The sequence below is a fragment of the Micromonospora sp. CPCC 206061 genome, from assembly GCF_036906915.1.
In the GTDB taxonomy this organism is placed as follows: domain Bacteria; phylum Actinomycetota; class Actinomycetes; order Mycobacteriales; family Micromonosporaceae; genus Phytohabitans.
In genome coordinates this window covers 1-41,118 of the sequence record NZ_JBAKHX010000074.1, presented here as the reverse complement: position 1 = coordinate 41,118, position 41,118 = coordinate 1, and the positions used below count along the sequence as shown (strand labels likewise).

General features: G+C 71.0%; 38 protein-coding genes and 1 pseudogene. 25 read left to right on the top strand and 14 right to left on the bottom strand.

Annotation, left to right across the window (positions count from 1 at the left end; translation table 11 throughout):
• Positions 1–588, top strand: a 588-nt coding sequence (locus V6V89_RS33010) for an AAA family ATPase (RefSeq protein ID WP_334623462.1), incomplete at its 5' end; no start/stop codon positions are given.
• Positions 589–639: 51 nt separating this feature from the next.
• On the opposite strand, the gene V6V89_RS33005 is transcribed toward V6V89_RS33010, so the two are convergent.
• Entirely contained in the window at positions 640–1,524 is an 885-nt protein-coding gene (locus V6V89_RS33005; RefSeq protein WP_334623461.1) for an A/G-specific adenine glycosylase, read from the bottom strand.
• 41 nt (positions 1,525–1,565) lie between these two features.
• Here V6V89_RS33005 and V6V89_RS33000 point away from each other — a divergent pair, with 41 nt between their 5' ends.
• The 3 genes from V6V89_RS33000 to V6V89_RS32990 all read left to right on the top strand — a co-directional run bounded on the left by V6V89_RS33000 (position 1,566) and on the right by V6V89_RS32990 (position 3,394).
• Positions 1,566–2,078: a glycine cleavage system protein R gene (locus tag V6V89_RS33000; RefSeq protein WP_334623460.1), complete on the top strand. Its 513-nt coding sequence runs from the start codon at positions 1,566–1,568 to the stop codon at positions 2,076–2,078.
• Positions 2,075–2,626: a peptide deformylase gene (locus V6V89_RS32995; RefSeq protein WP_334623459.1), complete on the top strand. Its 552-nt coding sequence runs from the start codon at positions 2,075–2,077 to the stop codon at positions 2,624–2,626. The genes V6V89_RS33000 and V6V89_RS32995 overlap by 4 nt, the downstream gene beginning before the upstream one ends.
• Positions 2,627–2,701: 75 nt before the next feature.
• A complete protein-coding gene (locus V6V89_RS32990; protein WP_334623458.1) occupies positions 2,702–3,394 on the top strand; it encodes a hypothetical protein in 693 nt (230 codons plus the stop codon).
• Between the two features lie 9 nt (positions 3,395–3,403).
• Here the strand turns inward: V6V89_RS32990 and disA are convergent, their stop codons facing one another.
• The 4 genes from disA to V6V89_RS32970 form a co-directional block, all read right to left on the bottom strand.
• Complete coding sequence (gene disA / locus V6V89_RS32985; RefSeq protein WP_442935269.1) at positions 3,404–4,612, bottom strand: DNA integrity scanning diadenylate cyclase DisA; 1,209 nt, start codon at positions 4,610–4,612, stop codon at positions 3,404–3,406.
• 303 nt (positions 4,613–4,915) lie between these two features.
• Positions 4,916–6,340 carry a DNA repair protein RadA gene (radA, locus tag V6V89_RS32980; protein ID WP_334623457.1) on the bottom strand — a complete coding sequence of 475 codons (1,425 nt, stop codon included), beginning with the start codon at positions 6,338–6,340 and terminating at the stop codon, positions 4,916–4,918.
• Positions 6,341–6,549: 209 nt separating this feature from the next.
• Entirely contained in the window at positions 6,550–7,236 is a 687-nt protein-coding gene (locus tag V6V89_RS32975; RefSeq protein WP_334623456.1) for a hypothetical protein, read from the bottom strand.
• 89 nt (positions 7,237–7,325) lie between these two features.
• Positions 7,326–8,162 (bottom strand): UbiA family prenyltransferase, encoded by an 837-nt coding sequence (locus tag V6V89_RS32970; RefSeq protein ID WP_334623455.1) that lies wholly within the window; start codon positions 8,160–8,162, stop codon positions 7,326–7,328.
• Positions 8,163–8,209: 47 nt separating this feature from the next.
• On the opposite strand from V6V89_RS32970, the gene V6V89_RS32965 reads away from it, so the two are divergent.
• Genes V6V89_RS32965 through V6V89_RS32950 form a run of 4 tightly spaced genes read left to right on the top strand, consistent with a single transcriptional unit; the run spans position 8,210 to position 11,567 of the window.
• Positions 8,210–8,926, top strand: coding sequence for a methyltransferase domain-containing protein (locus V6V89_RS32965; RefSeq protein ID WP_334623454.1), 717 nt, complete (start codon positions 8,210–8,212; stop codon positions 8,924–8,926).
• Positions 8,916–10,085 carry an acyl-CoA dehydrogenase family protein gene (locus V6V89_RS32960; protein ID WP_334623452.1) on the top strand — a complete coding sequence of 390 codons (1,170 nt, stop codon included), beginning with the start codon at positions 8,916–8,918 and terminating at the stop codon, positions 10,083–10,085. Before V6V89_RS32965 ends, V6V89_RS32960 begins: the two co-directional genes overlap by 11 nt.
• Positions 10,079–11,137, top strand: a complete 1,059-nt coding sequence (locus V6V89_RS32955; protein WP_334623451.1) for a type III polyketide synthase — start codon at positions 10,079–10,081, stop codon at positions 11,135–11,137. Before V6V89_RS32960 ends, V6V89_RS32955 begins: the two co-directional genes overlap by 7 nt.
• The gene (locus V6V89_RS32950) at positions 11,127–11,567 is read left to right on the top strand and encodes a hypothetical protein (RefSeq protein ID WP_334623450.1); all 441 of its coding nucleotides are present in this window, start codon (positions 11,127–11,129) and stop codon (positions 11,565–11,567) included. The genes V6V89_RS32955 and V6V89_RS32950 overlap by 11 nt, the downstream gene beginning before the upstream one ends.
• Positions 11,568–11,605: 38 nt before the next feature.
• Here the strand turns inward: V6V89_RS32950 and V6V89_RS32945 are convergent, their stop codons facing one another.
• Entirely contained in the window at positions 11,606–12,364 is a 759-nt protein-coding gene (locus V6V89_RS32945) for a hypothetical protein (protein WP_334623449.1), read from the bottom strand.
• A gap of 284 nt (positions 12,365–12,648) precedes the next feature.
• On the opposite strand from V6V89_RS32945, the gene V6V89_RS32940 reads away from it, so the two are divergent.
• The 3 genes from V6V89_RS32940 to ispF all read left to right on the top strand — a co-directional run bounded on the left by V6V89_RS32940 (position 12,649) and on the right by ispF (position 14,415).
• Positions 12,649–13,134 (top strand): CarD family transcriptional regulator, encoded by a 486-nt coding sequence (locus V6V89_RS32940; protein ID WP_184535443.1) that lies wholly within the window; start codon positions 12,649–12,651, stop codon positions 13,132–13,134.
• A 44-nt stretch (positions 13,135–13,178) separates the two neighbouring features.
• Positions 13,179–13,868: a 2-C-methyl-D-erythritol 4-phosphate cytidylyltransferase gene (ispD, locus tag V6V89_RS32935; RefSeq protein WP_334623448.1), complete on the top strand. Its 690-nt coding sequence runs from the start codon at positions 13,179–13,181 to the stop codon at positions 13,866–13,868.
• Positions 13,869–13,941: 73 nt separating this feature from the next.
• On the top strand, positions 13,942–14,415 hold the full coding sequence (ispF, locus tag V6V89_RS32930) for a 2-C-methyl-D-erythritol 2,4-cyclodiphosphate synthase (RefSeq protein ID WP_334623447.1): 474 nt from the start codon (positions 13,942–13,944) through the stop codon (positions 14,413–14,415).
• A gap of 3 nt (positions 14,416–14,418) precedes the next feature.
• Here ispF and V6V89_RS32925 read toward each other — a convergent pair whose 3' ends face one another.
• Complete coding sequence (locus V6V89_RS32925; RefSeq protein ID WP_334623446.1) at positions 14,419–15,618, bottom strand: homogentisate 1,2-dioxygenase; 1,200 nt, start codon at positions 15,616–15,618, stop codon at positions 14,419–14,421.
• 143 nt (positions 15,619–15,761) lie between these two features.
• Here V6V89_RS32925 and V6V89_RS32920 point away from each other — a divergent pair, with 143 nt between their 5' ends.
• Genes V6V89_RS32920 through V6V89_RS32905 form a run of 4 tightly spaced genes read left to right on the top strand, consistent with a single transcriptional unit; the run spans position 15,762 to position 19,524 of the window.
• A complete protein-coding gene (locus tag V6V89_RS32920; protein ID WP_334623464.1) occupies positions 15,762–16,601 on the top strand; it encodes a hypothetical protein in 840 nt (279 codons plus the stop codon).
• Positions 16,588–17,796, top strand: coding sequence for a fumarylacetoacetase (gene fahA, locus V6V89_RS32915; protein ID WP_334623445.1), 1,209 nt, complete (start codon positions 16,588–16,590; stop codon positions 17,794–17,796). Before V6V89_RS32920 ends, fahA begins: the two co-directional genes overlap by 14 nt.
• A gap of 53 nt (positions 17,797–17,849) precedes the next feature.
• Positions 17,850–18,311 carry an SRPBCC family protein gene (locus tag V6V89_RS32910; RefSeq protein WP_334623444.1) on the top strand — a complete coding sequence of 154 codons (462 nt, stop codon included), beginning with the start codon at positions 17,850–17,852 and terminating at the stop codon, positions 18,309–18,311.
• 34 nt (positions 18,312–18,345) lie between these two features.
• Positions 18,346–19,524, top strand: a complete 1,179-nt coding sequence (locus V6V89_RS32905; protein WP_334623443.1) for an outer membrane protein assembly factor BamB family protein — start codon at positions 18,346–18,348, stop codon at positions 19,522–19,524.
• Between the two features lie 97 nt (positions 19,525–19,621).
• Here the strand turns inward: V6V89_RS32905 and V6V89_RS32900 are convergent, their stop codons facing one another.
• Positions 19,622–19,831, bottom strand: coding sequence for a DUF397 domain-containing protein (locus tag V6V89_RS32900; protein ID WP_334623442.1), 210 nt, complete (start codon positions 19,829–19,831; stop codon positions 19,622–19,624).
• A 25-nt stretch (positions 19,832–19,856) separates the two neighbouring features.
• Entirely contained in the window at positions 19,857–20,699 is an 843-nt protein-coding gene (locus tag V6V89_RS32895; RefSeq protein ID WP_265251457.1) for a helix-turn-helix domain-containing protein, read from the bottom strand.
• A gap of 196 nt (positions 20,700–20,895) precedes the next feature.
• On the opposite strand from V6V89_RS32895, the gene V6V89_RS32890 reads away from it, so the two are divergent.
• Both V6V89_RS32890 and V6V89_RS32885 read left to right on the top strand, forming a co-directional pair.
• A complete protein-coding gene (locus V6V89_RS32890; RefSeq protein ID WP_334623441.1) occupies positions 20,896–21,531 on the top strand; it encodes a GOLPH3/VPS74 family protein in 636 nt (211 codons plus the stop codon).
• Positions 21,528–22,121, top strand: a complete 594-nt coding sequence (locus tag V6V89_RS32885; protein WP_442935268.1) for a GNAT family N-acetyltransferase — start codon at positions 21,528–21,530, stop codon at positions 22,119–22,121. Before V6V89_RS32890 ends, V6V89_RS32885 begins: the two co-directional genes overlap by 4 nt.
• Here the strand turns inward: V6V89_RS32885 and hisC are convergent.
• Genes hisC through hppD form a run of 4 tightly spaced genes read right to left on the bottom strand, consistent with a single transcriptional unit; the run spans position 22,118 to position 25,889 of the window.
• A complete protein-coding gene (gene hisC / locus V6V89_RS32880) occupies positions 22,118–23,197 on the bottom strand; it encodes a histidinol-phosphate transaminase (RefSeq protein ID WP_334623439.1) in 1,080 nt (359 codons plus the stop codon). The two genes, V6V89_RS32885 and hisC, sit on opposite strands and share 4 nt — an antisense overlap.
• A gap of 34 nt (positions 23,198–23,231) precedes the next feature.
• Positions 23,232–24,116: an RDD family protein gene (locus tag V6V89_RS32875; protein WP_334623438.1), complete on the bottom strand. Its 885-nt coding sequence runs from the start codon at positions 24,114–24,116 to the stop codon at positions 23,232–23,234.
• Positions 24,113–24,721, bottom strand: coding sequence for an RDD family protein (locus V6V89_RS32870; protein WP_334623437.1), 609 nt, complete (start codon positions 24,719–24,721; stop codon positions 24,113–24,115). The genes V6V89_RS32875 and V6V89_RS32870 overlap by 4 nt, the downstream gene beginning before the upstream one ends.
• Positions 24,722–24,731: 10 nt before the next feature.
• Entirely contained in the window at positions 24,732–25,889 is a 1,158-nt protein-coding gene (gene hppD / locus V6V89_RS32865; RefSeq protein ID WP_334623436.1) for a 4-hydroxyphenylpyruvate dioxygenase, read from the bottom strand.
• 211 nt (positions 25,890–26,100) lie between these two features.
• Between hppD and V6V89_RS32860 the strand changes: the two genes are divergently transcribed.
• From V6V89_RS32860 to V6V89_RS32850, 3 genes are all read left to right on the top strand, one after another.
• Positions 26,101–26,595 (top strand): Lrp/AsnC family transcriptional regulator, encoded by a 495-nt coding sequence (locus V6V89_RS32860; protein WP_334623435.1) that lies wholly within the window; start codon positions 26,101–26,103, stop codon positions 26,593–26,595.
• Between the two features lie 70 nt (positions 26,596–26,665).
• On the top strand, positions 26,666–28,066 hold the full coding sequence (locus V6V89_RS32855) for a hypothetical protein (protein ID WP_334623434.1): 1,401 nt from the start codon (positions 26,666–26,668) through the stop codon (positions 28,064–28,066).
• An 11-nt stretch (positions 28,067–28,077) separates the two neighbouring features.
• Positions 28,078–29,754 carry a fumarate hydratase gene (locus V6V89_RS32850; RefSeq protein WP_334623433.1) on the top strand — a complete coding sequence of 559 codons (1,677 nt, stop codon included), beginning with the start codon at positions 28,078–28,080 and terminating at the stop codon, positions 29,752–29,754.
• A 239-nt stretch (positions 29,755–29,993) separates the two neighbouring features.
• On the opposite strand, the gene V6V89_RS32845 is transcribed toward V6V89_RS32850, so the two are convergent.
• Positions 29,994–30,326 (bottom strand): hypothetical protein, encoded by a 333-nt coding sequence (locus V6V89_RS32845; protein WP_334623432.1) that lies wholly within the window; start codon positions 30,324–30,326, stop codon positions 29,994–29,996.
• Between the two features lie 829 nt (positions 30,327–31,155).
• Here V6V89_RS32845 and V6V89_RS32840 point away from each other — a divergent pair.
• The 5 genes and pseudogenes from V6V89_RS32840 to V6V89_RS32820 all read left to right on the top strand — a co-directional run bounded on the left by V6V89_RS32840 (position 31,156) and on the right by V6V89_RS32820 (position 41,008).
• Positions 31,156–34,251 carry an AfsR/SARP family transcriptional regulator gene (locus V6V89_RS32840; protein ID WP_334623431.1) on the top strand — a complete coding sequence of 1,032 codons (3,096 nt, stop codon included), beginning with the start codon at positions 31,156–31,158 and terminating at the stop codon, positions 34,249–34,251.
• 1 nt (position 34,252) lies between these two features.
• Positions 34,253–37,204, top strand: a complete 2,952-nt coding sequence (locus V6V89_RS32835) for an AfsR/SARP family transcriptional regulator (protein ID WP_334623430.1) — start codon at positions 34,253–34,255, stop codon at positions 37,202–37,204.
• 36 nt (positions 37,205–37,240) lie between these two features.
• Positions 37,241–38,596, top strand: a complete 1,356-nt coding sequence (locus V6V89_RS32830; protein WP_334623463.1) for a class II fumarate hydratase — start codon at positions 37,241–37,243, stop codon at positions 38,594–38,596.
• A pseudogene (locus V6V89_RS32825) lies at positions 38,593–39,270 on the top strand (HAD family hydrolase); the annotation flags it as partial. The gene V6V89_RS32830 and the pseudogene V6V89_RS32825, both read left to right, overlap by 4 nt.
• Before the next feature lie 58 nt (positions 39,271–39,328).
• Positions 39,329–41,008, top strand: coding sequence for a S8 family serine peptidase (locus V6V89_RS32820; RefSeq protein ID WP_334623429.1), 1,680 nt, complete (start codon positions 39,329–39,331; stop codon positions 41,006–41,008).
• Positions 41,009–41,118 lie beyond the last annotated feature (110 nt).

The window sequence follows — 41,118 nt, the reverse complement described above, 5'->3', positions numbered from 1 at the left end:
GGACGCATCGTCGACTTCAAGAACACGGTGATCATCCTGACCACCAACCTGGGCACCCGCGACGTTGCCAAGGCCGTGTCGCTGGGCTTCCAGGCGTCGGAAGACTCCGAGGCCAGCTACGACCGGATGAAGCAGAAGGTCAACGACGAGCTGAAGCAGCACTTCCGGCCGGAGTTCCTGAACCGGATCGACGACACCATCGTCTTCCACCAGCTCCGGCAGGACGAGATCCTCCAGATCGTCGACATCATGATCGCCCGTATCGAGACCCAGCTCCGCAACAAGGACATGGGCCTCGAGCTGACCGACACCGCCAAGAAGTACCTGGCAGCCAAGGGCTTCGACCCGGTGCTGGGCGCCCGGCCGCTGCGCCGGACGATCCAGCGCGACATCGAAGACAACCTGTCCGAGCGGATTCTCTTCAACGAGCTGAAGCCGGGTCACATCATCGTCGTCGACTGCGAGGGCAACCCCGACGACATCGACAAGTCGAAGCTGGTGTTCCGATCTGCGGAAAAGCCCGTTGAGGTGCCGGACGCGGTGCCGGCCAACCTGACCGGCGGCGGCACGTCAGAAGACGCCGCCTAACGGCAACCAGGCGACAGAAGGCCCCGCTGCGGATTACCGCGGCGGGGCCTTCTACATGCGCACGTCGCCGGCCAGGGCGTACCGCTCGCCGTGGCGCTCCACCAAGCCGTCGGCGAGGAGGCTGGTGAGGGCCCGGTCGCGCTGGACGTCGTCGGGCCAGACCAGGTCGAGCCGGGTACGCGGCACCGGGCCGGTCGTGCCACGCAGCACCGCCAGCAGCAGCCCACGTACCTGGCGGTCGGTGCCCGCGTACTGCTGCGGCCGGCGGGTGGGGCCCGTGCTCGCCGGGCGGCCGCTGACCCGCCAGGCGCACGCCTCGGCCAGCGGACAGTCGGCGCACTTGGGCGTGCGGGCAGTGCAGATCAGCGCGCCGAGCTCCATGAAGGCAACGCTCGCGCGGGCCGCCCGCGCCGGCTCCAGCGGCAGCAGCTCCTCGGTGGCCACCAGGTCGGCCGCGGTTGTCGTGGGCCCGGCGTCAGGCTCGCCCTGGCTTGCCCGAGCCACCAGCCTCCGGACGTTCGTGTCGACCACCGGGTGCCGCTGACCGTACGCGAACGCGGCGACCGCCCGTGCGGTGTACGTGCCGACACCGGGCAGGGCGAGCAGCTCGTCGAGGTCCGCCGGCACCTCGCCACCGTGCCGCTCGACCATCGCCACAGCACACTCCCGCAGGCGCATGGCGCGGCGCGGGTATCCCAACCGCCCCCACATGCGGATCGCCTCGGCCGGGGTGTCGGCGGCCAGCGCGGCCGGGACCGGCCAGCGGGCCAGCCACGCCTCCCACGCCGGCAGGACCCGGGACACCGGGGTCTGCTGGAGCATGATCTCGCTGACCAGTACGCCCCACGGTGTGGCGTCCGGCCCCCGCCAGGGCAGGTCACGGGCGTTCGCGTCGTACCAGCGGATGGCCGCCTCGGCCAGGTCTGTAGTTGGCATAGCGCGCACGATCCTGTCATGCCGGCCGGTAGGCTGCACCGGTGAGTGAGCTCGCCATCACCGTGATCGGTCACGACCGGCCGGGCATCGTCGCCGACGTGGCCGAGGCGCTCGCCAAGCTGGGCGCCAACCTCACCGACTCCACTATGACCCGGCTGCGTGGCCACTTCGCGATGACCCTGATCTGCAACGGCCCGGCGCCTCCCGAGGTCGAGGCGGCACTGGAGCCGCTGGCGGCCACCGGGCAACTGCTGGCGACGGTGCGCGAGGTGCGGCCCGAGACCGGTGCCGCGTCGGCCGGCGTGCCGCACCTGATGAGCGTCCACGGCGCCGACCGGCTCGGCATCGTCGCGGCCGTGACCCGCGTGCTCGCCGAAGCAGGTGGCAACATCACCGATCTGACCACCCGGCTGGCCGGTCCGCTCTACGTGCTGATCGCCGAGGTCGACCTGCCACCGGGCAGCACCGAGGCGGTCGCGGCGCGCCTCAACGAGGTCGCCGCCGGGCTCGACGTCGACGTCACCCTCCGGCCGGCGGAGACCGACCTGCTATGAGTGACCCGTTAGGCGGCTGGACTCTGGAGGCGCTGGGCGAGCCTGGCGACGTTCTGCCGGTGGTGGCGGCGCCGGATGCCGTGCTGAGCCGCGCCGGTGCCGAGGTCGACCCAACCGATCCCAAGGTGATCCGGCTGGCAGCCGACCTGATCGCCACGATGCGAGTCTCGCCAGGCTGCGTGGGGCTCGCGGCGCCGCAGGTTGGTGTGCCCGCCCAGGTGTTCTGTGTCGATGTCGTCGAGCACCCCAAGACGACGACGGTGCACGGCACGTTCGCGCTCTGCAACGCGAAGGTCGTAGAGGCCAGCCGGTGGCGGCCCGGTCGCGAGGGCTGCATGTCGGTGCCCGACCTGACCGGCGATGTGAAGCGTGCCAGCCGGGTGGTGGTCGAGGCGGTCCTGCCGGGCACCGGCGCATCGGTGCGGCTCACCACCGACGCGTTCGAGGCGCGGGCACTCCAGCACGAGATCGACCACTGCGCCGGGCTCCTCTTCCTCGACCGGGTCGCGGGGGCTCACGCGGTGTATCAACGCAAGGTCTATCTGTAACTGTCGTTGTGATAGTGGTTCGGTACGGCGCGTCGTCCGGTTTCTGGCGCGACGCACGGATACCGTGAGTGCATCATGCGACTGACGGTTGGCCCCCTTCCATCCGCCGTCTACTGGCGGCGCCGGGCAGTTGTGCTCGGCGCTCTCTTCATCGTTCTTATCGTGCTATTCACCACCTGCGGTGGCCCGGATGGCTCCGGAGCGAACAAGACCGGCGCCACGCCGAGCCCCACCGTGGGCTCACCAGAGCCGTCGCCGTCCGTGTTGACACCGGACGCCAGCGAGAGTGCCACCGCGGTGCCGACCACCCCGCCGGCGGCGCAGACAGACCCGAGTACCGCCGCCACGAGCGCTGCCGCGCCGGCCGCTGGCGATGGGGCCTGCACGGACGCCGAAATCAAGGTGACACCGGTGCCGGGCCTCACCACCGCCCCCGCCGGGCAGACCATCATCATCCGGCTGCGGATCAAGAACGAGTCCGACCGCACGTGCACCCGCGACGTCGGTCCGGACTTGCAGGAGGTCTACATCAAGCAGGGCGCTCGGACCATCTGGTCGTCTGACAAGTGCGGCCCGTTCAAGGGATCCAACCCGTTGCCGTTCACACCGAACTTCGAGCGCGAGTACCAGGCCACGTGGAACGGCCAGATGAGCACGAGCTGCTCGGGCGCCAACGCCAACGGCGGAGCCCCGAAACCAGGGCAGTACGAGGTGTTCGGCCGGGTCGGCACCGACAACAGCACCGCGGTCAAGCTGACGCTGACCTGAGCACCCGGCTCAGACGTACCGCTCCAGGATCGACGCCTCGGCGAGCCGTGACAGGCCCTCACGCACCCCGCGGGCCCGCGCGTCGCCAACCCCGTCGACCGCCTGTAGGTCTTCGACCGTGGCGCCGAGCAGCCTCTGGAGGCTGCCGAAGTGCCCGACCAGCCGGTCGACCACCGAGGTCGGCAGCCGCGGCACCTTGGCCAGCAGGCGGAACCCGCGTGGGCTCACCGCGGCGTCGAGCGAGTCGGAAGCGCCCGGATACCCCACCGACTTGGCCACCGCCACCAGGTCGATGAGCTCCGTCGCGGTGAGCAGGTCGAGCTCGACCAGCGCCTCGTCGAGCGTGCGGGCCTTGCGGCCACCGGGCAGGTAGTCGCGGATGACCAGCGTGCGGTCGGCATCGACACCCGCCATCAGCTCGTCGAGCTGGAGGGCGAGCAGCCGGCCGTCGGTGCCCAGCTCCACGACGTAGCCGGCGATCTCGTCGGCGATCCGGCGCACCATCTCGAGCCGCTGCACCACGGCCACCGCGTCGCGTACGGTCACCAGATCTTCGATCTCCAGCGCCGAGAGCGTGCCGGAGACCTCGTCGAGCCGCAGCTTGTAGCGCTCCAAGGTCTGGAGCGCCTGGTTGGCGCGGGACAGGATGGCGGCGGAGTCGTCGAGCACGTGCCGCTGGCCGTTGACGTACAGGCCGATGATGCGCATCGACTGGCTCACCGAGATGACCGGATATCCGGTCTGCTTGGCGACCCGCTCCGCGGTGCGGTGCCGCGTGCCCGACTCCTCAGACGGGATCGACGGGTCGGGCATCAGGTGCACGGCGGCCCGCACGATGCGGGTGCCGTCGCTGGACAACACCACCGCACCGTCCATTTTGCACAGCTCGCGCAGCCTGGTGGCGGAGAACTCCACGTCGAGCGGGAAGCCGCCGGTGCACAGCGACTCGACCACCTTGTCGTGCCCCAGCACGATCAACGCACCGGTGCGGCCGCGCAGGATGCGCTCCAAGCCGTCGCGCAGGGCGGTGCCAGGCGCCATCAGCGCCAGGTTGGCGCGCAAGGGGTCGGCGCTGGGGCTTGGACTGGGACCACCATTGGGCCCACCTGGCGTCGTAGGCGCTGCCGGGGTGACCGCACGCGCGGGCGGGCCGACCACGCCCGCGCGGCCGGTCAGGCTCGCGGCGGCGGTTGGTTTCGCATCGCGGTCGATCGGCACGGGCACAGTCTACGGACCGTCATCCAGCCTGTGCTGTCGCGGTTGGGGAGTAGAGTCACTCGGCAGTGTCATCGGGCCTCGTGTCGCTCGGGCGCCGGGGAGCCGCCCTGTAGGCCCCAGTCGCTCCGGTCGCTTCGCTCCCTGTGCTTGGTGGGGCCTGCGGGCGGCGGCGCGCTCGCTCACTCGGCTGTGTCATCGGGCCTCGTGTCGCTCGGGCGCCGGGGAGCCGCCCTGTAGGCCCCAGTCGCTCCGGTCGCTTCGCTCCCTGCGCTTGGTGGGGCCTGCGGGCGGCGGCGCGCTCGCTCACTCGGCTGAGGCGCGGGCGGCCCATTGGAGTGCGGCGCGCACGTCGGCCACCTCGACGACGCGCATGCCATCGGGGGTGACGCCGGTGGTCTCGGGACCACAACCGGGCGGCACCAGCGCGACCTTGAACCCGAGCCGGGTCGCCTCGGCCAGCCGGCGCGGGACCGCTCCCACCCGCCGGATCTCGCCGGTCAGACCGACCTCTCCGATCGCCACGAGGTGTGGTGCGATCGCGAGGTTGAGGCCGCCAGAGGCCACGGCGAGTGCGACCGCCAGGTCGGCGGCCGGCTCGACGACCCGGATGCCGCCCACGGTCGCGGCGAACACCTCGCGGTCGTGCAGGGTGAGCCGCTCGGTGCGGCGCTGGAGGACCGCGAGGACCATGGCGAGCCGTGCGCTGTCGAGCCCGGAGACGGTGCGCCGGGGCGAGCCGGCGACCGTGGCGCCGATCAGCGCCTGCACCTCGGTGACGAGCGCGCGGCGCCCCTCCATGGCCACGGTCACGCACGTGCCCGGCACGGGCTCGGCGTATCGGGTCAGGAAGAGGCCGGACGGGTCGGGCAGGCTGGCGATGCCGCGCTCGTGCATCTCGAAGCAGCCGACCTCGTCAGCGGTGCCGAACCTGTTTTTGACGCCGCGGACCAGCCGCAGCGAGGAGTGCTTGTCGCCCTCGAAGTGCAGCACGACGTCGACCAGGTGCTCCAGCACTCGCGGACCGGCGACTGTGCCCTCCTTGGTCACGTGCCCGACCAGCACGGTGGCGATGCCGCGCTCCTTGGCCACCCCGACGAGGGCAGCCGTCACCGCCCGCACCTGTGTCACGCCCCCCGGGACCCCCTCGGTGCCGGGCATCGAGATGGTCTGCACGGAGTCGAGCACCAGGAGCCCTGGCTTGACCGCGTCGAGGTGGCCGAGCACGGCGCCGAGGTCGCTCTCGGCGGCGAGGTAGAGCTGCTCGTGCAGCGCGTCCATGCGCTCGGCCCGCAGCCGCACCTGGCTCACCGACTCTTCGCCACTCACGACGAGCGACGGGCTGCCCGCACCGGCCGCCCACTGCTGGGCCACGTCGAGCAGGAGCGTGGACTTGCCGACACCGGGCTCACCGGCCAGCAGCACGACCGCGCCGGGGACGAGGCCGCCACCCAGGACGCGGTCGAGCTCGCTCACGCCGGTCGGGCGGGCCTTGGCCGGCGCCGCGCTGATCTGTGCAATCGGCCGAGCCGGCTCGGCAGGTGCCCGGGAGCTGACCACCCGGCCAGCCACGATCGGCCCGGTGGTGGACTCGACGACCGAGCCCCACTCGCCGCACTCGGGGCACCGGCCCACCCACTTGGGAGGCTGGTGCCCGCAGGCATCGCACTCGAAGGCCGGGCGCGGCTCGCGGGCCGCTGGCCGGGTGCGAGGAGCTGATCGTGACGTCACGCCGGCACCGTACCGGACTGCCCCGACGATTTAGTGAGGGCGGCTTTCAGGCGCGCGAGCGTCCCGAGCGGAGCGAGGGCATCAGCTTGGTGAGTGGGCCGCCGCCCGCAGACTGCACAGAGCGGCGGGAGCGAAGCGACCGGAGCGACTGCGGTCTACAGGGCGGCTTTCAGGCGCGCGAGCGTCCCGAGCGGAGCGAGGGCATCAGCTCAGTGCTCTTCCTCGCTGACCTCGGCGGACTCGCGTGCCGCGGGCGACAGCGGGATGCCGACCGGCACCGCCAGCTCCTTGGTCCTGCCAGCGCCGAAGTCGAAGGTGATCCTGACGCTCCGGCCGGGGGTGAGCGGCTGCGCGAGGTCGACGACCCGCAGGTACTCGCCGGCGGCCTCTGTGAGGACCACGAACTCGCCGGCGGGGATCTCGATGGAGGCCGGCCGCGCGGGCGTGGCGGTCGGCGACGGCGACGCGGAAGGCGAGGCGGAAGCCGACGGCGAAGCGGAACCGGAAGGCGAAGCGGAGGCGGAGGGCGAGGCCGAGGCCGACTCGGACGGGGCCGGCGATGGGGTTTGCTCTTCTTCTTCGCCACCCGACAGGGAGACCGAACCCGCGTCCTCGCTGTTGACCGTGACCGTGACGGTCACGTCACGCTGGGTGTCGTTGAAGATCCGGACGTCCAGCGGCGCATTCCCACCGGCCTTGTACCCCTCCGTGCCGTCGTAGACGACGACCGCGTTGCGGATCGACAGGATGCCGTCATCGGTGGTGATGTCGCCGCTCGCGCCCGGCACCGAGGCGACCTTCTCCGCGGTCTCAGCGATCTGGCCCGCGCTGCAGCCGGAGACCAGCAGGGCAGCGGCGGCAGCCGCACCGGCCAGCAGCGTCTTGGAGCGCCTCACGTCGATCCTCCCGTTTCGGAAGCGTTGTGACCGCGCCCCAGCGTAGTTGTCGGTGATCGGGCACCCCGCGCCGCCCCGCCGTGCGCGTGCTACACCACCCGGCCGCTGGCCACCAGCAGGATCACGTCGATGAGCGCGACCACGAGCACCGCCCGGAACACCACGACCGGGCGGGCACCGCGGGCCGTCGCGACACGGCCGGCGTACCAGGCTGCGGGTAGGACCACGGCGGCGAGCGCGACCGCCGCCACGCCCGCCCACGACGGCGGGCCGGGTGGTCCGAAGACGAGCGTGACGGTCGTCGCCAGCAGGAGCACCGCGGCGGCCGCACGGGAGGCTGCGGGGCCGATCCGGTGCGCCAGACCGCGTACGCCGGTGCGGACGTCGTCGTCCAGATCGGGCAGGACGTTCGCGAAGTGCGCGCCCGCACCCAGCAGAGCGCCCGCCGCGACGATCCACGCTGGCGGGGTCGGAGCGCCGGGCAGGGCGAGGACCACGAACGCCGGCAGCGCGCCGAACGACACCGCGTAGGGCACGACGGAGACGGGCGTGAACTTCAGCGGCCAGTTGTAGAGCAGCGCGCTGGCGAGGGCCAGGGTCGCACACAGTCCCGCCCGCCAGCCGGAAGCGAACCCGAACACCGGCGTCGCGATGGCCGCCACCAGCCCCGCTACGCCGACGGCGCGCCGGCCGACCACGCCGGTGGCGAGCGGCTTGTCGGGCCTCCCGACGACGCGGTCGCGGTCGGCGTCGAGCCAGTCGTTGACCCAGCCGACGGCGAGCTGGCTGGCGAGCACGGTGGCCGCCACCAGGACGACCCCGCCCACTCCGTGCCCGACGCCGAGAGCCAGGAGCGTCGCGGCGGCGGTCACCGCCAGTCCTGGCTCGGGATGGCAGGCGCGCAGAAGTCCCCAGAGCGTGCGCATGGTTGGAAGTCTGGCCGTTACCGGTGAGTCGTGCCACGCTCGACCACATGCGGACCTTGCCGCGCAACGATCCCCGGCAGTACGACGAGCTTGCCGGCGAATGGTGGCGCCCGGACGGCGCGTTCGCGATGTTGCACTGGCTGGCGGAGGCGCGTGCCCGCCTGATACCGCCAGCGCCCCGCCCCGGCGCGTTACTTGTCGACGTCGGCTGCGGCGCCGGCCTGCTCGCGCCGCACGTGGTCGGCAAGGGGTACCGGCACGTGGGCGTCGACGTGACCCGCTCGGCGCTGGAGCAGGCCGCCGCGCACGGCGTCACGCCCGTCCTGGCCGATGCCGCCGCCCTGCCTCTGGCTGACGGCTGCGCCGACGTCGTGGCGGCCGGTGAGATCCTCGAACACGTCCCCGATCTGCCGAGCACGGTCGCCGAAGTGTGCCGGGTGCTCCGGCCCGGCGGGCTGCTCGTGCTCGACACGCTGAACGCGACGCCGTTGAGCCGGCTGATCGCGGTCACCATCGCCGAGCGCCTGCGCGGCGTACCGCGCGGCCTGCACGACCCGGCATTGTTCGTCGATCCGCGGGTACTGCGTGCCCAGTGCGCCCGGCACGGCGTGGCGCTGCGGGTGCGCGGCGTACGCCCGACCGTGCCGGCGGTCGCAGGCTGGCTCGCTGGTGTCGGAAACCGACGGGGTCGGGTCGTCCCGACCTGGTCCACCGCTGTGCTCTACCAGGGCCGGGGAGTGAAGGAGGCAGGGTATGGCGGTTGACGCGGTGCCGGCGGCGCGCCGGTTGGCGCCACGGCTGTCCGCGCGGGCGGTGAATCACGACCGGGACGGTTCGTTTCCGGTCGATGATTTCGCGGACCTGCGCGACGCGGGGCTGTTCGGTTTGATGGTGCCGCGTGCGCTGGGCGGTGCCGAGGCGGGCTTCGCGCAGTACACGTCCGTGGCGTACGAGCTGGCGCGCGGCAACGGCGCGACGGCACTGGTGTTCAACATGCACGCCTCGGTGACCGGGGCGCTGGGTGCTGTCACCGAGGAGGTCGCCGAGTCGCTCGGCGTACCCGACGAGGCGCTGGCCGCCCGCGATCGGATGCTCGCCCAGGCGGCGGCCGGATCCTGGTACGGCGTGGCGATGAGCGAGCGCGGCGCCGGGTCGCGGCTCTCCAGGCTGACCACCTCCTACGAGCCGGTCGACGGCGGGTACCACATCAAGGGGGCGAAGACGTTCTGCTCCGGGGCGGGCCACGCCGACGCCTACCTGGTGGCCGCCCGGAGCGCGGCCGACCAGTCGGTGGTGTCGCAGTTTCTGGTGCCGGCGACGGTCGACGGGCTGCGCGTCGAGCCGACCTGGGACTCGCTCGGCATGCGGGCCACCGCCTCGCACGACCTGCACCTCGATGTGGTGGTGCCCGAAGGCACCCTGCTGGGCGGCGTGGAAGGGCTGGCGCTGGTGGTCGCGCAGCTCATGCCGCACTGGCTGATCGCGAGCTATGCGGCCGTGTACGTGGGGGTGGCCCAGGCGGCGATCGACGCGGCGGTGGAGCACGCGAACGCCCGGGGAATCAGCGGGCTGCCGGCGGTGCGGGCGAGGATCGGCCGGGCCGACGCGGCGGTGGCCGCGGCGCGGCTCGCGGTGGCCGAGGCGGCCCGCCGGGTCGACGAGGAGCCCGGCGAGACCGAGACCAACCGCTGGGTGTGGCGGGCGAAGCTGCTGGCCGGTACGACCGCCGCCGAGGTGGCGGCGTCGATGCTGGAGGCGGCCGGCACGTCGGCGACCCGGCGCGGTCATCCGCTGGAACGGCTGTACCGCGACGCAAGATGCGGCTCGCTGCACCCCGCCACCTCGGACGTGTGCGCCGACTGGCTCGGCATCGCCGCTCTGGGCGGCGACCCGGACCGCGACGGAACCGCTCCCCGATGGTGACTCCTATGATCGCGGGGCTCGGTACCGCGTTGCCGCCGTCATCCGACCAGAACGAGCTGTGGGACGGCTTTTTCGCTGGCCACTACGCCGGTCCGACCCGTGCGCTCGCCCAGCGGATCTTCGCCAATTCGGGCGTGCGGACCAGGCAGGCGGTGGTCAGCCCGCTGCTCGAAGACGTGTCCGACTGGCCGACCGAGCGGCGCATGCAGCGGTATCTGGTCGAGGCGCTGCCGCTTGGCAAGGAGGCCGTCGGCCGGGCGCTCACGGATGCCGGGCTGAGCGCCGCCGACATCGGGCTGTTCGCCGTGTGCTCGTGCACCGGGTACGTCACGCCGGGGCTCGACATCCTGCTCGCCCGCGACATGGGCATGGCGCCGGACACGCAGCGCCTCTTCGTCGGGCACATGGGCTGCTACGCGGCGCTGCCCGGGCTGGGCACGGTGTCCGACTTCGTGACCGCGCGCGGCCGGCCCGCGTTGCTGCTGTGCACCGAGCTGACCAGCCTGCACGTGCAGCCGGCCGCCGCGCGGGTGGACACCCAGCAGATCGTGGCCCACGCGCTCTTCTCGGACGCCGCGGCCGCCGTCGTGGTCGTTCCGGGTGCGGCGTCCGGGTACGCCGTCCGTGAGGTCGCGGCTGTCACCGATACCTCGACCGCGGACCACATGACCTGGGATGTCACCGATCTCGGCTTCCGGATGGGGCTGTCACCTCGGGTGCCGCAGGTGCTTTCGCAGCACGTCGCCGGGCTCGTCGACGGCATGCTGGCCCGGCACGGTCTGGTCAGGTCCGATGTGGACGGCTGGGCGGTACACCCGGGTGGGCCGCGCATCCTCAATGTGGTCGAGCGCGAGCTCGCGCTGCCCGCCGACGCGCTGGCCGCGTCCCGTGCCACGCTGGCCGCGCACGGCAACTGCTCCTCGCCAACCGTGCTGCTGATCCTCGATGCGCTGCGGCGCCGTCCGGAGCCTCCACGCTGGGTGCTCACGCTCGCCTTCGGGCCGGGCCTCACCCTGTACGCTGCGCTGCTGGAGGGGGCAGTTGCGCGATAGCGACCGGCTGAGCCTGGTCATCCTGGCGATCACTGCCGCCGGTGTGCTCGTGCTGGGCGCCTGGTGGTGGGTGGCGAACACTCCGGAACGTCCGGCGAGCACGGCACCGGCACCCGTCGCGTCGTCGTGGGCGCCGGCCGATGCCGTGGGCCCGTCGGTGACGCGTGTCGAAGGCGGCACCGTCGCCGTCCGCACGCTCGCGGCCACGCCGGGCGGCCGCTACCTGCTCCAGCACGTCTGCTTCGGCCCGGGGTCGCTGACCATTACGGTCCAGGGCGCTGAAGGCGGCACCCAGTTGCACGAGGTCGACTGCGAGGGCAGCTTCGACGAGTTCGAGTTGACCGCGGCTGGCGACAACATCCAGGTCGCGCTCGAGCGCCCCGACGGAGACGGCGGTCAGGTGAGCGTGCAGCTGGTGCCGGGGCCCTGAGCGCTGGCTCAGACCAGCAGCGCTCAGATCAGCAGCGCTCAGACCAGCAGGGCGAGGTCTGCCCGGAAGTCTTCTATCGACGTGGTGGCGGGGACGGTGCGGCGGATCTCGCCGGTGCTGGATACCAGGAGCACGATGGCGGCCGTGCCGGGCGTGTCGAGCCGCAGGTGGCCGCGTAGCTCGCCCGTCGGGTCGGCGAGGGTGCGCACCACCGCCGCGCCGAATTGGGGCGCTCTCGGCGTACTGGCGCGCGGCGTCGGCGCGGCGGCACCGGTCACCGTGATCACGGTGATGCCAGCGCGGGCCGCGGTCGCCGTGTCGGCGACCAGGCCGGCGCACTCGCAGCCGTCGGTGAGCAGGACCGCGGCCGGCAGCAGCCCACGCAGCGACACGGGCGAACCGTCGACGTCGATGAGGTCGAGCGCCGGCACTACCGGGCTGGGTGTGGTGGCCGCCGTGTGCTCGACGGCCGGTTGCAGTTGCTGCCCGGGCCAGACCATCGCGAGCAGGCTGGTGAGTGTCGCGAGCACGGCGATCGACATGATCATCAGGGGTACGCGCAGCGAGGTCTCCGGCGCCTTCCCGGCCGACCGCGGCGCCCGGCCGAGCCTTCGCCGCCAGGCCTCGCGCCGGACCTGCCGCTGGAGGTCGCGCCGGACGACGGCGATGTCCTCGGCGAGCTCGCTCGGGTCGTCGGGGATGATGACCGTGCCCCACTCGGGCGGCAGGTCGGGAACGCCGTCCGACGGCCCACCGTCGTGCGGGGAGCCGCCGTTGCCGTTGCCCATAGTTCCCATGGCGCACCCTGCCCGCTCACCGCGAATTCGATCGGGGTCTACCCCTCAGGGTCTCGCACCTAGGCTGGGATCGCCAGGGGGTGCCGCTCCTTACGCGATCTCCGTACCCCGTCATCGGGTGAGGTATTGCTCACTCTGTGTGGCGGATCAGCCCGATGTTTGCTGTGTCAAGCTGGAGAAAGACCTGTCACAAGGCCCCTGAGCTGCGCTAACGGTAAGGGCCAGGGTGGGACATCGGTGCCTGAGCGTGTTACCCTAGACACAGCGAAAGGGGTTTCGAACCTATGGTTTTCAGTGTCGGCGAGACCGTTGTTTACCCCCACCACGGGGCCGCACTCATCGAGGCAATCGAGACTCGGGTCGTCAAGGGCGAGGAAAAGCAGTACCTCGTCCTCAGGGTCGCTCAGGGTGACCTGACGGTGCGGGTGCCCGCCGAGAACGCCGAGATCGTTGGCGTGCGCGAAGTAGTCGGTGAAGAGGGCCTTGGCAAGGTCTTTGACGTCCTTCGTGCTCCCCACACCGAGGAGCCGACCAACTGGTCGCGGCGTTACAAGGCAAATCTGGAAAAGCTGGCTTCCGGCAACCCTCTCAAGGTCGCCGAGGTTGTTCGTGATCTTTGGCGCCGTGAGCGGGAGCGGGGCTTGTCGGCGGGCGAGAAGCGCATGCTCGCCAAGGCACGTGACATCCTGGTCGGCGAGGTGGCTCTGGCGGAAAAGAGCACCAAGGACGAGGCGGAGACCCTCCTCGACAAGGTTCTCACCGAGGCCTGAGGCTTTCCGGGCCTGTCAACAATTCTCAAAACCGGGACCGCGACGTGACCGCGCAGCTAAACCCGCGCGGTGACGTCGCGGTCCTAATTCCTGCGGCCGGCGCCGGTGTACGGCTGGGGCCGGGCGGGCCCAAGGCTCTCCGGCTGCTCGGCGACGAGCCGCTTCTGGTCCACGCGGTGCGCAGGGTCGCCGCGGCTCCATCCGTCCGGACGATCGTGGTTGCCGCGCCGCCTGCCGAGGTCGCGGCGGTGCGGCAACTGCTCGCGCCAGTGGCCGCCGTGACGGTCGTGGCCGGTGGTGTCGAGCGCCAGGAGTCGGTCGCTCTCGCCCTCGCTGCCGTGCCCGCCGGCCCAGAGATCATCCTCGTGCACGACGCCGCCCGGGCCCTTGCTCCACCCGAGCTGTTCGAGTCGGTGGCAGCCGCGGTGCGCTCCGGCCGGCCCGCGGTGATCCCCGTTCTTCCGGTCGTCGACACGGTCAAAGAGGTCGATGCCGACGGCGTCGTGTTGGGCACGGTCGACCGCTCGGCGCTCCGCGCGGTGCAGACCCCGCAGGGCTTCCGGCGCGCGGTGCTGGCCGCCGCGCACGCGGGAGCGGCCGGATCACTGACCGACGACGCCGGCCTGGTCGAAAAGCAGGGCATCCCGGTGACCTGCGTACAGGGCCACGAACATGCTCTAAAGATCACCCGTCCTTTCGACCTGGCTGTGGCCACCCTCCTTCTGGCTTCATGAAGCCCGCGCCTTCCGTCCGGACCTGGTGGGCGGGCGCCAGAACGGGCGCCGGGTGACCGGTAGGCTCGGCGCCGTGATCGTTCCGCGGGTCGGTGTGGGTACCGACGTGCACGCTTTCGCCGCCGGGCGTCCCTGCTGGGTCGCTGGGCTGGAGTGGCCGGGCGTCGAGGGTCTCGCCGGTCACTCCGACGGCGACGTGGCCGCGCACGCCGCCTGTGACGCCCTCTTCTCCGCTGCCGGCCTTGGCGACCTCGGCGCGAACTTCGGCACCGATCGCCCGGAGTGGACGGGCGCCGCCGGCGTGGCGCTGCTGGCGGAAGCCGCCCGGCTCGTCCGCGGGGCCGGCTTCGAGATCGGCAACGTGTCGATCCAGGTCATCGGCGTGCGACCCAAGATCGGCACACGCCGTGCGAAGGCCGAGAAGGTCCTCTCGGACGCCGTCCGCGCGCCCGTCACGGTCTCCGGCACGACCACGGACGGCCTGGGCCTGACCGGCCGCGCCGAGGGCCTGGCCGCGATAGCCGTCGCCACCGTCTGGTCCAGGTGATCCTCAGGGGAGGGAGCGGCCCGCCCAGGTCCAGGCGTATCCGGTGTCTTCGCAGGCCAGCGCCGCCTCGCACAGGTCGAGCGGGCGGAACGTGTCGACCATCACCGCCAGCTCGTCGAAGTAGTCCACCCCGATCGCCCGCTCCACCGCACCGGGCTGCGGCCCGTGTGTGAAGCCCGAAGGGTGCAGCGAGATCGATCCCTGCTCGATCCCCGAACCGCGGCGCGCCTCGTAGCTTCCGCCCGTGTAGAACATCATCTCGTCGGAGTCGACGTTGTGGTGGTTGTACGGCACCGGGATCGCCAATGGGTGATAGTCGACCTTGCGGGGCACGAACGAGCAGATCACGAAGTTTGGCCCCTGGAACGTCTGGTGCGCCGGCGGCGGCTGGTGCACCCGCCCGGTGATCGGCTCGAAGTCGTGGATGGAGAACGCCCACGGGTACAGGTGCCCGTCCCAGCCGACCACGTCGAACGGGTGGTTGGCAAAGACAAGACGCGTCCAAGCTGAGCCACCTACAGGCGGGCGTCCCGCCCGCGACCTGTGCTGGACGTAGACCTCGACGTCCGAGCCTTCGACCAGCAACGGTTCGGACGGGCCGCGAATGTCGCGCTCGCAGTAAGGCGAGTGCTCCAGGAACTGGCCACGCACCGACAGGTACCGCTTGGGCGGCCCGATGTGTCCGGTCGCCTCAACGGTGAGCAGCCGGAGCCGCTCGCCGGTCGGCACGATCCGGTGGATCACCGACGTCGGGATGATCACGTAGTCGCCGCTGGCCACCTCGAGCGTGCCGAACGTTGACTCCACCCGGGCGGTGCCGGCCTCGACGTACAGGCACTCGTCGCCGATCGCGTTGCGGTAGAGGGGCGACGGGCGGTCGGCAACCACGTACGAAATCCGGACGTCGTCGTTGGCGAGCAGGTGCTGACGGTCGAGGACGGGATCGCCGCCGCCGCTGTCGAGCTTGTGGGTGCGCAGGTGGCGGGGTTTCAGTGGCCGGTTGGGGGTGCGCGTCCACCCCGTCGGGTCGTACTCCTCGGCGGCCACGATCGCCGTTGGCAGGTGCCGGTGATAGAGCAGTGACGAGTCGGAGGAGAACCCCTCCTGACCCATCAGTTCCTCGGCGTAGAGGCTGCCGTCGGGCGCGCGGAACTGCGTGTGGCGCTTCGGTGGTACCTCTCCGGCACTGCGGTAGTAGGGCATGGCTACCACCCTCCGTTATGTCCTGTTCACCGGCCGAAAGCGTCCGTTTATCGGACGCTGTTGTCCGCTTCCTGTAGCGTCCATTAGGTTCATTGTCCGTGTCAACCGGCTCTGTTGGCTCCCACAGTCCAAGCCCGCCCTACATACCCGCGCTGTTCGCCGGGCTCATCGACGACGCCGCGGTGTTCCCGCCGGGCAGCGCCACGGTGCCCGACGCGGTCGCTGGGCACCGCGAGCACCGGGTCGGCTGGTACGCGGACCTCGTCGGCCCCCTCCTCCTGCCGGCCTCCGTGCTCGCGTCGGTGAAACCGGACGAGCCCCTCGCCATCGGCGTCATCGGCGACGGCGGCATCGACGCGCTGCCGCCGGCCGTCGAGACGGCCGACCCCCGTCTGGAGCTCCGGCAGGTCGAGGTCGCGGTCGCGAAGCGCGGCGAAGATCCCCAGCCCGGCCTCCGCCGGCTACTCACCCTCCTCGCCGGTTGGCCACTGATCGGGTATGCCGAGCTACCGCTCACCTGGGGCCTGTTGGCGGCTCTGGACACCCTCGCCGAGGCGCGCGCCGCCGGCGTCCGGGTGGCCGCCAAGTTCCGCACCGGCGGGCTGGCCGCCGAGCTCTTTCCCACGCCGGTCGAGCTGGCCGCCGTGGTCTGCGCCTGCCGGGACCGTGACCTGCCGTTCAAGCTGACCGCTGGGCTGCACAACGCGCTGCGGCACACCGACCCGGAGACCGGGTTCGTGCACCACGGATTCCTCAACGTCCTCGTGGCCACCGCGGCGGCGGTCGACGGCGCCGAGGTGGCCGAGGTGGCCGAGTTGCTGGCCGCCACCGACCCGGTGCCACTGATCGAGCCGGCTCGCTCCCACAGAGACCGCGAGCGGCCGCTCTGGGTGGGCTTCGGCTCGTGCAGCATCATGGAGCCACTCACCGACCTCATCCGGCTCGGACTGATCAACGGGGGTTACGGGGATGTGGAGCGCTGACTCGCCGTTCGGGCCGCACAACCTGCCGTACGGGGTGTTCCGGCACGGTGGGCGGCCGCCGCGGATCGGGGTACGGATAGGCGACAGCGTGCTGGACCTCGACGGCGCGGAAGCGGCCGATCTGATCCTGGCCGGTGGGGCGCTGCGGCGCCCGGTGTTGAACGAGTTCCTGGCGCTCGGCCGTCCTCAGTGGACCGCTGTGCGCCGCCGGATCGCCGAGTTGGTGACCCGCGACGAGCACCGCGCCGCGATCGAGCCGTTGTTGGTGCCGCTGGCGGAGGCGGAGCTGCTGTTGCCGTTCGCGGTGGGCGACTACGTCGACTTCTACTCGTCCGAGCACCATGCGATGAACGTGGGCCGCATCTTCCGCCCCGACCGTCCCGCCCTCCCGCCGAACTGGAAGCACCTGCCGATCGGGTATCACGGCCGGGCCGGCACCGTCATAGTCTCCGGCACGCCGGTGGTACGCCCGTCCGGGCAGCGGACCACCCCGGAGGGTCCGATCTTCGGCCCGTCGGTCCGGCTCGACATCGAGGCCGAAGTCGGCTTCGTCGTGGGCGTACCGTCCAACCAGGGCGAGCCGGTGCCGGCTGGCCGCTTCGCCGATCACGTCTTCGGCGTGGTCCTGGTCAACGACTGGTCGGCGCGTGACATCCAGGCTTGGGAGTACCAGCCGTTGGGACCGTTCCTGGGCAAGTCGTTCGCCACGTCGGTCTCGCCGTGGGTGGTGCCGCTAGAGGCACTGGCGGAGGCGTGGGTGCCGGCGCCGCCCCAGGATCCGCCGGTGCTCGACTACCTGCGCGACGATCCGCACGTCGGGCTCGACCTGCGGATGGCCGTCGACTGGAACGGCACCCGCGTCAGCGAGCCGCCATTCGCGTCGATGTACTGGACACCCGCGCAGCAGCTTGCCCACCTCACCGTCAACGGCGCGTCGCTGCGCACCGGTGACCTGTACGCCTCCGGCACCGTCTCTGGCCCGGCGCAGGATCAGACTGGTTCGCTGCTGGAGCTGACCCGCGGCGGGGCCGAGCCGGTGCGGCTGGTGGACGGCACGGAGCGGACGTTTCTCGAAGACGGCGACACGATCACCATCAGCGCGACAGCGCCCGGGGTGGGCGGCGCGTTGGTGGGTCTCGGTGAGGTCACCGGCACCGTCAAGCCAGCTGTCACGATAGCGTCACTGTCCGTTTAATCCATTGGGATCATCGCGGGGCGTCCGTACTGTTGTCTGCGGGGGAGGCGCTCATGTCTACGGTGGCGGTGACACGGTTGATAGACGCGCCGGTGGCGCGCGTGTGGCGGGTCTTCACCGACCTGCCGTCCCGGGCCGACTGGCTCTCCACTGTGGACGCGATCGAGGTGGTGACCCCCGGTCCGTTCGCCGCCGGCACGATATGGCGTGAGACCCGCACGATGCCCGGTGACATGCAGGTCACCGAGGAGTTCACGGTGTTGCGGAGCAGCCCGCCGACCCGGTTCGTGGTGGTGTCGCCGGGGATCGGCGTCGACTACCGGATGACCTACACGTTCACGTCGGTCGATGTGGGCCGGCACCGGGGCGGCACAGCGGTCACCGTCGTGCAGGAGGGTGCCCCGTCGGCGCCGAGCGGCCGGCTGCTTGCGCTGGTCTTCGGTGGCCTTGCGGCGCGCACCGTCGAGGGAGCGCTCCGCCGCGACCTAACCGATCTGGCCTTCGCCGCCGCCTGAGTTCCCGGCAGTCGGAGCCTCATAGGCTTGGGGCATGCGTAAGTGGCTGGCGGCACTGGCCGTGGCTGGCGCCCTGGCGGCCACCGGCCTCGTGGCGTACCGGGTCTTCGCGCCCGCCGAGGTGAGCGCCCTGGCGAGCGGCCCGTATCCCGACACTCCGGCCGCCCCGCCCGGCGTGATCGGTTCTATCGCAGCCGCGCCCTTGATCGTCGACGGGCGGCTGCGGGTGTACGCGGCGACCCGGCAGGTGCGCGCCGACGGGCCCGTGGACGCCCGCACGCAGCGCACCCCGTACTGGTCCTATCGCCGCTGGCCGGCTCAGGTGGTCGGTGTGGTGGCAGTGGGTACCACAGTGGTCAGCCGGTGGTCGGACGGCGATCTGGTGGCTCTGGACGGCCGCACGGGACGGATCTCGTGGCGTTCCTCGGGGCGACTGCCCAAGGCGACCGGATACGACGGCGGCACCACCGGGGCTCGCACCGTGTACGAGCCGGACGGGATGGCGACCGCTGGTGGCCAGGTGATGGTGCGGGAAGCCGGCCAGGTGCGCGCTTTCGACGCGGCGACCGGCCGCGTGGTGTGGCGGATCAATGCGACGGACTGCGACGGATTCACTACAGCAGGCGGTTGGTACGTCGTCCCCTGCGGGATTCCGCAGTTTTACGAACTCTCGACCGGCCAACCGATTAACTGGGCCCCGCCGGGCGCCACTGCTGGATTCAGCGTGGAGCCCGTGGGTTGCGGTGCGGCACTTTCGGAGTGTGCAGGAATGCGCACGAATAGTGGCGGTACCCTGCGCGGCTGGCTCGTCGAGGGTGCGGCGCCGGTTGCCGCTCCCGCTCTCGACGCTCCGAACTCCACCGTGGCGGGTGACGTAGTGGTCGCGGTGGGCAATGGTGAAGTCGTGGCCCGTTCCGTTCGCGACAACACCGAAATCTGGCGCTGGCGGGGAAACCCCAATATCGCCGAGCTGCTTCCGATGGAGATGGGTGCGGTGCATTTTCTGACCGCGGATCGCCAGTTGGTGACGGTGGATGCGGCTAGTGGACGCGAACGATCCCGCTTTGTGCTCGCGTATGGCCGAGAGCGCACCCATTGGGTGCCCGGGCACGTTGCGGTGCGAGATGGGTTCGTAACTGTGGAGCGGATGGTGCCTGCGGCCGGGCCGGAGGACTACTTCTCCGTTGTGCCGATCATCATCGCGCGAACGTAAGAGGCTCACCGTCAGCGAGCGAATGGGGGCACCGGGTGAGGTGCCCCCAAAAAGCAAACAACGGCCCCCCTAGGAGAGCCGTTCGAACGTGCAGCCGTCAGTCGTGGAGATCGAAATCCCCGTTCTTGGTGCCCGCGACGAACGCACTCCACTGAACCGGAGTGAACTGCAGCACCGGTCCACTCCGGTCTTTCGTGTCGCGTACCGCGATCTCATGGTCGAGGATCGCGACCTCTACGCAGTTACCGTTCCCGCTACTGCGAGTGCTCTTGCGCCACACCGCGCGGGGCAGGTCCAGGGCGGCCATTCCGCACCCCTTGTCCCTAGAATGATTACGGACGGTTGCGAGAGGCGTCGCGAATCTTGGCGATCGATTCGTCGGGAGGGAGCGCCATTTTGCGCAGCCTCTCGTGGACGAGTGTATACCCGCGCACGTGATCCTGCTCTTCCAAAGCTTGCCCGTTGGTCAAATTCTCTAGGTACACGACTGGGTCGTCGGCTGCGTCGGGAAAGCTTATGATCACGTAGGGTGTTGTCATCGCCGGATGGCCGCCACTATCAAAGGGCAGTACCTGAATAGTCACGTTAGGTAGCTCTGATAGTTCAACCAGATGATCTAGTTGACGGCTCATTACGCGGTCGCCGCCCACGGAACGCAAGAGCACCGCTTCGTTCAGTACGGCCGAGACCTCGAGCGGCGATTCGCGGTGCAGCACGTCTTGCCGCCGGATGCGAGCCGCCACCTTCTTGTCGATATCGTCTTCGCCGGCCGTGATCTGGTAAACGGCGCGGGCGTAATCCTCGGTCTGCATGAGGCCCGGAACCGTCTCTGCCTCATACGTCCAAACGGCGGCCGCCTCGGCCTCCAGGCCGACATAGAACTCGAACCAGACCGGCAGGACGTCGCTGTAGTTCTGCCACCAGCCGCGCTGCTGTGCCCCACGAGCGATCTCGATGAGGGCTTCCGCGTCTGTGCCGGTGACCTGGTACAGCGCCAGGGCGGCACGCACATCGCGTGGTTTGATGCCGATTTGTGCGTTCTCTATGCGGGATAGGTTGCTCTTGGACATGTCGAGTTGGCGAGCCGCCTGCTCCAGGTTCATGCCGGCGCGCTCCCGCAACTGGCGGAGCTCGCGGGCGATGCGGCGGCGGCGAACTGTTGGGCTTCCAGACACGGCAGCGAGTTTCGCATTTCTATGCATCGTGCGCTACCAAGGTCCACTGAAGACAGAAACGGGAGTTGCATTGCATGTAGTTCCGGTGCATTCTGGTGTGGCTACCGGGTCTTGACGCATCTGTCAAGACACTGGGCACCGGTGGGCCTGTCCAGCTTGCGTCTGTTGTGGAGCCGACCGTCAGCGGGGGGACTACATGGTCAGCACGAGGCCAGCCACCGGGCTTCGGATCGCCGACGAGCTCTTCCTCATCGTGTACGACCGGGCCTTTGCACGCCCGAGCACCGCGCCGCGGGCCACCGGCCTCGGCATGGCCGCCGCGCTGCTCGGCGAGCTGGTCCTGGAGGGCAGCGTCACCATCGTCTCCGGGCGGCTCGTCGCCGTAGACCGCTGGCCCTCCGCCGACCTGGAGACGCACCCCGTGCTCGCCCGGATCGTCGCCGAGCCGCGGCACCTGACCGTGCGGCGGTGGCTCGACCTGCTCGGCCCGGACGCGATGGAAACCGTGGGGCAACGCATGGTGCGGGCAGGAGGCGCGAGGCGCAGCGAGACCCGGCGGCTGTGGCGCACCACGGTTCGGTACTGCCCGGTGGAAGCCGACGCGGCCAGGGCCTCCGTGACCCGGCTGCGCGACCTGCTGGCCAAGCACACCGCTTTGACCGCCGACGACGTGACGCTGGCATCGCTGGTGGGCGCCGTCGGCCTCGGCCACGAGGTGCTGAGCGACCCCGCTGACCAGGGTGCCCTGGCGCGGCTCACAGCCACGCTGCCCGCCCCCCTGCACGAGCTGGTCGTCCAGGTCCAGGCCGCCGCCGGTGACATCGCGGGATGAGGCACATGTCGATCGTGCGTGCCGACCCAGCTGAGGCCGGCACCATCGCGGGCACGATCGCAGACGCCTTCCAGCACCTGGGGGTGTTCGTGTGGCTGGTGCCGCCTCGCAGCGAGCGGCACCGGGTGCTGCGCGACCACTTCCAGATCCACGTCGAGCACGCGCTGGCGCACGGCGAGGTGCACGTGACCGACGACCGGTCGGCGGTGGCGGTGTGGTTTCCACGCGACGGCCGGCCGCTGCCGCCACCAGCCGACTACGACCGCCGGCTGTCGAGCGCCTGCGGCAGGTGGACCGACCGCTTCCAATTGGTCGACCGGCTGCTCGAAGCCCACCGCCCATGGCAGCCGCACCACTATCTGGCCAGCCTGGCCGTCCGCCCAGATCGGCAGGGCGAAGGCCTCGGCTCCGCCCTGCTGCGGCACTACCACGCCCAGTTGGACGCCGACGGCGTGCCCGCGTATCTGGAGGCGAGCAGCCCGCCCAGCCGTGACCTGTACGCGCGGCACGGCTACCGGTCCGGCGAGCCGTTCGCGGTGCCGGATGGCGCGCCGTACTGGCCGATGTGGCGCGAGCCCGCCCCGCTCTAGGCGAGGGCCGCTTCGGCGGCTGCCAGGAAGGCGTCGTTCTCCGCCGGGGTGCCGATCGTGACGCGCACCCCGTCGCCCTGGAACGGCCGCACGATCACGCCGCGCGCCTCGCACGCCGCCCCGAACTGCGCCGCCTGCCCGCCGAGCGGCAGCCACACGAAGTTGGCCTGGCTGTCCGGAACCTCCACGCCCAGCTTGCGCACCGCCTCGGTGACCCGGTCGCGCTCGGACACCACGAGGGCACACCGCCGCCGTACCTCTTCGGCCTGCTGGAGCGCGGCGAGCGCGGCCGCCTGGGCGGTGGTGCTGGTCGAGAACGGCGTGACCACCTTGCGTACGGCGGCGGCCACCTCCGGCTGCGCCACCAGGAAACCGACCCGCAGGCCGGCGAGGCCCCACGCCTTGGAGAGCGTGCGCAGCACGACGACGTTGGGCCGGTCGCCGTACGCGCGCAGGCCGTCGGGCACCTCGGTGTCGGTGACGAACTCGCGGTAGGCCTCGTCGAGCACCACCAGCACGTCGTCGGGGACGGCATTGAGGAACCGGTCGAGCTGTGCGCGCCGCACGCTGGTGCCGGTCGGGTTGTTCGGGTTGCAGACCAGCACCACGCGCGTGCGGTCGGTGATCGCGGCCGCCATCGCGTCCAGGTCGTGCCCGTGGCTGGCGTCGTTGGGCACCCGCACGCTGGTCGCTGCCGTCGTGGCCACGATGATCGGGTAAGCCTCGAAGGAGCGCCACGAGTACACGATCTCGTCGCCGGGCAGGCAGGTGGCGCGCGCCAGGTGCTCGCACAGCGCCACCGAGCCGCAGCCGGTCGCGACGCGGTCCGGGTCGACGCCGTACCGCTCCGCCAGCGTGGTCCGAAGCGCCAGCACGCCCATGTCCGGGTACCGGTGCACGGTGCTGGCCGCCTCGGTGATCGCCTCGACCACGCCGGGCAGCGGCCCGTATGACACCTCGTTGCTCGCCAGCTTGATCGCCTCGGGGAGGCCCAGCTCGCGGGCGAGGTCGGCGGGGCTGCGGCCGGGCACGTAACTGGGCAGCGCGTCCAGGTCGGCGCGGGTCAGCTTGGTCATGCGTCGCCTCCCGCAGCCGCCGCGATCAACTGGGTCATGTCGTACCTCCGGGCTGTGCTGGCGGTGCCGGTTGTGCGGTGCCGGGTCTGGGCAGCTCCACGACGACTGTGCGCGCGGACTTGTCGTGCAGCGCCTGGTAGAGCGGGCGGTCGAAAAGCAGGTACAGGCAGTCGACGAGCTGCAGGATGAAACCGACGCAGCACAACCACAGCAGGGTCGGCAGGCCCAGGGTGTTCCAGCGGCGGAACGACCTGCCGAACCCGAGCCGCTCGGTGCTCTCCGTCCGCACCACCTTTATGCCCATGATGCGCTTGCCGATGGTCTGGCCGGTGTTGGCGGTTGCCGGCACCTCGTACGCGAACCACAGCGCGGTGGCGATCAGCAGTATCACGATCTGCAGGCGGCCGGCCTGCGGGCTGGCCTGGGGCAGGTCCTCGAACCAGTTCCGGCCTTCCAGCATGCGCTCGTTCATCGCCCGGTACAGCGGCGCGATCTCCTGGGCGTACCGGTAGATGAACCAGCCGTTGACCGCGGCGTTGAGTAGCAGTACCAGCAGGAAGTCGATGAGCCGGGCGACGAATCGGGCGCCGACCGAGGCGAGCCGCATGCCGTGGGGCCGCGGCGGCGGGGCAGGCGGCCGGTACCCGAACTGCGGCGGTGCGGCGATCGGTGGCGGTGGCCCGGGCGGCGGCGCGGGCCGGCCGTTGATCGGCGGCGGGGGCGATATCGGCCCCGGGAGCGCGACCGGCCGCGAGGCGAGAGGTGGCGGCGCGACGGGCGGGGGCGCGGGCTCGGGCGGTGGGCCAGGCGGCGGTGTGGCATCGGCCGGCAACGGCGTGCCGACCCAGCCTTCGCCGTCCCAGTACCGCTGGGTGCTTGGTTCGGCCGGATCCTTGTACCAGCCCGGTGCGACGCTCACGCAGGAACCTTAACGACCACGGTCTGGGCGAACTTGTCGTGGAGGCACTGAAGGTACGGCTTGTCCCAGAGTTGCCACAGCCCGTCAACGTAGCTGAGGAAGGGCACCAGCGCACCGGCCACGTGGAACAGCAGCCACCGCTTGGCCGCGTGCGACCGACCAAGCGTCGCGTTCGGGTCGAGCGGAACCACCTTGATGCGCATCGCTCTCTTGCCGTAAGTCTGGCCGGACCGGAACATCATCTCCACGTAGTAGACGTACGTCAGCACGAGCGACACCCCGAAGACGCCGGCCTCCAGCAGCAGGAACGGCACGAAGAAGTCGGCGAAGTCGGGCCCGGTGAGCGTGCCATCGGGTGCGACCTCGAAGTTACCGGCCACGACCACGACGAAGATCACGATCGCGGGCAGCGCCAAAACCATCACGACGGCCAGGAAGATCCCGGCGTCGATCAGGTATGCCAGCAGCCGGTCGGTGAAGCTGGCGAGCGGCCGCCCGCCCGGGCTCAGTGGCGGAGCCGGTGGCGGTGGTGGCGGCAGCGGCGTTGGCGGGTGTTGCGTGGGCGCCCACGGAGGCGGTGTCGTGGGGAACGGAGGCTGCGTCACGCGGACAGTGTTACAGGTTCCCGCGACGCTCCTGTTCCCGCTCGATGGCCTCGAAGAGCGCCTTGAAGTTGCCCTTGCCGAAGCCCAGCGATCCGTGTCGCTCGATCAGCTCGAAGAACACCGTCGGCCGGTCCTGAACCGGCTTGGTGAAGATCTGCAGCAGGTACCCGTCCTCGTCGCGGTCGACCAGGATGCGGCGGGACTTCAGCTCCTCGATCGGCACCCGGACCTTGCCGATGCGGGTCCGCAGCGCCGGGTCGTCGTAGTACGAGTCGGGAGTCGCGAGGAACTCGACGCCGGCCGCACGCATCGCGTCGACGCTGGCCAGGATGTCGCCCGTGGCGAGCGCGATGTGCTGCGCGCCTGGCCCGCCGTAGAACTCCAGGTACTCGTCGATCTGCGACTTGCGCTTGCCGACCGCCGGCTCGTTGAGGGGGAACTTGACCTTGCGGGTGCCGTTCGCGACGACCTTCGACATCAGGGCGGAGTAGTCGGTAGCGATGTCGTCGCCGATGAACTCGGCCATGTTCGTGAAGCCCATGACCCGGTGATAGAACTCAACCCATTCGTCCATCTTGCCCAGTTCGACGTTGCCGACGACGTGGTCGATGGCCTGGAAGAAGCGCTTGGGCTGGAGGCCAGCCTCGATCATCGGCCGGCGGTTGAAGATCGGATCACGGGAAACGAAGCCGGGCAGGAACGGCCCGTGGTACCGGGACCGGTCGACAAGCGTGTGGCTGGTGTCGCCGTACGCCGCGATCGTGGCGGACCGGACGGTGCCGTGCGCGTCGCTGAGGTCGTGCGGTGCGCTGCGGCCGGTGGCGCCCTGGGCAAGCGCGTGGGCGTACGCCCGGTCGACGTCCGGGACCTCCAGGGCGATGTCGATGACCCCGTCGCCGTGCCGGGCGTGGTGGCGGGCGCCGGCCACACCGGCCCGCACCGGCCCGGACAGCAGGAACCGGGCCGAGCCGCTGACCAGCACGTACTCGGCGTAGTCACGGAAGCCATGCTCTGGTCCGCGGTATGCCACGCAGGTCATGCCGAAGGCGGTCGAATAGAAATGGGCGGCCTGTTTGGCATTGCCGACCATGAAGTGCACGTAGTCGAGCCCCGTGACCGGGAACGGGTCGCGCGAGACATGTTGCGGAGCGGCCATCACCTGGGTCATGCGCCGCCTCCCGCAGCCGCCACAAAGCGCAGGGAGCGCAGCGACCGGAGCGACTGGCGGCTACAGGGAGGCACAAAAGGCGCGTGACCCGCGCGAGCGGAGCGAGCGCCAGTTAGCTGGGTCATGTGACGAGCATCGCCGTAGTCCGATTGCCTGGGCAACTGGTGCGTGAAACCCTGGTCAGGTTGCACATTTGGTAGCGTCTGTGGGTATGACAGGTGGGCAGACTGTCCAGCTCGACGGCCTCGACGCGCGGCTCATAACGCTCCTTGCGGTGGAGCCCCGGATCGGGGTGCTGGAGTGCTCGCGGCGGCTCCGGGTGGCCCGCGGCACCGTGCAGGCGCGGCTCGACAAGCTCGTGGAGCGCGGTGTGATCCGCGGGTTCGGTCCCGAGATCGCGCCGCAGGCGATCGGGTTCGCGGTCACCTCGTTCGTGACGTTGGAGATCATCCAGCGGCACGGGCACGACCCGGTCGCAGCGCACCTCGCGGCCATTCCCGAGGTGCTGGAGGCGCACACGATCACCGGCTCCGGCGACCTGCTCTGCCGCATCGTGGCCCGGTCGAACGCCGACCTTCAACGGGTGATCGACCAGATCGTCTCGCACGAGGGGATCGTGCGGGCATCCACGCTCATCGCGCTCGCCGAGCAGATCCCGTACCGGACGCTGCCCTTGGTGCGCTCCTCGATAAAAACGCCTAAGTGATCATATATCCCATCGACACGGGCGGATCGCGGTCGCGGGTTTCGCCACGGCGTGTCGCTAACGTGACCAGGTGGCGAAGGGGACGAGCGGCCGGGCAGGCTGGATCGTGGCCGGCCTGATCGTGCTCGTCGTCCTCGTGAGCACGAACGTGTGGAACCCCTTCCCGGAGATCTGGAACTGGGTGAGCCGCACCCGCCCATTGGCGAGCCCCGATACTTCCTGGCAGCAGAGCGTCGGCGGGAAGCCGAAGAGCGTGACGATCACCGGCAGCGTGGCAGTTGTCGAGCAGCGGTCCTCGGTGGAGTCGCGCAGCCTCGGCACCGGCGCCCGGCTGTGGAAGCGCGACGTCGACTGGGGAGCGGTGGCTGGCGAGGGCGACAACGCGGCCGTGGTGGTCGGGGAGTTGCTCAAAAAGGGCTACGAGGTGCTCGACCCCCGAAGCGGGATCGTCTGGCGCAAGGACACCCAGGCGGTGGCGGTGTGGACGTACCGCGACGCGCTGCTCGACGTGCGCTGCGCCGACGCCAAGGACTGCACGCTGAGCGCCTGGGACCCGCGCGGCACGAAACCGCGGTGGACGGCCGAATTGCCGGGCGTCGGGTTCGTGCTGTTCGCGGACAACCCCGACCTGCTCGACGCCAAGCCGCTGACCGCGCGGGGGATAGCCGGCGACGTCGCCGGGCCCGTCGTGCTGCCGTCGCTGCTCGGGTTTCCGATCGACCACAAGGTGCGCGTCGTCGACACCAGCGACGGCCGGATCGCGCGCGACTTCGAGCCCGAGCGCGACGACCGGTACGCGGTGGTCGGCGGCCGGCTGGTCCGGGTCGAGGCCCGCTCCGGCGACGGCACCTGCTACTTCACCGTGACCGCGACCGACGCGGCGACCGACCGGCAGGTCTGGCAGAAAGAGGCGCTCAACCTGCGAACCACCAGCGGCGCCGGCTGCGCCCAGCGGGACGACCCGAACGGCGGGCAGAACGTGGTCGTCGGCGTGGCAGCCAACGGGCAAGAGGTGGTGGTCGACGCGTACGACGGTCGGGTGCTGTGGCTCGGCAAGAAGGGCGAGAAGCTTCAGGCGGTCGACGACTCGTACGCGATCGTGCGGCCGGAGGACGGGAAGTCGGTGGTGTCGTACGCGTACGGGTCGTCCCGGCCGCGCTGGACCAAACCGGTCCACGACCGCAAGGCGCAGACCGTGATCACGCCGTACGCGGTGGTGACCACGCAGGAGGATCCGCACCGGATCACCGCGTGGGCACCCGTCAACGGCAACGAACTGGTGAGCATCAAGTCGGAGGCGAAGGTTTGGGCGGTCGGCCCGGCCGGCATGATCATCGGGGAGGGGCGCCAGATCGGGTACGTCCCGTTCGCGGGCGTCACGCCGACGCCCAGCGGGACGCGAACACCGCCCGGCACCGGAGCGGAGTACTGCGACGGGCCGAAGGAACCCCAGTGCCAGGCGGAGAAGTAGGCTTGCCCGTCATGAGCGGCCCTGCCCCCTTCGCGCACTCGCCCCTGCTTCCTATCGGTGCTGACACGACCGAGTACCGGCTGGTCAGCGACGAGGGGGTCGACGTGGTGCACGGGCCCGGCGGGCGCCGTTTTCTCACCATCGAGCCGCAGGTGCTCACCCAGCTCACCGCCGAGGCGATGCACGACATCGCGCACTACCTGCGCCCGGCGCACCTCACCCAGCTTCGATCGATCATCGACGACCCGGCCGCCTCGCCGAACGACCGCTTCGTGGCGCTCGACCTGTTGCGCAACGCCAACATCGCGGCCGGCGGTGTGCTGCCGATGTGCCAAGACACCGGCACCGCCATCGTGATGGGCAAGCGCGGCCGGCACGTGCTGACCGACGGCACCGACGAGCGGGCCATCGCCAACGGCGTGTACCAGGCGTACACGCGGCTCAACCTCCGGTACTCCCAGCTCGCCCCGATCACGATGTGGGAGGAGCGGAACACCGGCACCAACCTGCCGGCGCAGATCGAGCTGTACGCCGAGGACCCGGGCGGCCGCCCCGACGCGTACAAGTTCCTCTTCATGGCCAAGGGCGGCGGCTCGGCCAACAAGTCGTACCTGTACCAGGAGACCAAGGCGCTGCTGAACCCGGCGCGGATGATGGCGTTCCTGGACGAGAAGCTGCGGCTGATCGGCACCTCCGCGTGCCCGCCGTACCACCTGGCGATCGTGATCGGTGGCACCTCGGGGGAGTACGCGCTGAAGGTGGCGAAGCTGGCCTCGGCCAAGTACCTGGACACGCTGCCCAGCGAGGGTTCGATGCTGGCGCACGGCTTCCGCGACACCGAGCTCGAGGTTGAGGTGCTGGAGCTGACCCGGCAGTTCGGCATCGGCGCGCAGTTCGGTGGCCGGTACTTCTGCCACGACGTCCGGGTGATCCGGCTGCCGCGGCACGGCGCCTCCTGCCCGGTGGCGATCGCGGTGTCATGCTCAGCCGACCGCCAGGCGCTTGCCAAGATCACCCCGTCGGGCGTGTGGCTGGAACGGCTGGAGACTGATCCCGCCCGCTTCCTGCCCGACGTCACCGACGCCCAGCTCGACGGCGGCGAAGTGGTCAACGTCGACCTGAACCGCCCGATGGACGAGATCCGCGCCGAGCTGTCCAAGTACCCGGTCAAGACCCGGCTGTCGCTCAGCGGTCCCCTCGTCGTGGCCCGCGACATCGCACACGCCAAGATCGCCGAGCGGCTCGATGCGGGTGAGCCGATGCCGGAGTACCTGCGGGATCACGCGGTCTACTACGCCGGGCCCGCCAAGACTCCTGAGGGGTACGCGTCCGGCTCGTTCGGGCCGACGACGGCCGGGCGGATGGACGCGTACGTGGCGAAGTTCCAGGCCGCCGGTGGGTCGCACGTGATGCTCGCCAAGGGCAACCGGTCGCGCGGCGTCACCGAGTCGTGCGAGCAGCACGGCGGCTTCTACCTCGGCTCGATCGGCGGCCCCGCTGCCCGGCTGGCCCAGGACTGCATCAAGCACGTCGAGGTCCTGGAGTACGCGGAACTGGGCATGGAAGCGGTCTGGAAGATCGAGGTCGAAGACTTCCCGGCCTTCATCGTGGTCGACGACAAGGGCAACGACTTCTTCGCCGAGGTGACCCGTCCTAACCCTGTCCTTCGGGTCGGGCGCCGGCCTTAGACGGTCTATTCGAAGGATATTGAGCTACCGCGATGTTCGCGGTGGTCCGGACCGTTGCTCCCGCGGCCTCACTCTCCGCGGTTTCAAAAACCCCGTCCATCCACCCATCCCCGGCCGGCCGCTCAACGGCGCTCGCGCCGCAGCGCCGAGGCAAAGACGCCCCGAGACCGGCCGACGCGTCGGCGTATTCAAGCAAGGCCCCTGGCCTGTCGGATTGGGTACCCTGTGACAGGGTTCCACTACGCACGGTTGGCCATTAGCGTCGGTCTATGGTCAGCCGTAGGTCGTCCGGTATCGCTGAGCGTGCAACCGTCGGCGTCGTCCTGGTCATCGTGGCCGTACTCTTCTGGATCTCTGAGCAGCGCCGTATGGCGATATTCGTCGTACTTGGCTTGTTCGTCCCATATCTTGCCCTGGTTGCTCCATTCAGGTGCGGCGGCTACACCCGTCAGCGGCGGGCGTGCCGCCTCATCGGCAATGGCTGGCTGATCGGCTGTAAGTATCACCGTTTCGATCGCCTGGGTCGGATTCTCCGCCGCGACCGCGATCGTGCGGCGGCCCGGTACCGACACCCGGACCGGTCGGTCAACGCGGCCGCCTCCGGCGGATTGCCGAGGCGGCAGGCTGCGCGGGAGCTGACTCGGCCCAGGGGCTTCGACATACTCTCGCTGGCGATCAGCGTTAGCAGCATGATCGCTGGCTGGCTCGCACTATGGATCGGCCCCTGACACGCTTGGCCCTGGGCATGATGCCGCTTCGAGCATGTGATTTAACGTTGCGGGCAGAAAGCTTGGTAGCTTGGCTCGCCTATGGGCCTGCACTTGTCCGGATCACCGGGTGGGACGCTCGGTTCCAAGAGAACTACGACTGCTCAGCCTTCATCCCCCACCCGCTGCCGACCAAGCTCGACCTGGCGCAAGAGACCTACCTGGCAGTCACCCAGGCGGCGGTCGCCGTGGCTCGCCTTGACCAAGCCGCCTTCCGGCTACCGAACGCCGGCCTCCGCACGACTGGGGGTCTCCTACCAAGCTGCGAACACGGCGATCAGGCGCCTCGTCCAGCTAGGCATCCTGGATGAACGCACGGGCCGAAGGTACGGGCGCGTTTTCGCGGCACGAAGGGGTCTTGAACATCATCAGCGCCGCTTGACGCGGAGGCGGCTGACGCCGGCCCAGCGAGCCGGGCCGGCGGCCACCAGTCGCCTGTCCGCCGGTCGAGCAGACAGGCGACTGCCCCCGTTATGAGCCGCACAGTCCCGTTATGCGGTCCCCGCACGTCCATACTGGTGGCTGCCGCTCTCGAACCGCTCCCATATCGCTCTCATTCGAGACGCCGCACCCTTTCCGTCTCGGGTTACATTTCTGCGAGAGATCGGTCGGCACACATGCGGGCGGAGCGGAAATGCGGTTCGGGATCCTGGGCCCGCTGCGAGTCGGCGGAGCCGAGACAGGCGACCCGGGCGACACCGTGAGCGCTTCCGGGCGCGCGAACGACCCGAGCGAAGCGAGGGCATCAGACACCGCGATCACCGCGGGCCGGGATCGGGTCGTTCTCGCCATGCTCCTGCTCAACGCCGGCCGCGTGCTGCCGGTCGACAGGCTGGTCGACGCCATGTGGGACGGCACCCCACCGACCACCGCCCGCGGCCAGCTTCAGAACTGCGTGTCCCGGCTGCGGCGGGCCCTCACGGCGGCGACCGGCACCGACGTGATCGTCACCGACCCCGCCGGGTACGCCGCCCAGGTCGGCCCCGGCGACCTGGACTCGCTGGTGTTCGCCGAGCTGACCGCCGAGGCGCGGGCCGCCGCAGCGGACGACCGCGCCGATGAGGCCCGCGACCTGTACCGGTCGGCGCTGCGGCTGTGGCGCGGCCCCGCGCTCGCCGGCATCGCCAGCCGCGCGGTGCAGCGCGGCGCGGCGGCGCTCGACGAGCAGCACGCCGTCGCGATCGAGGAGTGCGTCGAGGTCGAGCTGCGCCTGGGCCGCGAGCGCGAGCTGCTTGGCGAGCTGACCGACCTGGCAGAGCGGTATCCGCTCCGGGAGCGGCTGCGCGCCCAGCTCATGCTCGCCCTGTACCGGGCGGGACGGCAGGCCGACGCGCTCGCCGTCTACCGGGAAGCGCGGCAGGTGCTGGCCGACGAGCTGGGCATCGAGCCCGGGCCCGCGCTGCGCGACATGCACCAGCGCATCCTCGCCGGTGACCTCGGCGCCGCCGCCGAGGAGCGCCCGGCGCACCACGCCGCCCCGGCGCGCTGCCTGCCGCGGGCCGCCACCGACTTCACTGGGCGCGCGGAGGTGGTCGCCCGCCTGGTCAAGGCCGTGGAGAACGCCGACCCGACCGGGCCGGTGATCCAGCTCATCGACGGGATGGCCGGCAGCGGCAAAACCACGCTGGCGGTACACGTCGCGACCGCGCTCGCCGGCCGGTATCCCGACGCGCAGCTCTTCGTCGACCTGCACGGCCACAGCGAGCGGCAGCCGCTGGAGCCCGCTGCCGCACTGGTCACGCTGCTGCGTCAGCTCGGCGTGCCCAGCGAGCGGATACCGGCCGAGACCGACGACCGGGTCGCGTCCTGGCGCACCGAGCTGGCCACCCGCCGGGTCCTCGTCGTCCTCGACAACGCGGCCAGCACGGCGCAGGTCAGCCCGCTGCTGCCGGCCGCGCCAGGCTGCCTCGCGCTGGTGACCAGCCGGCGCCGGCTGGTCGGGCTGGACGGCGTGCACCCCGAGCCGCTGCCCGTACTCGCCGAGCCGGAGGCGGTCGAGCTGCTCGCCCGGGTCGCCGGCCCGGAACGCATCCGCTCCGAGCCCGCGGCCGCCGCCGACGTGGTGCGCCGGTGCGGGTACCTTCCGCTGGCGATCCGGCTCGCGGGCGCCCGGCTGGCGCACCGCCGCAGCTGGCGGGTGGCCGACCTGGCCGGGCGGCTGCGGCAGGAGCGCCCGGTGCTGCCCGAGCTGGCAGCCGAAGACCGCACTGTGGCGAGCGCCTTCGCGCTCTCGTACGGCCAGCTGCCCGAGCCTGAGCAGCGGGTATTCCGGCTGCTCGGGCTACATCCGGCCCTCCACTTCGACGCGCTCTCGGTGGCCGCGCTGGTCGACCTGCCACTGCCGGTGGTACAGGACCTGCTCGACGAACTGGTCGACCGGCACCTGCTGGAGGAGCCCGATGCCGGGCGGTTCCGGATGCACGACCTCATCCGGGAGTACGCCCGGGAGCTGGCGACCGCTCAGGAGCCGGAGGCCGTGCGGCAGGCCGCGACCGGCCGGGTGCTCGACCACTATCTGCACGCCGTCGTCCGTGCCAGCGAGCAGATCGAACGCGCCGACAAGCTTCAGCAGTCGCTCAAGTTGAGCGTGCCGCTGCGCCCCGACCTAGTCGATCCGGGCGCGGCGGACGGTGCCGCGTGGCTGGAGGCGGAACGGCTCAACCTGCCCGCGTTCGTGCGGTGCGCGGCCGAGACCGGGCATCACCAGTACGCCTGGAAGCTGGCGCGGGCGATGTGGCGCTTCCTCTACCTGCGCTGCTACAACGACGAGCTGCTCATCACGCACCGGGACGGGTTGGCCGCCGCTCAGCGCTCCGGCGACGATGCCGCGGTGGCCACGATGCACAACTACCTCGCCTCGGTGCACTACCGGGCGGCGCGGTACGACGAGGCGATCGAGCACGTCGAGGCGGCACTCAAGCTGCGCGAGGCGCTCGGCGACGTGCGCGAGGCCGCGACCTGCCGCGGCAACCTCGCCGTCGTGCTGAGCCAGCTCGGCCGGTTGCAAGAGGCCATAATCTGCTCGTCGCAGACGCTGGAGACCTGGCGGCGGCTGGCAAACGACCAGGGCATGTCGCTCGCCCTCACCGACCTCGGACTGATGCTCACCCAGCTCGGACGGTACGAGGAGGCGCTCGATCTGCACCGCCGTCACCTGATCCTGGCCTGCGAGCGCCGGCTCGACTTCCATGTCGGCGCCGCCCTCGGACACATCGCGCAGGTGCGGCTCCGGCTCGGGCAGCGCGCGGCGGCCATGCGGCTGCTGCGCAGCGCTCTCATCGTCAAGCGCCGCACCGGCAACCGGTACGGCGAGGGCGAGGTCCTCAACGACCTGGGCGTCGGGCACCGGATGGGCGGCGAGCTCGCGGAGGCCGAGCGGCACCACCGGATGGCCTTGGCGATCATCCGGCAGACCGGCGACCGGCGCGGCGAGTCGCTGGTCCGCAACGACCTGGCGATCACGCTCGCCGCCGCCGGCCAGCGGTCCGCCGCCGTCGAGCAGCACAACCAGGCGCTCGCCATCGCCACCCAGATCCGGCACCGGTACGAGGAGGCGCGGGCGCTCGACGGGCTGGCCCGGTGCACCGCGCCCGCGGCGGCCGAGCAGGCCCGGCGGTACTGGGAGCGCTCGTTGGTCATCTACCGCGAGATGGGTGTGCCGGACGCCGAGGGCGTGGCCGCCCGGTTGGCGGCTCAGCTGGCAGTCCTGTCCGCGACGGACGAGGGTTGACGTGCGATTTCGGGTGCTGGGCCCGCTGGCCGTCGGCGTCGGCGACGCGCCGGTCACCGCGGCCCGCGACCGGGCCCTGCTCGCGACGCTGCTGCTGCGCGCCGGGCGGGTAGTCCCGGTCGACGACCTGATAGACGCGATGTGGGACGAGCGCCCACCAGCAACCGCGCGCGGCCAGTTGCAGAGCTGCGTGTCCCGGCTGCGCCGGACGCTCGTCGCCGCCGGCATCCCGGACGACGCCATCGTGACGGACCCCGCCGGGTACCTCGTGCGGGTCGAGCCGGACGAACTCGACGCAGCCGTGTTCGAGCAGACCGTCGTGCGGGCTCGGGAAGCCGCCGCCGCGGAACGGTGGGTGGAGGCACGCGACGAGTACCGGGTCGCCCTCACGCTGTGGCGCGGTCCGGCCCTGTCCGGCATCGCGAGCCGAGCGGTGCAGCGTGGTGCCGCGACCCTCGACGAGCAGCGGCTGCGGGCAGCGGAGGACCGGTTCGACGTCGAGCTACGCCTCGGCACCGTTCCCGAGCTGGTGAGCGAGCTGTCCGAGCTGGTCGACCAGCATCCCTTGCGGGAGCGCCTGCGCGCCCAGCTCATGCTCGCCCAGTACCGGGCCGGCCGTCCGGCGGACGCGCTGACCGAGTACGAGCGGGCGCGGCGGGCGCTGGACGATGAGCTGGGCGTGCCGCCCGGACCCGCCCTGCGCGACCTGCACCGCCGCATCCTCGGGAACGACCCAGCGCTGGCCGAGCCGCCCCGGTCGGTGCCGCCACTGGCCCGCTGCCTGCCGCGCGGCCTCGCCGACTTCACCGGCCGGTCCGACCTGGTGTCCCGGCTGGTCGAGGTGGCTCGCGTCGACCCCGAAAAGCCGGTCATGCACGTGATCGACGGGATGGCGGGCAGCGGCAAGACGTCGCTGGCGGTACACGTGGCGCACCTGGTCGCGTCCGCGTACCCGGACGCGCAGCTCTTTGTCGACCTGCACGGGCACAGCGAGCGCGATCCACTGGAGTCGGCCACCGCGCTCGTCACGCTGCTGCGGCAGCTCGGCGTGCCGGGCGAGCGGATCCCCGCCGACCTGGACGAACGAGTCGCGCTGTGGCGCAGCGAGCTGGCGCGACGCCGGGCGGTCGTGGTGCTCGACAACGCGGCCAGCACCGCACAGGTGGCTCCGCTGCTACCGGCCACCGCGCACTGCCTGACCCTGGTCACGAGCCGGCGCCGGCTGGTCGGGCTCGACGGTGCCCAGCCCGAATCGATGCCGCTGCTGTCCGCTCGCGAGGGCGTCGACCTGCTAGCCCGGGTGGCCGGCGACCGGGTCCACGCCGAGCCGGACGCGGCCGCCGAGGTGGTTCGCCGGTGCGGGTACCTGCCGCTCGCCATCCGGCTGGCCGGTGCCCGGCTCGCCCACCGGCCGGGCTGGCGGGTGGCGCACCTGGCCGGCCGGCTGGGCGTCGAGCGGCCGGTACTGCCCGAGCTGGTGGCCGAGGACCGCACGGTGGCGAGCGCGTTCGCACTGTCGTACGGCCAGCTCGGCGAGCCGGCCCAGCGGGTCTTCCGCCTGCTCGGCCTGTACCCGGGCGAGCGGTTCGACGCGACCGCGGCGGCGGCACTGGCGGGTGTGCCACTGCCGGTGGCCCAGGACGTGCTGGACGAGCTGGTCGACCGGCACCTCGTCGACGAGCCGGCGGCTGGGCGGTTCCGGCTGCACGACCTCATCCGGGAGTACGCGAGCGACCTCGCCGCCGTGGCCGAGCCGGAAGGCGAGCGGCACGCCGCGATAGAGCGGCTCTGCGACCACTACCTGCACGCCGCGTCGGCGGCCAGCCGGAGCCTGATGGCGCCGAGCGCCCGCGGCCTCGCCGGCGGCGAGCCGCAGCGCCCCGATCTCCTGGCGGGCATCGATCTCACCTGGTTGGAAGCCGAGCGCGCCAATCTCGCCGTCCTCGTGCATCTGGCGGCGCGAGCCGGGCACGAGGATTACGCCTGGCGGATCGCCGGGACGGTGTGGCGCTTCTACTTCCTGCGCGGGTACTCCGACCACCTCATGGACTCGCTCCGCGACGGACTGATGGCAGCTGACCGCCTCGGCGACGGCGACGCGGCCGCGACCATGCACAACTACCTCGCGGCGGGCTGCTTCCGCACCGACCGGGCGCAGGAGGCCATCGAGCACCTGCGTGCCGCGCTCGTGCTCCGGGAACGCGCCGGCGACCTGCGCGGGGTCGGGATCAGCGTGGCCAACCTCGGCGTGACGCACGTCCAGTTAGGGCGGCTCGACGAGGCGGAGAGCTACCTGCGGCGGGCCATGGACATCTGGCGGCGGTTCCGGGCTGACCGGGGCGTCGCGTTTCCACTCGCCGAGCTGGGTCTCGTCGCGATGCTGCGCGGCCGGTACGCCGAGGCGCTGCACTGCCACCGCCGGCACCTGCTCTTCTACGCCGAGCGGCACGCCGACTTCCAGGTGGGTGCCGCGCTCGGCAACCTGGGTCAGGTGCGCATCCGCCTCGGCCAGTACGCGATCGCGCGCCGGCTTCTCACGGCGGCGGTGCGCATCCACCGGCGCACCGAGAACCGGTCCGGCGAGGCAGAGGCGCGCAGCGGGTTGGGGGTGGCCACGCGCGAGCTGGGCAGGCTCGACGAGGCGGAACGCCTGCACCGGGAGGCGGTGGCGATCATGCAGGGGATCGGCGAGCGGCGTGGCGAGGCCGCCATCCGCAACGATCTCGCGGTCACGCTGGCCGCGAAGGGCGACCGGGAGCAGGCCGTGGCCGAGCACTGGGCCGCGCATGCCATCGCCACCCAGGTGACCAGCCCGTACGAGCAGGCGCGGGCCCTCGACGGCCTCGCGGCCTGCCTGCGTGACAAGGATCCGGGCCAGGCGCGCCGGCACGCGGATCGGGCGTTCGCCATCTACCGACAGACCGGCGTGTACCGGGCAGGGGAGGATGGATAAGTGACTGAGCAGGCATTTCGCGTAGAGCGCGACACGATGGGTGAGGTCCAGGTGCCCGCGGAGGCGCTGTGGCGGGCGCAGACGCAGCGGGCGGTGGAGAACTTCCCGGTCTCGGGGCGCGGTCTGGAGTCGGCGCACATCCGGGCGCTGGCGCAGATCAAGGGAGCGGCCGCCCAGGTCAACGCGGAGCTGGGGGCGCTGCCGCCTGACGTGGCACAGGCGATCGCCACCGCCGCGGCTCACGTGGCCGACGGCGGCTACGACGACCAGTTTCCGGTGGACGTCTTCCAGACCGGCTCCGGCACCTCGTCGAACATGAACGCCAACGAGGTGCTCGCCACCCTGGCCAGCCGCGAGCTGGGCCGGCCGGTACACCCCAACGACGAGGTGAACGCGTCGCAGTCCAGCAACGACGTCTTCCCGTCGTCGATCCACCTGGCGGCCACCTACGCCGTCGTCAACGACCTGCTGCCTGCCCTGCGCCACCTGGGCTTCCGGATCGAGGGCAAGGTCGACGAGTTCAAGACCGTCGTCAAGGCCGGGCGCACGCACCTCATGGACGCGACGCCGGTCACGCTCGGGCAGGAGTTCTCCGGGTACGCGGCGCAGGTGCAGTACGGCATCGAGCGGCTGGAGTCGTCGCTGCCCCGGCTGGCTGAGCTGCCCCTAGGCGGCACCGCGGTCGGCACCGGCGTCAACACGCCGCCCGGGTTCGCGGCGGCGGTGATCGGCAAGCTCCGCGAGATGACCAAGCTGCCGCTCGCTGAGGCGCGCAACCACTTCGAGGCGCAGGGCGCCCGGGACGCGCTCGTGGAGACCTCCGGGCAGCTCCGCACGATCGCCGTGGGCCTCTACAAGATCGCGAATGACATCCGGTGGATGGGCTCCGGGCCCCGAGCCGGCCTGCGCGAGCTGCACATCCCCGACCTCCAGCCGGGGTCGTCGATCATGCCGGGCAAGGTGAACCCGGTGGTCAGCGAGGCGGTACGCCAGGTCTGCGCACAGGTGATCGGCAACGACGCGACCGTCGGGTTCGCCGGCTCGCAGGGCGATTTCGAGCTCAACGTGATGCTCCCGGTCATGGCGCGCAACCTGCTGGAATCGATCCGGCTGCTGGCCGCCGCGAGCCGGTTGCTCGCCGACCGCTGCGTGGCCGGCCTGGTCGCCAACGTCGAGATCTGCCGTGAGTACGCGGAAGCGTCGCCGTCGATCGTCACGCCGCTCAACAAGTACCTCGGGTATGACGAGGCGGCCTCGATCGCCAAGCAGGCGCTCGCGTCCGGCCAGTCGATCCGGGCGGTCGTGCTCGACCGGGGGCACGTCGAGGCTGGCCGGATCACGCAGGAGCAGCTTGACGAGGCGCTGGACGTGCTGCGAATGACCCGACCATGAGAGCACCCCGCACTATCACGACGGTCGTGTTCGACGCGGACGAGACCGTCGTCGACCTCCGCGCGGCCGTCGACGGGGCGCTTGTCGCAGTACTCGATGAGATGCGGCGGCTGACCCCGGCGGCGGTCGAGGTGTCCGCGATCGACCTGGCATCGGACTGGAACCTGGCCTTCTCGGCGATGTACGCCGAGCCTGTCACCGAGATCCGGCGGGCGGCGCTGCGGCGGTCGCTGGCCCGCGCCGGCCTTGCGTCCGAACTGGAGCGAATCGCGGAGCTGTTCTTCGCACGGCGGTTCGAGCTGAGCCGCCCGTTCGCCGACGTACGGCCGGCGCTGGCGGCCCTGCGCCGTTCGTACGCCGTGGGCCTAGCCAGCAACGGCAACAGCCACGCACACCGGTGCGGCCTGCGCGGCGAGTTCGCTTTCGAGGTGTACGCGCACGTCGGTGGCCTGCCGAAGAAACCCGCGCCCGAATTCTTCGCCGCCGTCGTGGCGGCAGCCGGCGCCGACCCGGCCACGGTGGTACACGTCGGCGACTCGTGGGAGCACGATGTGGTGGCCGCCCGCCGGGCCGGGATGCGCGCGGTCTGGTTGAACCGGTTCGGCCGGCCGCGACCCGCCGGAAACGCGCCCGACGTGGAAATCCGTTCCTTAGCTGAGCTGCCAGCACTCTTGTGCGACGGTCCACTGTTCGATTTGATGCTCACCGACCCCTCAACGAGAGGAAATCATGGTGAGCAGACGCCTTACGATGGGCTCCGTCGCTACCGCGACAGCGTTGGCCCTCGTGGCCATAGTGCCAACCGGCCCGTCGAACGCGGCCCCGGCGAGCACGACCGACTACACGGTGGTGGCTGAGGACGGCGTGTCGGCCGACGCGGCCGTCGCCGCGATCGCCGCCGCTGGTGGCACCGTTGTCGAGCGCAACGACAGCGTCGGCGTGTTCCGAGTGAGCTCGACGCGCACCGACTTTGCGACCCGTGCGGCAGCTGCCGACGCGCTCATCGGCGCGGCACAGCGGAAGGCCATCGGCTACGCGCCCAAGCTGGAGATCGACGCTGTCGAGCAGGAGAACCGGGTGACCGCCGCGACCGGCACCGCCCGCGGCCGTAGCGGCGTGACGAGCATGGACCCGCTGGACGACAAGCTCTGGGGCCTCGACATGATCCGGGCCGACGAGTCGCGGCGCAAGCAGGCCGGCAAGAAGGGTGTGACCGTCGGCATCCTCGACACCGGCCTCGACGCGAGCAACCCCGACCTCGCGCCGAACTTCAGCGCCTCCCTTTCCCGCAACTTCGCCCCGGACATCGTCGAGGTCGACGGTCCGTGTGAGGTCGAGAGCTGCCTCGACCCGGTCGGCACCGACGACAACGGGCACGGCACGCACGTCGCCGGCACCATCGGCGCCGCCGCGAACGGTGTGGGCGTCTCCGGCGTGGCCCCCAAGGTCACCCTGGTCGAGCTCAAGGGTGGCCAGGACTCCGGGTACTTCTTCCTGGAGCCGGTGGTCAACGCCCTCACGCACGCCGCCGACTCGGGCCTCGACGTCGTGAACATGTCGTTCTACGTCGACCCGTGGCTGTACAACTGCCTCAACAACCCGGCCGACTCGCCCCAGGCGCAGGCCGAGCAGCAGGCGATCATCAAGGGCATGACCCGGGCACTGACGTACGCCCACCTCAAAGGCGTGACGTTGGTGGGCGCGCTCGGCAACAACCACGAAGACCTGGGCGACCCGCGTACCGACATCTCCAGCCCGGACTTTGGCGCTCCCGCGTATCCCCGCGAGATCGACAACAACACGTGCTGGGACCTGCCAGTCGAGGGTCCCTTCGTCATCGGCGTCTCCGCGCTGGGCCCGTCGGCCAAGAAGGCTGACTACTCCAACTACGGCACCGAGCAGATTTCGGTCGCGGCGCCCGGTGGCTGGTTCCGGGACGGCTTCGGCACGCCGTCGTTCCGCTCCGACGCCAACATGATCCTCTCGGCGTACCCCAAGAAGGTGCTGCAGGAGGAGGGCACGGTCGACGAGGACGGCAACGTGGTGCCGGCGGCGGCTTCGTTCGTCTTCAAGGACTGCACGGCGGCCGGCGCCTGCGGGTACTACACCTACCTGCAGGGCACCTCGATGGCGGCTCCGCACGCGTCTGGTGTGGCGGCGTTGATCGTCAGCCAGTTTGGCCATCGCGACTACCAGAACGGCGGGCTGACGCTCGCGCCATGGAAGGTCGAGTACCAGCTCAACCGGACCGCCGCCGCGCACGCCTGCCCGAAGCCGCGGCTCCAGACCTACACCAACGAAGGCCGGGACGCGGAGTTCAACGCCTACTGCGAGGGTGGCAAGAACTTCAACGGGTTCTACGGCTACGGCATCATCGACGCCTACGCGGCGGTGACAACCCGCGGCTTGTAGGGCGGCTAGCGGTCGGCCGCGGCGCCGCCCCGCCGCCCTCGTTCCGTCGATCAAGAAACCCTGGCCCTTCGGGCCACCCGCAGGTGGGTGAAACTCGTGGTGGCGTCGCT

Excerpts from the sequence above, each read along its gene's own strand:
- V6V89_RS32900 (WP_334623442.1), bottom strand. The coding sequence starts at position 19,831 with ATGGCCGCCCTGGACCTGCCCCGCGCGGTGTGGCGCAAGAGCACTCGC.
- V6V89_RS32960 (WP_334623452.1), top strand. The coding sequence starts at position 8,916 with ATGGCGGTTGACGCGGTGCCGGCGGCGCGCCGGTTGGCGCCACGGCTG.
- V6V89_RS32970 (WP_334623455.1), bottom strand. The coding sequence starts at position 8,162 with ATGCGCACGCTCTGGGGACTTCTGCGCGCCTGCCATCCCGAGCCAGGA.
- V6V89_RS32860 (WP_334623435.1), top strand. The coding sequence starts at position 26,101 with ATGACAGGTGGGCAGACTGTCCAGCTCGACGGCCTCGACGCGCGGCTC.
- V6V89_RS32910 (WP_334623444.1), top strand. The coding sequence starts at position 17,850 with ATGTCTACGGTGGCGGTGACACGGTTGATAGACGCGCCGGTGGCGCGC.
- V6V89_RS32850 (WP_334623433.1), top strand. The coding sequence starts at position 28,078 with ATGAGCGGCCCTGCCCCCTTCGCGCACTCGCCCCTGCTTCCTATCGGT.
- V6V89_RS32940 (WP_184535443.1), top strand. The coding sequence starts at position 12,649 with ATGGTTTTCAGTGTCGGCGAGACCGTTGTTTACCCCCACCACGGGGCC.
- hppD (WP_334623436.1), bottom strand. The coding sequence starts at position 25,889 with ATGACCCAGGTGATGGCCGCTCCGCAACATGTCTCGCGCGACCCGTTC.
- V6V89_RS32925 (WP_334623446.1), bottom strand. The coding sequence starts at position 15,618 with ATGCCCTACTACCGCAGTGCCGGAGAGGTACCACCGAAGCGCCACACG.
- V6V89_RS33005 (WP_334623461.1), bottom strand. The coding sequence starts at position 1,524 with ATGCCAACTACAGACCTGGCCGAGGCGGCCATCCGCTGGTACGACGCG.
- V6V89_RS32965 (WP_334623454.1), top strand. The coding sequence starts at position 8,210 with ATGCGGACCTTGCCGCGCAACGATCCCCGGCAGTACGACGAGCTTGCC.
- V6V89_RS32990 (WP_334623458.1), top strand. The coding sequence starts at position 2,702 with ATGCGACTGACGGTTGGCCCCCTTCCATCCGCCGTCTACTGGCGGCGC.
- V6V89_RS32945 (WP_334623449.1), bottom strand. The coding sequence starts at position 12,364 with ATGGGAACTATGGGCAACGGCAACGGCGGCTCCCCGCACGACGGTGGG.
- V6V89_RS32905 (WP_334623443.1), top strand. The coding sequence starts at position 18,346 with ATGCGTAAGTGGCTGGCGGCACTGGCCGTGGCTGGCGCCCTGGCGGCC.
- V6V89_RS32955 (WP_334623451.1), top strand. The coding sequence starts at position 10,079 with ATGGTGACTCCTATGATCGCGGGGCTCGGTACCGCGTTGCCGCCGTCA.
- fahA (WP_334623445.1), top strand. The coding sequence starts at position 16,588 with ATGTGGAGCGCTGACTCGCCGTTCGGGCCGCACAACCTGCCGTACGGG.
- V6V89_RS32890 (WP_334623441.1), top strand. The coding sequence starts at position 20,896 with ATGGTCAGCACGAGGCCAGCCACCGGGCTTCGGATCGCCGACGAGCTC.
- hisC (WP_334623439.1), bottom strand. The coding sequence starts at position 23,197 with ATGACCAAGCTGACCCGCGCCGACCTGGACGCGCTGCCCAGTTACGTG.
- V6V89_RS32995 (WP_334623459.1), top strand. The coding sequence starts at position 2,075 with ATGAGTGACCCGTTAGGCGGCTGGACTCTGGAGGCGCTGGGCGAGCCT.
- V6V89_RS32830 (WP_334623463.1), top strand. The coding sequence starts at position 37,241 with ATGGGTGAGGTCCAGGTGCCCGCGGAGGCGCTGTGGCGGGCGCAGACG.
- V6V89_RS32840 (WP_334623431.1), top strand. The coding sequence starts at position 31,156 with ATGCGGTTCGGGATCCTGGGCCCGCTGCGAGTCGGCGGAGCCGAGACA.
- V6V89_RS32885 (WP_442935268.1), top strand. The coding sequence starts at position 21,528 with ATGAGGCACATGTCGATCGTGCGTGCCGACCCAGCTGAGGCCGGCACC.